The sequence below is a fragment of the Microcella pacifica genome (assembly GCF_009371975.2).
In the GTDB taxonomy this organism is placed as follows: Bacteria; Actinomycetota; Actinomycetes; order Actinomycetales; family Microbacteriaceae; genus Microcella; species Microcella pacifica.
Genome location: NZ_VIKT02000002.1, coordinates 114492 through 171912, shown reverse-complemented (window position 1 = coordinate 171912; position 57421 = coordinate 114492). Strand labels below are relative to the sequence as shown.

The 57421-nt window shown below is 70.1% G+C and carries 60 protein-coding genes (2 of these 60 only partly in view); 57 read left to right on the top strand and 3 right to left on the bottom strand.

Going from position 1 to position 57421, the window contains the following annotated elements; genetic code table 11:
- From pdxT to FK219_RS01865, 10 genes are all read left to right on the top strand, one after another.
- Nucleotides 1-557, top strand: partial view of a pyridoxal 5'-phosphate synthase glutaminase subunit PdxT gene (pdxT, locus tag FK219_RS01910; protein ID WP_328821566.1) — the 3' portion only. 43 nt of this gene lie to the left of the window's left edge; 557 of the gene's 600 nt are visible here — the last part of the coding sequence; its start codon lies off the left edge, out of view; the stop codon is at nt 555-557.
- A gap of 47 nt (nt 558-604) precedes the next feature.
- Entirely contained in the window at nt 605-1213 is a 609-nt protein-coding gene (locus FK219_RS01905) for a hypothetical protein (RefSeq protein ID WP_152582909.1), read from the top strand.
- A gap of 37 nt (nt 1214-1250) precedes the next feature.
- Nucleotides 1251-2015 (top strand): YebC/PmpR family DNA-binding transcriptional regulator, encoded by a 765-nt coding sequence (locus FK219_RS01900; protein ID WP_152582908.1) that lies wholly within the window; start codon nt 1251-1253, stop codon nt 2013-2015.
- A 3-nt stretch (nt 2016-2018) separates the two neighbouring features.
- Nucleotides 2019-2612, top strand: coding sequence for a crossover junction endodeoxyribonuclease RuvC (gene ruvC, locus FK219_RS01895; protein WP_152582907.1), 594 nt, complete (start codon nt 2019-2021; stop codon nt 2610-2612).
- Nucleotides 2609-3250: a Holliday junction branch migration protein RuvA gene (ruvA, locus tag FK219_RS01890; RefSeq protein ID WP_152582906.1), complete on the top strand. Its 642-nt coding sequence runs from the start codon at nt 2609-2611 to the stop codon at nt 3248-3250. Before ruvC ends, ruvA begins: the two co-directional genes overlap by 4 nt.
- A complete protein-coding gene (gene ruvB / locus FK219_RS01885; RefSeq protein ID WP_152582905.1) occupies nt 3247-4263 on the top strand; it encodes a Holliday junction branch migration DNA helicase RuvB in 1017 nt (338 codons plus the stop codon). The genes ruvA and ruvB overlap by 4 nt, the downstream gene beginning before the upstream one ends.
- An 88-nt stretch (nt 4264-4351) precedes the next feature.
- Nucleotides 4352-4711 carry a preprotein translocase subunit YajC gene (gene yajC, locus FK219_RS01880; RefSeq protein WP_152582904.1) on the top strand — a complete coding sequence of 120 codons (360 nt, stop codon included), beginning with the start codon at nt 4352-4354 and terminating at the stop codon, nt 4709-4711.
- 79 nt (nt 4712-4790) lie between these two features.
- On the top strand, nt 4791-6539 hold the full coding sequence (secD, locus tag FK219_RS01875) for a protein translocase subunit SecD (RefSeq protein WP_152582903.1): 1749 nt from the start codon (nt 4791-4793) through the stop codon (nt 6537-6539).
- The gene (gene secF / locus FK219_RS01870; protein WP_152582902.1) at nt 6536-7546 is read left to right on the top strand and encodes a protein translocase subunit SecF; all 1011 of its coding nucleotides are present in this window, start codon (nt 6536-6538) and stop codon (nt 7544-7546) included. Before secD ends, secF begins: the two co-directional genes overlap by 4 nt.
- A gap of 58 nt (nt 7547-7604) precedes the next feature.
- Nucleotides 7605-9860, top strand: a complete 2256-nt coding sequence (locus tag FK219_RS01865; protein ID WP_152582901.1) for a RelA/SpoT family protein — start codon at nt 7605-7607, stop codon at nt 9858-9860.
- Here FK219_RS01865 and FK219_RS01860 read toward each other — a convergent pair.
- From FK219_RS01860 to FK219_RS01850, 3 genes are all read right to left on the bottom strand, one after another.
- Nucleotides 9839-10408 (bottom strand): type IV toxin-antitoxin system AbiEi family antitoxin, encoded by a 570-nt coding sequence (locus FK219_RS01860; RefSeq protein ID WP_152582900.1) that lies wholly within the window; start codon nt 10406-10408, stop codon nt 9839-9841. The two genes, FK219_RS01865 and FK219_RS01860, sit on opposite strands and share 22 nt — an antisense overlap.
- A 90-nt stretch (nt 10409-10498) precedes the next feature.
- A complete protein-coding gene (locus FK219_RS01855) occupies nt 10499-11731 on the bottom strand; it encodes a DUF349 domain-containing protein (protein ID WP_152582899.1) in 1233 nt (410 codons plus the stop codon).
- Between the two features lie 112 nt (nt 11732-11843).
- Nucleotides 11844-12626, bottom strand: a complete 783-nt coding sequence (locus tag FK219_RS01850) for a peptidylprolyl isomerase (RefSeq protein WP_152582898.1) — start codon at nt 12624-12626, stop codon at nt 11844-11846.
- Nucleotides 12627-12752: 126 nt separating this feature from the next.
- Here FK219_RS01850 and FK219_RS01845 point away from each other — a divergent pair, with 126 nt between their 5' ends.
- From FK219_RS01845 to trpB, 47 genes are all read left to right on the top strand, one after another.
- The gene (locus FK219_RS01845; RefSeq protein ID WP_152582897.1) at nt 12753-14117 is read left to right on the top strand and encodes a replication-associated recombination protein A; all 1365 of its coding nucleotides are present in this window, start codon (nt 12753-12755) and stop codon (nt 14115-14117) included.
- 164 nt (nt 14118-14281) lie between these two features.
- Nucleotides 14282-14911, top strand: coding sequence for a 30S ribosomal protein S4 (rpsD, locus tag FK219_RS01840; protein WP_152582896.1), 630 nt, complete (start codon nt 14282-14284; stop codon nt 14909-14911).
- 147 nt (nt 14912-15058) lie between these two features.
- Nucleotides 15059-15286, top strand: a complete 228-nt coding sequence (locus FK219_RS01835; RefSeq protein WP_152582895.1) for a hypothetical protein — start codon at nt 15059-15061, stop codon at nt 15284-15286.
- Between the two features lie 60 nt (nt 15287-15346).
- Entirely contained in the window at nt 15347-18004 is a 2658-nt protein-coding gene (gene alaS / locus FK219_RS01830; RefSeq protein WP_152582894.1) for an alanine--tRNA ligase, read from the top strand.
- Between the two features lie 2 nt (nt 18005-18006).
- A complete protein-coding gene (ruvX, locus tag FK219_RS01825) occupies nt 18007-18477 on the top strand; it encodes a Holliday junction resolvase RuvX (RefSeq protein ID WP_152582893.1) in 471 nt (156 codons plus the stop codon).
- Nucleotides 18474-19745 carry an endolytic transglycosylase MltG gene (gene mltG, locus FK219_RS01820; RefSeq protein ID WP_328821565.1) on the top strand — a complete coding sequence of 424 codons (1272 nt, stop codon included), beginning with the start codon at nt 18474-18476 and terminating at the stop codon, nt 19743-19745. Before ruvX ends, mltG begins: the two co-directional genes overlap by 4 nt.
- Complete coding sequence (locus FK219_RS01815) at nt 19738-20577, top strand: shikimate dehydrogenase (protein ID WP_152582892.1); 840 nt, start codon at nt 19738-19740, stop codon at nt 20575-20577. The genes mltG and FK219_RS01815 overlap by 8 nt, the downstream gene beginning before the upstream one ends.
- A 4-nt stretch (nt 20578-20581) precedes the next feature.
- Nucleotides 20582-21787 (top strand): chorismate synthase, encoded by a 1206-nt coding sequence (aroC, locus tag FK219_RS01810; protein WP_152582891.1) that lies wholly within the window; start codon nt 20582-20584, stop codon nt 21785-21787.
- Nucleotides 21780-22346 (top strand): shikimate kinase, encoded by a 567-nt coding sequence (locus FK219_RS01805; protein ID WP_328821564.1) that lies wholly within the window; start codon nt 21780-21782, stop codon nt 22344-22346. The genes aroC and FK219_RS01805 overlap by 8 nt, the downstream gene beginning before the upstream one ends.
- Entirely contained in the window at nt 22343-23422 is a 1080-nt protein-coding gene (gene aroB / locus FK219_RS01800; RefSeq protein ID WP_152582890.1) for a 3-dehydroquinate synthase, read from the top strand. The genes FK219_RS01805 and aroB overlap by 4 nt, the downstream gene beginning before the upstream one ends.
- 28 nt (nt 23423-23450) lie before the next feature.
- A complete protein-coding gene (locus tag FK219_RS01795; protein WP_152582889.1) occupies nt 23451-24989 on the top strand; it encodes a peptidase M16 family protein in 1539 nt (512 codons plus the stop codon).
- A gap of 9 nt (nt 24990-24998) precedes the next feature.
- Entirely contained in the window at nt 24999-25439 is a 441-nt protein-coding gene (gene aroQ, locus FK219_RS01790) for a type II 3-dehydroquinate dehydratase (RefSeq protein ID WP_152582888.1), read from the top strand.
- 80 nt (nt 25440-25519) lie between these two features.
- On the top strand, nt 25520-26083 hold the full coding sequence (gene efp / locus FK219_RS01785; RefSeq protein ID WP_152582954.1) for an elongation factor P: 564 nt from the start codon (nt 25520-25522) through the stop codon (nt 26081-26083).
- A gap of 4 nt (nt 26084-26087) precedes the next feature.
- Nucleotides 26088-26504 carry a transcription antitermination factor NusB gene (gene nusB, locus FK219_RS01780; protein ID WP_152582887.1) on the top strand — a complete coding sequence of 139 codons (417 nt, stop codon included), beginning with the start codon at nt 26088-26090 and terminating at the stop codon, nt 26502-26504.
- Nucleotides 26501-27187, top strand: coding sequence for an HAD family hydrolase (locus FK219_RS01775; RefSeq protein WP_152582886.1), 687 nt, complete (start codon nt 26501-26503; stop codon nt 27185-27187). The genes nusB and FK219_RS01775 overlap by 4 nt, the downstream gene beginning before the upstream one ends.
- Nucleotides 27188-27329: 142 nt before the next feature.
- Nucleotides 27330-28307 carry a phosphate/phosphite/phosphonate ABC transporter substrate-binding protein gene (gene phnD / locus FK219_RS01770; RefSeq protein ID WP_152582953.1) on the top strand — a complete coding sequence of 326 codons (978 nt, stop codon included), beginning with the start codon at nt 27330-27332 and terminating at the stop codon, nt 28305-28307.
- 81 nt (nt 28308-28388) lie between these two features.
- Nucleotides 28389-29237 carry a phosphonate ABC transporter ATP-binding protein gene (gene phnC / locus FK219_RS01765; protein WP_152582885.1) on the top strand — a complete coding sequence of 283 codons (849 nt, stop codon included), beginning with the start codon at nt 28389-28391 and terminating at the stop codon, nt 29235-29237.
- Nucleotides 29234-30040, top strand: coding sequence for a phosphonate ABC transporter, permease protein PhnE (gene phnE / locus FK219_RS01760; protein WP_152582884.1), 807 nt, complete (start codon nt 29234-29236; stop codon nt 30038-30040). The genes phnC and phnE (FK219_RS01760) overlap by 4 nt, the downstream gene beginning before the upstream one ends.
- Entirely contained in the window at nt 30037-30918 is an 882-nt protein-coding gene (gene phnE, locus FK219_RS01755; RefSeq protein WP_152582883.1) for a phosphonate ABC transporter, permease protein PhnE, read from the top strand. The genes phnE (FK219_RS01760) and phnE (FK219_RS01755) overlap by 4 nt, the downstream gene beginning before the upstream one ends.
- A 106-nt stretch (nt 30919-31024) precedes the next feature.
- A complete protein-coding gene (locus FK219_RS01750; RefSeq protein WP_152582882.1) occupies nt 31025-31843 on the top strand; it encodes an ABC transporter ATP-binding protein in 819 nt (272 codons plus the stop codon).
- A gap of 66 nt (nt 31844-31909) precedes the next feature.
- A complete protein-coding gene (locus FK219_RS01745; RefSeq protein ID WP_152582881.1) occupies nt 31910-32953 on the top strand; it encodes an aliphatic sulfonate ABC transporter substrate-binding protein in 1044 nt (347 codons plus the stop codon).
- Between the two features lie 5 nt (nt 32954-32958).
- Nucleotides 32959-33813, top strand: a complete 855-nt coding sequence (locus tag FK219_RS01740; RefSeq protein ID WP_152582880.1) for an ABC transporter permease — start codon at nt 32959-32961, stop codon at nt 33811-33813.
- A 67-nt stretch (nt 33814-33880) separates the two neighbouring features.
- Nucleotides 33881-34411, top strand: a complete 531-nt coding sequence (gene pyrR / locus FK219_RS01735; protein ID WP_152582879.1) for a bifunctional pyr operon transcriptional regulator/uracil phosphoribosyltransferase PyrR — start codon at nt 33881-33883, stop codon at nt 34409-34411.
- A complete protein-coding gene (locus FK219_RS01730) occupies nt 34408-35361 on the top strand; it encodes an aspartate carbamoyltransferase catalytic subunit (protein WP_152582878.1) in 954 nt (317 codons plus the stop codon). The genes pyrR and FK219_RS01730 overlap by 4 nt, the downstream gene beginning before the upstream one ends.
- Nucleotides 35355-36677: a dihydroorotase gene (locus tag FK219_RS01725; RefSeq protein WP_152582952.1), complete on the top strand. Its 1323-nt coding sequence runs from the start codon at nt 35355-35357 to the stop codon at nt 36675-36677. Before FK219_RS01730 ends, FK219_RS01725 begins: the two co-directional genes overlap by 7 nt.
- Nucleotide 36678: 1 nt before the next feature.
- Complete coding sequence (locus tag FK219_RS13560; RefSeq protein WP_235923670.1) at nt 36679-37188, top strand: PH-like domain-containing protein; 510 nt, start codon at nt 36679-36681, stop codon at nt 37186-37188.
- Nucleotides 37185-38330: a glutamine-hydrolyzing carbamoyl-phosphate synthase small subunit gene (gene carA, locus FK219_RS01715; RefSeq protein ID WP_152582877.1), complete on the top strand. Its 1146-nt coding sequence runs from the start codon at nt 37185-37187 to the stop codon at nt 38328-38330. The genes FK219_RS13560 and carA overlap by 4 nt, the downstream gene beginning before the upstream one ends.
- Nucleotides 38330-41626: a carbamoyl-phosphate synthase large subunit gene (gene carB / locus FK219_RS01710; RefSeq protein ID WP_152582876.1), complete on the top strand. Its 3297-nt coding sequence runs from the start codon at nt 38330-38332 to the stop codon at nt 41624-41626. The genes carA and carB overlap by 1 nt, the downstream gene beginning before the upstream one ends.
- The gene (pyrF, locus tag FK219_RS01705; RefSeq protein ID WP_152582875.1) at nt 41623-42447 is read left to right on the top strand and encodes an orotidine-5'-phosphate decarboxylase; all 825 of its coding nucleotides are present in this window, start codon (nt 41623-41625) and stop codon (nt 42445-42447) included. The genes carB and pyrF overlap by 4 nt, the downstream gene beginning before the upstream one ends.
- Before the next feature lie 5 nt (nt 42448-42452).
- Complete coding sequence (gene gmk, locus FK219_RS01700) at nt 42453-43343, top strand: guanylate kinase (protein ID WP_152582951.1); 891 nt, start codon at nt 42453-42455, stop codon at nt 43341-43343.
- A 31-nt stretch (nt 43344-43374) separates the two neighbouring features.
- Nucleotides 43375-43632, top strand: coding sequence for a DNA-directed RNA polymerase subunit omega (gene rpoZ, locus FK219_RS01695; protein ID WP_152582874.1), 258 nt, complete (start codon nt 43375-43377; stop codon nt 43630-43632).
- A gap of 46 nt (nt 43633-43678) precedes the next feature.
- Nucleotides 43679-44854: a bifunctional phosphopantothenoylcysteine decarboxylase/phosphopantothenate--cysteine ligase CoaBC gene (gene coaBC / locus FK219_RS01690; RefSeq protein ID WP_152582950.1), complete on the top strand. Its 1176-nt coding sequence runs from the start codon at nt 43679-43681 to the stop codon at nt 44852-44854.
- Between the two features lie 68 nt (nt 44855-44922).
- Nucleotides 44923-46116: a methionine adenosyltransferase gene (metK, locus tag FK219_RS01685; protein ID WP_152582873.1), complete on the top strand. Its 1194-nt coding sequence runs from the start codon at nt 44923-44925 to the stop codon at nt 46114-46116.
- Nucleotides 46117-46187: 71 nt separating this feature from the next.
- On the top strand, nt 46188-48203 hold the full coding sequence (locus tag FK219_RS01680) for a primosomal protein N' family DNA-binding protein (protein WP_328821563.1): 2016 nt from the start codon (nt 46188-46190) through the stop codon (nt 48201-48203).
- 5 nt (nt 48204-48208) lie between these two features.
- Complete coding sequence (fmt, locus tag FK219_RS01675; RefSeq protein WP_152582949.1) at nt 48209-49126, top strand: methionyl-tRNA formyltransferase; 918 nt, start codon at nt 48209-48211, stop codon at nt 49124-49126.
- Nucleotides 49123-50493: an RsmB/NOP family class I SAM-dependent RNA methyltransferase gene (locus FK219_RS01670; protein ID WP_152582871.1), complete on the top strand. Its 1371-nt coding sequence runs from the start codon at nt 49123-49125 to the stop codon at nt 50491-50493. Before fmt ends, FK219_RS01670 begins: the two co-directional genes overlap by 4 nt.
- A gap of 64 nt (nt 50494-50557) precedes the next feature.
- Nucleotides 50558-51226: a ribulose-phosphate 3-epimerase gene (rpe, locus tag FK219_RS01665; RefSeq protein WP_152582870.1), complete on the top strand. Its 669-nt coding sequence runs from the start codon at nt 50558-50560 to the stop codon at nt 51224-51226.
- A gap of 41 nt (nt 51227-51267) precedes the next feature.
- Entirely contained in the window at nt 51268-51636 is a 369-nt protein-coding gene (locus tag FK219_RS01660) for an FKBP-type peptidyl-prolyl cis-trans isomerase (RefSeq protein ID WP_152582869.1), read from the top strand.
- A 36-nt stretch (nt 51637-51672) separates the two neighbouring features.
- Nucleotides 51673-51936 carry a phosphoribosyl-ATP diphosphatase gene (locus FK219_RS01655; RefSeq protein ID WP_152582868.1) on the top strand — a complete coding sequence of 88 codons (264 nt, stop codon included), beginning with the start codon at nt 51673-51675 and terminating at the stop codon, nt 51934-51936.
- 49 nt (nt 51937-51985) lie between these two features.
- A complete protein-coding gene (gene hisG / locus FK219_RS01650) occupies nt 51986-52825 on the top strand; it encodes an ATP phosphoribosyltransferase (RefSeq protein WP_152582948.1) in 840 nt (279 codons plus the stop codon).
- A complete protein-coding gene (gene hisF, locus FK219_RS01645; protein WP_152582867.1) occupies nt 52825-53586 on the top strand; it encodes an imidazole glycerol phosphate synthase subunit HisF in 762 nt (253 codons plus the stop codon). Before hisG ends, hisF begins: the two co-directional genes overlap by 1 nt.
- Nucleotides 53583-53966 (top strand): phosphoribosyl-AMP cyclohydrolase, encoded by a 384-nt coding sequence (hisI, locus tag FK219_RS01640; protein WP_152582866.1) that lies wholly within the window; start codon nt 53583-53585, stop codon nt 53964-53966. The genes hisF and hisI overlap by 4 nt, the downstream gene beginning before the upstream one ends.
- On the top strand, nt 53963-55504 hold the full coding sequence (locus FK219_RS01635) for a chorismate-binding protein (RefSeq protein WP_328821562.1): 1542 nt from the start codon (nt 53963-53965) through the stop codon (nt 55502-55504). The genes hisI and FK219_RS01635 overlap by 4 nt, the downstream gene beginning before the upstream one ends.
- Nucleotides 55501-56169 carry a Trp biosynthesis-associated membrane protein gene (locus FK219_RS01630; protein WP_152582864.1) on the top strand — a complete coding sequence of 223 codons (669 nt, stop codon included), beginning with the start codon at nt 55501-55503 and terminating at the stop codon, nt 56167-56169. The genes FK219_RS01635 and FK219_RS01630 overlap by 4 nt, the downstream gene beginning before the upstream one ends.
- A 37-nt stretch (nt 56170-56206) precedes the next feature.
- A complete protein-coding gene (locus FK219_RS01625) occupies nt 56207-56437 on the top strand; it encodes a DUF6704 family protein (protein WP_152582863.1) in 231 nt (76 codons plus the stop codon).
- Nucleotides 56438-57214: an indole-3-glycerol phosphate synthase TrpC gene (trpC, locus tag FK219_RS01620; protein ID WP_152582862.1), complete on the top strand. Its 777-nt coding sequence runs from the start codon at nt 56438-56440 to the stop codon at nt 57212-57214. It begins immediately after the preceding gene.
- Nucleotides 57211-57421, top strand: partial view of a tryptophan synthase subunit beta gene (gene trpB, locus FK219_RS13395; RefSeq protein WP_152582861.1) — the start only. It continues 1007 nt past the right edge of the window; only the first 211 of its 1218 coding nucleotides appear in the window; the start codon lies at nt 57211-57213; the stop codon falls past the right edge of the window. Before trpC ends, trpB begins: the two co-directional genes overlap by 4 nt.

Here is a 57421-nt window from a genome sequence, read left to right as displayed (position 1 = left end):
GGGATGTGCGCGAGCACCTCGCCGTGCTCACCGCGCTCGGGGCGGATGCCCGACCCGTGCGCCGGCCGGAGGAGCTCGAGCAGGTCGCGGGTCTCGTGATCCCCGGGGGCGAGTCGAGCGTGATGGACAAGCTCAGCCGCCTGTTCGGGCTGCGCGACCCTCTGCAGCAGCGCATCGCGGCGGGCATGCCGGTCTACGGCACGTGCGCGGGGCTCATCATGCTCGCGGAAAGGTTGCAGGACGGCATCGCGGGTCAGCAGACCCTGGGCGGGCTCGACATCGTCGCGCGCCGCAACGCCTTCGGCACGCAGTCCGACTCGTTCGAGACCGACCTGCACATCCCGGCGCTCGGCGACCCTCCCGTGCATGCCGTCTTCATCCGCGCCCCGGTGGTCGAGGCGGTCGGCGACCAGGTCGCGGTGCTCGCACGGCTCGAGGGCGGCGACATCGTCGCGGTCGAGCAGGGCGCCCTGCTCGCGACGGCCTTCCACCCCGAGATCGCCCACGAGGACCGCTTCCACCGACGCTTCCTCGAGCACGTGGCCGCTCGCGCCTGACCGCCTCGCGGTCGACGCTGCGGCCCGGCACGGGCCAGGATGGGCTCATGCTCTATTCCCAGTACCCCGCCGCTCGCACGCGGCAGATCATCGCGGATGCACTCGGCGTCCTCACCACGATCGTCGTCATCACGATCGGCCTCGCTGTCACGGCGGCGATTCGCACGCTCGGGCAGTTCGGGCGCGATCTCGAGTCGGCGGGGGAGGGATTCCAGGAGGGTCTTGGAGAGGCAGCCGAGAATCTCGGTGACGTGCCCCTCATCGGTGACGGCATCCGTGTGCCCCTGGATGCGGCGGCCTCCGCGGGCGGAGCGGTCGCCGAGGCCGGCCGCGGCCAGCAGCAGTTCGTCGAACTCGTCGCCGTCGGAGCGGGCTGGGCCGTCGTGCTGTTCCCGCTTCTCGTGCTCGCCCTCGTCTGGGTGTGGCCACGCACTCGCTTCGTGCGCCGATCTGCGACCATGCGCCGACTGCTCGAGTCGGGCATGACGGGCGACACCCTCGCGGTGCGCGCGATGGCGCGTGCGCCGCTCGCCGAGCTCGCGCGCGTGCATCCCGACCCGGGAGCGGCCTGGCGGGCACAGGATGCCGAGGCGATCAGCGCCCTCGCGGCGCTCGAGCTGCGACGGTCGGGAATCCGTCCGCAGAGGCTCGCGTAGACTGGCTCAGTTGTCCCCGTCCTAACCGAGGAGTGAGATGTCAGGGCATTCCAAGTGGGCGACCACGAAGCACAAGAAGGCGATCATCGACCAGCGCCGTGCCAAGTCGTTCGCCAAGCTCATCAAGAACATCGAGGTGGCCGCCAAGATCGGCGGCGCCGACCTGAGCGGCAATCCGACGCTCGTCGACGCCGTGCAGAAGGCCAAGAAGACCTCCGTGCCCAATGACAACATCGACCGCGCCATCAAGCGCGGAGCGGGTCTCACCGGTGAGACGATCGACTACCAGACGATCATGTACGAGGGCTACGGGCCGGGCGGGCTCGCGCTGCTCATCGAGTGCCTCACCGACAACCGCAACCGCGCCGCGGCGGAGGTGCGCACGGCGATGACGCGCAACGGGGGCACGATGGCCGACCCGGGCAGCGTCTCCTACAACTTCGCGCGCAAGGGCGTGATCTCGATCACCAAGTCCGACGAGGTGACCGAGGACGACATCCTTCTCGCCGTGCTCGATGCGGGCGCCGAGGAGGTCGTCGACCAGGGCGGCGGCTTCGAGGTCATCACCGATCCCTCCCAGCTCGTCGAGGCGCGCACCGCACTGCAGGAGGCGGGGCTCGAGTACGACTCCGCGGAGGCGGAGTTCGTGGCGAGCGTGCAGATCGAGGCCGATGCGGAGACCGCGCGCAAGCTCTTCCGCCTCGTCGACGCGATGGACGACCTCGACGACGTGCAGAACGTGTACACGAACGTCGCGCTCACACCCGAGGTGCGCGCCGAGCTCGACGACGACGACGAGTAGCGCGTGCCGCTGCGGGTGCTCGGTGTCGACCCCGGACTGACGCGGTGCGGCGTCGGAGTCGTCGACATCGATGCACGACGGCGCGCGAGCCTCGTGGCGGTCACCGTCATCAGGACGGAGCCGAGCCTGCCGCTCGAGCAGAGGCTGCTCGCGATCGGCACCGAGCTCGCCGAGCTGCTCGACGAGCATCGCCCGCACGTCGTGGCGCTCGAGCGCGTCTTCGCGCAGCACAACGTGCGCACGGTCATGGGAACAGCGCAGGCGAGCGGTGTCGTGCTGCACGCCGCGGCGGCGCGGGGCCTCACGGTCACGCTGCACACGCCGACCGAGGTCAAGGCCGCGGTCACGGGGCACGGGGGCGCCGACAAAAAGCAGGTCACGGCGATGGTGCAGCGCATCCTGAGACTGGATGCTCCGCCGAATCCCGCGGACGCCGCCGACGCTCTCGCGCTCGCCATCTGCCACGGCTGGCGGGGTGCTCCTGTCGCGCACAGCGGTGCGGAGGAGGCGCTCGGTGGAGTACAGCGCTCGACACCCGCGCAGGACGCGTGGCGCGCCGCCGAGAAGTCGGCGCGCGCCCGTAAGCTCGACAGGTGATCGCCAGCCTTCGAGGAACCATCGTCGCGCTCGCGACCGGTCGACTCGTGCTCGAGGTCGCCGGCGTGGGCTACGCCGTCGCGATCACCGAGCGTCATGCGCGCGAGCTGCGGGTGGGCGACACCGTGCGACTGCACACGGCGCTCGTCGTGCGGGAGGACGACCTGAGCCTCTTCGGTTTCGTCGACGAGGTCGAGCTGGGCCTCTTCGAGCTGCTGCGCACGGTGTCTGGCGTCGGGCCGAAGTCTGCCCTCGGCGTTCTCGGCTCGATGGACGCCGACGCGATCGCGCACGCGATCGCGAACGATGATGATGCCCCCTTCCGCGCGGTGAGCGGCATCGGCCCGAAGACGGCGAAGCTCATCGTCGTCACACTCGCGGGCAAGCTCGAGGCCCCGCGCACCCCTGCGCGCGGCACCGCAGCGGGTGAGGATGCGCGCGCGGAGACCGCGCCGCGCACAGCCCTCGTCGCGGCTCTCACAGGGCTCGGCTGGCCCGAGCGCACGGCCCTCGAGGCCGCCACTGCGGTCATCGATCAGGCGGAGGAAGCGCCCCTGCCCGAGCTGTCCGTTCTGCTGCGCCGCGCGCTCGCGCAGCTCGGGCCCGCTCGGGATGCTCGTGGAGGCTCGGCACGATGAGCGACGCCGTCGTGCGGCCGGACCCCGAGTCGGAGGCGGAACTCGCCTTCGAGGGCGCGCTGCGCCCGAGCAGCCTCGAGGAGTTCGTCGGTCAGCAGAAGGTACGCCGTCAGCTGCAGCTGCTGCTCGAGGCGGCCTCGCTGCAGAACCGCAGCCCGGATCACATCCTTCTCGCGGGACCTCCCGGTCTCGGCAAGACGACGCTCGCGATGATCGTCGCCCACGAGGGCGCCCGCCCCCTCCGCATGACGAGTGGACCGGCGATCCAGCACGCGGGCGATCTCGCCGCCGTTCTGTCGTCCCTCGTCCCGGGCGAGGTGCTCTTCGTCGACGAGATCCACCGCATGGCGCGCTCCGCCGAGGAGATGCTCTACCTCGCGATGGAGGACTTCCGCGTCGACATCATGGTGGGCAAGGGTGCGGGCGCCACGAGCATTCCGCTCGAGCTCGCCCCGTTCACGCTCGTCGGCGCGACCACGAGATCAGGGCTCTTGCCGAACCCGCTGCGCGACCGGTTCGGCTTCACCGCGCACCTGGAGTTCTACGAGCCGGAGGAGCTGCTGCGCGTGATCACGCGCGCGGCGGCACTACTGCGCTTCGAGATCGGTCAGGATGCTCTCACCGAGATCTCCGGTCGTTCGCGTGGCACGCCCCGCATCGCGAACCGTCTGCTGCGGCGCGTGCGCGATTTCGCGCTCGTGAACGGGGGCCCGGCCGACCGCGACGCCGTTCAGGCGGCGCTCGAGCTGTATGACGTCGATGACTGGGGCCTCGACCGTCTCGACCGCGCCGTGCTCACCGCCATCGTCGACCGCTTCGCCGGCGGCCCCGTCGGTCTCTCGACCCTGGCCGTGTCGGTCGGGGAGGAGGCCGAGACGATCGAGGCGGTCGTCGAGCCCTTCCTCGTGCGGACGGGCCTGCTGTCGCGGACTCCGCGCGGGCGCGTCGCGACGCCTCGCGCGTGGCAGCACCTCGGGCGCAGGCCCGAGCCGACCGCGCTCGATGACCTATAGTGGTCGGCAGGCTCCGGCGCAGCATCCGCATGCCCTGACGACGACCACGTCGTCGAGCCGCTGAACTCCTCGAAAGGCGTCCCACCCCATGGATCCGTTGACTATCGTCATGCTGGCCGTCCTGGCCCTGCTCATCTTCTTCATGATCCGCAATTCGCGGAAGCGCCGTGCCGACCTGGCCGAGCTGCAGGACAAGATGGTGCCCGGCGCCGAGGTCATGACCAACTTCGGCCTCTTCGGCACGCTCGTCGAGATCGACGAGGAGTCCAACATCGCCGTACTCGAGACCGGCCCGGGCAGCACCGTGCGCGTGCACCGTCAGACGCTCGCTCGCGTCGTCGAGGATGACGTCGTCGAGGAGGATGCGGACGAGGTCGACGCCGACGACTCGACCGACGCTCCCCGCCTCAACGAATCGAGCGCCGACGCCAAGAAGTCGGACGACTGACCCCTCTCCGTCCCGGCCGCGTGGTGCGCGCCTTCTGACGCATGCCCGCAGATTCGACCGAAGAAATGAGTACCTAGAGGTGGCCCGAAGCACTCCCGAGCGCAACGCGATTCGCTCACTCGTCTGGCTGCTCGTCATCATCGTCGGCCTCATCGCCGCCAATGGCGCGAGCGTGCTGTTCAACAACGGGCAGTGGACGCCCAAGCTCGCCCTCGACCTCGAGGGTGGCACGCAGATCATCCTCGCGCCGCAGCTCGCCTCCGGGGACCAGGTCGACCAGGAGCAGCTTGAGCAGGCCGTCGCGATCATTCGACAACGCGTCGATGCGGGCGGTGTGAGCGAAGCGGAGATCAACACGCAGGGCGGCGAGAACATCGTCGTCGCGATTCCCGGCGTGCCCGACCCCGCGACGATCGAGCGCATTCAGAGCTCGGCGAAGCTCGAGTTCCGGCCCGTGCTGCTCGCCGACCTCGCCTCGAACCAGATTCTCGACGACCCCGAGGCGACCGACGAGGACTCTGCCGACGGCGACGCGACGGACGAGGCCGCGACCGACGACGAGGCTGCGGAGGGCGAGACGGCCGAGCCGACCCCGAGCGCCTCTCCCACCGATGCGAGCGACCCAGCGTGGATCACCGAGGAGCTTCAGCGGGAGTTCGACACCTTCGAGTGCTCGAGCCTCGACGTCGTGGGTGCGAACGTCGCGCCCGTCGACGAGCCTCTTGTGACGTGCGAGGCGGAGGGCTCGATCAAGTACATCCTCGGCCCCGTCGAGGTCGAGGGCGAGGCCATCGCGAATGCGCGGTCTGGGCTCATCGCATCGTCGAGGGGCGTGACCACCAACGAGTTCGGTGTCTTCATCGACTTCAACGACGAGGGCACGGCGCAGTTCCGCGAGGTCACCGAGCGCCTCGTGGGCCTCACGGGTATCCGCAACCAGTTCGCCATCGTGCTGGACGGGCGCGTCATCAGCGCCCCGCGCACGATCAGCGCGATCACGGACGGCTCGCCGCAGATCAGCGGAAACTTCACGCAGGAGAGCGCTCAGGTGCTCGCCGATCAGCTCAAGTTCGGCGCGCTGCCGCTTGGTTTCGAGGTGCAGAGCAGCGAGAACATCACGGCGACGCTCGGTCTCTCCCAGCTGCAGAGCGGCATCATCGCCGGTCTCATCGGTATCGCCCTCGTGATCGGCTACGCGCTCATCCAGTACCGGGCCCTCGGTGGGGTGATCATCGCGTCCCTCGTCATTGCGGGAATCGTGACGTACCTCATCATCACGTTCCTCTCGAACCAGCAGGGCTACCGACTCTCGCTCGCCGGTGTCGCGGGCCTCATCATCTCGATCGGCGTCATCGCCGACTCCTTCATCGTGTACTTCGAGCGCATCCGAGACGAGCTGCGCGACGGGCGCCGACTCGATGGCGCGGTCGAGGCGGGCTGGAAGCGAGCCTTCCGCACGATCCTCATCTCCGACGTCATCAACTTCATCGCCGCCGCCGTGCTCTTCGTGCTCGCGGTCGGCAACGTTCGCGGTTTCGCCTTCACGCTCGGCATCACCACCATCGTCGACCTCGTCATCGTCGCGCTCTTCACGCACCCGATGATGCAGCTGCTGGGGCGCACGCGCTTCTTCGGGGATGGCCACCCGCTGAGTGGCCTCGACCCCAAGGCTCTGGGAGCCGTCTATCGCGGCCGAGCCCAGTTCCGGCAGCCGCAATCGGTGCCCGCGGTCAAGCGGGCCAGCAGCAGCCGTGAGGCGCAGCGCCGTCAGACGATCGCCGAGCGCAAGGCCGCGGAAGCCCGTGGCGAAGGAGAGGACGCGCGATGAGCATGCTCACCCGGGTCGGCAACGACCTCTACACCGGCGCACGGTCCTTCGACTTCGTCGGCAAGCGCGTCGTGTGGTACTCCATCGGCGCGGCCGTCCTCATCCTCGCGATCGCGTTCACTGCACTGCGCGGCGGGTTCGTGTTCGGCATCGAGTTCCGCGGCGGCTCGGAGTTCCGGGTCACGGGCAGCTCTGCCGCGATCGAGGGCACCGCCGCCGCGACGTCGATCGCCGTCGACGCGGTCGACGAGGTCGTCACCGGTGCCAACCCGCGCGTCTCCATCGTCGGCAGCGACTCCGTGCGAGTGCAGACCGAGCAGCTCACGCCGGGGGAGACGGACGAGCTCAGAGCCGCCCTCGCCGACGCCTACGGCGTCACGCAGGCAGACGTGGCATCGTCCTTCATCGGTGCGACCTGGGGCGCGGATATCACCCGGCAGGCGCTTCTGGCTCTCGTCGTCTTCCTGCTCTTCGCGAGTGTCGTCATGGCGCTCTACTTCCGCACCTGGAAGATGGCTCTCGCGGCGATCGTCGCGCTGTTCCACGACCTCATCATCACGACCGGCGTGTACGGCGTGCTCGGGCTCGAGATCACTCCAGCAGCCGTCATCGGCTTCCTCACGATCCTCGGCTACTCGCTGTACGACACGGTCGTGGTGTTCGACAAGGTTCGCGAGAACACGAGCGAGGACGGCGTCGAGTCGCGGCGCACCTTCGCGCAGTCGGTGAACCTCGCGGTGAACCAGACCCTCGTCCGCTCGATCAATACCTCCGTCGTCGCGGTGCTGCCCACCGCAGCGATCCTGTTCATCGGCTCGCTCCTGCTCGGCGCCGGAACCCTGCGCGACATCGCGCTTGCGCTCTTCATCGGCACGCTCGTGGGAACGTACTCGTCGATATTCCTCGCGGCGCCCCTGTACGTGCACCTGCGCGAGAACGAGCCCGAGGTCAAGAAGCAGGGATCGCGGCATAAGGCGGCACGACCGGAATCCGGCGCCGTCCGCTGATCGCACCTGAGCGGGAGTCTCACGCACGCGCCGTAGAATCGCAGCAGGAGGCGCAGGGATGACCGAGACGACGCAGCAGCAGGGTCCTGCGCTGCGCGCGCTCCTGCCCCGCATCTTCTCGCGCTCGCAGCCCGCGGGTGGTCTCGAGAGTCTCACCAAGACGGTGCGGCAGCAGCATCCCAAGGCCGATATCGCCCTCATCGAGCGCGCCTACAAGGTGGCGGAGAGGGCGCACGCGGGCCAGACCCGCAAGAGCGGCGAGCCGTACATCACGCACCCGCTCGCGGTCGCACAGATCCTCGCCGACCTCGGCATCGGGGCGAAGACGATCGCTGCGGCGCTCCTGCACGACACGGTGGAGGACACTTCGTACTCGATCGATCAGCTGCGCGCGGACTTCGGCGACGAGATCGGGATGCTCGTGGACGGCGTCACGAAGCTCGACAAGCTCAAGTACGGCGACAGTGCGCAGGCGGAGACGGTGCGCAAGATGATCGTCGCGATGTCGAAAGACATCCGGGTGCTCATCGTCAAGCTCGCCGACCGCCTGCACAATGCGCGCACGTGGGGCTTCGTGCCGGCCGAGTCGGCGCAGCGCAAAGCGCAGGAGACGCTCGAGATCTATGCGCCTCTCGCGCATCGCTTGGGAATCCAGACGATCAAGTGGGAGCTCGAAGACCTCTCGTTCGCCGTGCTCTACCCGAAGATCTACGTCGAGATCGAGAGTCTCGTCAAGGGGCGCACCCCCGAGCGCGAGGCCTTCGTGCAGCTGGTCATCGACGAGGTCAAGACTGATCTGCGGCAGGCGAAGATCAAGGGTGCGGTCGTGGGGCGGCCCAAGCAGTACTACTCGATCTACCAGAAGATGGTGCATCGCGGCCGCGACTTCGACGACATCTACGACCTCACGGGAGTGCGCATCCTCGTCGGGTCGATCCGCGACTGCTACGCCGTTCTCGGGGCTGTGCACGCGCGCTGGAACCCCATGCCCGGTCGGTTCAAGGACTACATCGCCACGCCGAAGTTCAATCTCTACCAGTCCCTGCACACGACGGTGTTCGGCCCGGGTGGCCGCCCCGTCGAGCTGCAAATACGCACGCACGAGATGCACCAGCGCGCCGAGTTCGGAGTCGCAGCGCACTGGAAGTACAAGGAGCGCATGGCCGGTGCGGGGCGCGGCGAGGCGGGCACCGAACGGTCGGACACCGACATGGCCTGGCTCGCGCACATCTCGGACTGGCAGGCGGAGACGAGCGACCCGACCGAGTTCCTCGACAATCTGCGCTACGAGATCGGGGCGAAGGAGGTCTATGTCTTCACGCCCAAGGGAAAGGTCATTGGTCTTCCCGCCGGTGCGACGCCCGTGGACTTCGCCTACGCCGTGCACACCGAGATCGGTCATCGCACGATGGGTGCCAAGGTGAACGGTCGTCTCGTGCCGCTCGAGACCGTGCTCGCGAGCGGAGACTCGGTCGAGGTGTTCACCTCGAAGAACCCCGATGCGGGCCCCAGTCAGGACTGGCTGAACTTCGTCACGAGCACACGAGCGCGCTCCAAGATCCGCCAGTGGTTCACGAAGGAGCGTCGCGACGAGGCCGTCGAGCAGGGCAAGGACGCCATCGCACGGGCGATGCGCAAGCAGAACCTGCCGCTCCAGCGCCTCATGACGCAGGATTCGGTAGCGCACGTGGCCCACCAGTTGCGCTACGAGACCGTCGAGGCCCTGTACGCGGCTGTCGGCGAGGGCCACGTGTCGACCCAGTCGGTCATCGAGAAGATCCTCGCGACTCTGCACGTGGAGTCAGAGTCGGACGACGAGCCCTTCAGCGTTCCGTCGCGCGTGCGCAGTCCTCTGAAGACGAGCGATTCCGGTGTCCTGGTGCGCGGCGCCCCCGACATTCTCGTCAAGCTCGCCAAGTGCTGCACCCCCGTGCCCGGCGACGCGATCGTCGGCTTCGTCACGCGCGGACAGGGAGTGAGCGTGCACCGCGGCGACTGCACCAACGTCCAGTCGCTGCTCTCGGAGCCGGATCGCATGATCGACGTCGAGTGGGCGCCGACCTCCAAGAGCGTGTTTCTCGTGCAAGTGCAGGTCGAGGCGCTCGACCGGGGGGGCCTGCTCTCCGATGTCACGCGCGTGCTGACGGAGCATCACGTCAACATCCTCTCCGCGAGCGTCAACACCAATCGCGACCGGCTCGCGATCAGTCGCTTCGTCTTCGAGATGGGCGATACGACGCATCTCGACCGCGTGCTCAACGCCGTGCGCCGCATCGACGCGGTGTACGACGTCTACCGCGTCAGCAACGGTTGAGCAGCCTCTGCGCTCGCCTGCCGCAGTCGCACCCGCGCTCGGCGGGTGTGCGCGGCCGTGGGTCGACGCCGCAGCGCCTCGTCGATGCACTCGGCACTCAGCCCTCTCGTCACCGCGGTCTCCTGCAGTGCTGAGGCGAGCAGCCGGGGAAGGTCGTCCCCCTCGTCGTGCCGGGCGAGGTCGACGAGCGTTCGCAGCGGGGTCGTGATCGCGACGCCGTCGAGTCTCGCGATCTCGTCGAGCTCGATCACGACCTCCCGCGCTGCGAGAGTGCGCCGCGCCGTGGAGGGGATCCGGTGACGGCTCGAGACGCAGCAGCACAGCGTCGGGCAGGCCGACTCCGTCCAGCCCCAGACCCACGCGGCGCAGCGCGCGGCGATGATGATGCGGTCGTCACCGAGAGCGGGGGCGAGGGCCATGAGGCGCGTACGCGGGTCGAGAGGCACGTCGAGGGGCAGGTAGCTCGCACCGAGCGGGAGCAGCTCGCCGTCGAGGGCGGCGGCGCGCATTTCGGTGTCGGTCAGGCGGAGCGGAGTGGAGGACGTCATGCCGAGAGTGTCGCGGTTGCGAGCCCTCGAGACGGAGCATCCTCTCGAACGGGGGAGAGTGACGCGCCGAGCCGGCCCTGGGGATAGTGGTCAGGCGTCCACGGCGGCGAGCCAGGCGCGTCGCGCCTCAAGAGCCTCGGTGAGCTCGGCGACCTTCGCCTCGTCCTTCGCTGCGCGAGCGGCGGCGAGATCCGCCTCGAGGCCGGCGATCGCCGACTCGAGCTGCGCCGCGAGGCCCTCCGAGCGCGCCTTCTTCTCCGGGTTCGAGGTGTTCCAGTGGTCGTCCTCGAGCTTGCGCACGGCCGTCTCGATCGCGCGCAGTCTGTCCTCGACCGACTTCATCTGATCGCGGGGTACCTTGCCGATCGCGTCCCACCGCTTCTGGATGTTCGTGAGCGTGTTGCGCGCTGCCACGCGGTCCGTCGCGGTCAGGAGGGGCTTCGCCTCCTCGAGGATCGCGAGCTTCGCCTCGAGGTTGCCGGCGAACTCCTCGTTCTCCCGCGCGTCGACCTCAGCCTTGGCGGCGTAGAGAACGTCCCCGGCGGCCTTGAACGAGTCCCAGAGCGCGTCGTCGACCTTCTTGCCTGCCCGGCCCGCCTGCTTCCACTCGTCGAGGAGCCTCCGATAGGCGGGGATGCCCGCCGTGCCCTGGCTGGCGAGAGCCTCTGCCCGCGCGACGAGGTCCTGCTTGCGCTGTCGCGCATCCTTGTGCTCGGCGTCGAGGGCCGCGAAGAAGGCCCGACGGTGCGTCTCGACCGTCGTGCGTGCCGCGCGGAAGCGCTTCCAGAGTTCGTCGGCCTGCTTCTTCGGCACTCGCGGGCCGGTCTGCTGGTGCTCCTTCCAGCGGGAGAACAGGGCATCCAGCTCGGCCGTCGCCTGCTTCCACTGCACCGACTGCGGGTCCTTCGCTGCAAGAGCCTCCGCCGCGACGACGATCTGGGTGCGCTCCACGAGCGCTGCTTCGAGAGCGGCGGCCGCTTCGGCCTTCTGCTCCTCCGTGAGCTTCTCGACCGCGACGGTGAGGGCGGAGACGCGCGTGCGCAGCGCCTCGAGGTCGCCGACGGCCGCCGCCGACTCGAGGGCCTCGGTGAGGCTCGTCACGGTCTTGGCGACATCCGCTGCCGGAGCTCCGCCTCGTGCGCGCTGCTCGAGCAGCCGCACTTGGCCCTCGAGTTCCGCGTACTTGCGCGTGAAGTAGGCGAGAGCCTCCTCGGGAGAGCCGTCGGGATACTGCCCCACCGCGCGCTCGGTACCCCGGTCGGTGACGAAGACCGTGCCGGTCTCGTCGACGCGGCCCCACTGGGTCACACCGTTGTCAGTCACGTGGATCTCATCCTCTGGTCACTCGGTCGGCGGCGAAGGTCGTCGCACGGCTTTTCAGCATATTCCACGCATGATGCCGCCCGACCGGTGCCGGAGGCGGCGCGGTGCATCGCTACTGGATCGTGATGCTCGTGATGGTCGTCGGCACCGCGGGCGCACCGTCGGCAGCGCCACCCTCAGCGCCCGCGTCGACGATGCCGGTCATGAGCGAGTCGAGCCCGCTCGTGATGCGGCCGAGCACCGTGTACCCGCCGGCGGCGTCGGAGGGGATGGTCGAGCCCTCGTAGACGATGAAGAACTGGCTGCCCATGCTCGAGCCGTCGCCGCCCTGACGGGCCATGGCGAGTGTGCCTTCGGGGTAGACATCGTCCTCCGGCGCGTTCTCGATCGGCCCGAACCGGTAGTCGGGCCCTCCCGAGCCGTCACCCGCGGGGTCGCCGCACTGCAGCACGAAGATGCCCTCCGTCGTGAGGCGGTGGCACGTGAGACCGGCGAAGAACTCCGTCTGCGCGAGGGAGACGAAGGAGGCGACCGCCTGCGGGGCCGCCATGCCGTCGAGCTCGAGGCCGAGCTCGATGTCGTCGTTCAGGGTGAGCGATCCCGTCCAGGTGCGGAACTCGCTGAGCTCGGGGGCGGGCGCCGCGGCGTCGGGCGTTGCGGACGGCGTGGCGGAAGGCTCCGCCGTCGGGGTGATCACCGGTTCGGGCGCGCCCGGTCCGGTGAGGTACACGAGCTGCGCCGTCGTCGCGAGCGCAGCAACCACGACGAGCCCGATGACGGCGATGAGGTTGTCGCGCTTGCGGCGCGCCGTCTTCGTCTCGTGCACGGTCTGGCGCGCCTGGTACTGGCGCAGCCTCTCGCGGGCCTGACGGTCTCTGCTCGAGCTGGCTGCCACTGTGCTCCCTCACCTCGTGGACGCTGTCGGCGCCGGGGGAGGGCGCCGAGGTGAACTCTAGTCGAGGGCGGGCACCGCCTCGGTCGTCGACGGCTCGCTCACGAGGCGGGCCGATAGCATCGCCCCATGGATGAACAGCCCGGGCTCGGCTCGAGCGCCGTTCCCCTGGCCGTGCGCATGAGGCCGACCTCGCTCGACGAGGTCGCGGGCCAGCAGCACCTCCTCACCCCCGGCTCGCCGCTCGTGAGTCTCGCGAGCGACGATCCCGCGCGTTCTCCGAGCGCCGTCTCGGTGATTCTCTGGGGACCGCCGGGCACGGGCAAGACGACCCTCGCGCAGGCGATCGCGCGCAGCTCGGGCCGACGCTTCGTCGAGCTCTCCGCCGTGACCGCGGGCGTGCGCGACGTTCGCGAGGTCATGGAGCGTGCGCTCTCCGATCGCGACCTGTACGGCTCCTCGACGGTTCTGTTCCTCGACGAGATCCACCGCTTCACGAAGGCCCAGCAGGACGCCCTCCTGCCCGGGGTGGAGAACGGCTGGGTCATCCTCATCGCCGCGACGACGGAGAACCCCTCGTTCTCGGTCATCGCGCCCCTGCTGAGCCGCAGCCTGCTGCTCACGCTTGCCGCGCTCAGCGACGACGACCTGGGCGAGCTCGTGGATCGAGCGGTCGCCGATCCCCGCGGCCTCGGCGGCCGGGTCGTGCTCGAGCCCGCCGCGCGGGAGACGCTCGTGCGCCTGGCCTCGGGGGATGCTCGGCGGGCCCTGACTGCGCTGGAGGCGGCCGCGCAGTCGGCGGGAGCGCATGACGGTGCGTCGGAGCAGAGCGAGCGGGACGGGCATCCCGTGATCACGGCGGACATCGTCGCGCAGGCGGTCGATCGAGCGCTGCTGCGCTACGACAAGCAGGGCGACGAGCACTACGACGTCATCAGCGCGTTCATCAAGTCGATCCGCGGCAGTGATCCGGACGCGGCGCTGCACTACCTCGCGCGCATGATCGAAGCGGGGGAAGACCCTCGGTTCATCGCTCGGCGGGTCATCATCTCGGCGGCGGAGGACATCGGCATCGCCGACCCGCAGGCGCTGCCCCTTGCTGTCGCGGCCGCGCAGGCCGTGCAGCTCATCGGCATGCCGGAGGGGCGCATCCCGCTCGCCGAAGCCGTCGTCTACCTCGCGACCGCACCCAAGTCGAACGCCTCCTATCGCGCGCTCGACGAGGCGATCGCCGATGTGCGCGCGGGTGGCATCGGTCGTGTTCCGTCACCCTTGCGCGACGCGCACTATCCGGGTGCGAAGCGGCTCGGCCACGGCAAGGGCTACGTGTACCCCCACGACGAGCCGGTGGGCGTAGCCGAGCAGCAGCACCTGCCGGATCCTCTCGTGGGGCGCGAGTACTACCGGCCGACGGAGCGGGGGCATGAGCGCGAGGTCTCTGCACGGCTTGCCAAGCTGCGCGCGATCGTGCGGGGCAACCAGCGCCCCGAGTGAGCGCCCATCGTGGGCCGCTCTGCTAAGCTTGCTCGGCCCGTCAGATATGGGCACACCCTCCCTCGTAGCCTCCACCGGATCGCCTCGGCGTGCGTTCGGACCGGACGGAGCGGTGTACGCCCGTGAGCCGCTGAAATTCTCGGCCACGCCCATGGAAGGAAACCGTGTCTACCAAGTCACGCACTCGTAGCAAGACCCGCCTCTCGCGCGCACTCGGCATCGCCCTCACTCCGAAGGCCGCCAAGTACCTCGAGAAGCGTCCATACGCTCCCGGTGAGCACGGCCGCACCAAGCGCAAGGCTGACAGCGACTACGCCGTGCGTCTGCGCGAGAAGCAGCGCCTGCGCGCCCAGTACGGCATTCGCGAGGCACAGCTCAAGATCGCGTTCAACGAGGCCCGCCGGTCGGCGGGCCTGACGGGTGAGAACCTCGTCGAGCTGCTGGAGATGCGTCTCGACGCGCTCGTGCTGCGCTCGGGCTTCGCCCGCACCACGGCGCAGGCGCGCCAGATGGTCGTGCACCGCCACATCCTCGTAGACGGCCAGCTCGTCGACCGTCCGTCCTTCCGCGTGAAGCCGGGCCAGCTCATCCACGTCAAGGCTCGCAGCGAGGGCATGGAGCCCTTCCAGGTCGCCGCGGCCGGCGGCCACGTCGACGTGCTCCCCAAGGTTCCCGGCTACCTCGAGGTCGAGCTCGACAGGCTGCAGGCGCGCCTCGTGCGCCGCCCCAAGCGCGCCGAGGTTCCCGTAACGTGCGAAGTGCAGCTCGTCGTCGAGTACTACGCCGCCCGCTAGGGCACCACAGCACTTCCTGAACGGGGGCTCGGCGCATGCCGGGCCCCCGTTCCTCGTCTCCCGGCCCCGCTAGGCTGGACTCTGCCCGCACGCGGGCGAACCCGCGACCGCACTAATGACCCGTACCACTGATCGAGGGAGAACCCCATGAAGAACATCGTCTGGCTCATCGTCGGCGCTGCCGTCGGTTTCGTCGCCGCCCACCAGGTCTCCAAGACCCCGCAGGGCAAGCAGTTCTTCGACGACGTCGATGAGAAGGCCCGCGAGTTCGGCTCGGCCGTCGTCGAGGGCTACAAGCAGCGCGAAGCTGAACTGCGCGCCGCCGTGGCCGAGGCTGAGGACACCATCGCCGACCTCACCAACCGCCTCAAGTAGCACGCCCCACGTCGTCGGGTGGGGCCCGACGGCCCCGCCACCCGAGATTCAGGAACCCCCATGCAGACCGCCGACATCCAGCGCCGGTGGCTCGACTTCTTCGGAAGCCGCGGTCACACCGTCGTGCCCTCCGCCTCGCTCATCGCGGACGACCCGACGGTCATGTTCACGATCGCGGGCATGGTGCCCTTCATTCCGTACCTGACCGGGGTCGTGCCCGCACCGTACGCCCGCGCCACGAGCGTGCAGAAGTGCATCAGGACGAACGACATCGAGGAGGTCGGCAAGACCACCCGTCACGGCACGTTCTTCCAGATGAACGGCAACTTCTCCTTCGGCGACTACTTCAAGGCCGGAGCGATCGAGTACGCCTGGGAGCTGTTGACCCTGCCGGAATCGGAGGGTGGTCTCGGCTTCGCGGAGAAGGACCTCTGGGTCACGGTGTACGAGGAGGATGACGAGGCGCGGCGACTCTGGAAGAGCATCGCGGGTCTGCCTGACGAGCGCATCCAGAACATGGGCAAGGAGGACAACTACTGGTCCACCGGCCAGCCCGGCCCGGCCGGCCCGTGCTCAGAGATCTACTTCGACCGGGGCCCGGCCTACGGCCCCGAGGGCGGCCCCGCCGTGGACGACACCCGGTACATCGAGATCTGGAACCTCGTGTTCATGCAGTACGCGATCGATCAGGTGACCTCGAAGACCGACTTCCGCATTCTCGGCGAGCTGCCGAACAAGAACATCGACACCGGCATGGGCATGGAGCGCGTCGCGTTCCTCAAGCAGGGTGTCGAGAACATGTACGAGATCGACCAGGTGCGGCCCGTGCTCGACGCGGCCGCGGGCCTCTCGGGGCGCCGCTACGGGGCCGATGCGGAGGATGACGTGCGCATGCGCGTCATCGCCGACCACGTGCGCTCCTCGCTCATGCTCATGACCGACGGCGTCGCCCCGGGCAACGAGGGTCGCGGGTACATCCTGCGCCGACTCATGCGCCGCAGCATTCGCGCCATGCGGCTGCTGGGCGTCGACGCGCCGAGCTTCGAGGTGCTCTTCGGCGCCTCGCGCGACGCGATGAGCACGGCGTACCCGGACGTCGCAGAGAATTACGACCGCGTCTCGCGCCTCGCTCTCGGGGAGGAGGAGGCCTTCCTGCGCACGCTCGCCGCGGGTACAAGCATCCTCGACCTCGCCGTCGACCGCACGGCGAAGGCCGGAGGGGGAACGCTCGCTGGCGACACCGCGTTCCAGCTGCACGACACGTTCGGGTTCCCCATCGACCTCACGCTCGAGATGGCGGAGGAGGCCGGGCTCTCGGTCGACCGCGCCGCCTTCGACCGGCTCATGAGCGAGCAGCGCTCACGCGCCAAGGCCGACGCTAAGTCGAAGAAGGCAGTGCTGGCCGACGTCTCCGTCTACGGCGAGTTCCGCGCGCACGGCGAGACGCAGTTCCTCGGCTACGAGCAGCTCGACACCGAGACGACCGTGCTCGGCGTCATCGTCGAGGGGCGCAGCGTGCCCGCCGCCCATGCGGGAGACCTCGCCGAGGTCATCCTCGCCGAGACGACCCTCTACGCGGAATCCGGCGGCCAGGAGTCGGACGCGGGCTCGATCGTGGGGCCTGGCTACGAGCTTGAGGTGCTCGACGTGCAGCGCCCCATCGCGGGACTCGTGAGCCATCGCGTGCACGTGCGCAGCGGCGAGGTGCAGGTGGGGCACGCCGCGACCACGCACGTCGACCCGCAGTGGAGGCGTGCCGCCACGCAAGCGCACTCGGCGACGCACGTGATCCACGCCGCCCTGCGGCAGACCCTCGGCGACGACGCCCACCAGTCCGGCTCGTACAACAAGGCCGGCTACATGCGGCTCGACTTCAGCTGGAACCAGGCGCTGAGCCCCGCGACGCGCAGCGAGCTCGAGGAGATCAGCAACATCGCCGTGCGCGACAACCTTCCCGTCAAGACCCGCGTCATGGGGCTCGACGAGGCCAAGTCGCTCGGAGCGATGGCGCTGTTCGGCGAGAAGTACGGCGACCGCGTTCGCGTTGTCGACATCGGCGGCCCCTGGTCGCGCGAGCTGTGCGCGGGCACGCACGTCGCGAGCTCCGCTGAGATCGGCATGATCAGTCTCGTGAGCGAGTCCTCGGTCGGGTCGAGCAACCGGCGCGTCGAGGCGCTCGTCGGTCTCGACGCCTTCCGCGAGTTCGCGACCGAGCGCGCGATCGTCGCCCAGCTCACGAGCAGTCTCAAGACGCCGAAGGACCAGTTGCCCGAGCGCATCGGCGAGCTCGCGGCTCAGCTCAAGGCGGCCGAGAAGCGCATCGCCCAGATCGAGGCCAGCCGGTTGAGCGAGCGGGTCCCCGCTCTCGTCGCCTCGGCGGCGCCCGTGGGCTCCGTCACCGCGGTCGTCGAGAACCTCGGCTCGGTCGGCTCTGCCGACGACGTGCGCACGCTCGCGACGAGTGTGCGGGCACGACTCGCCGAATCCGCGGCAGTCATCGCCCTCGCGGCCGAGCTCGGCGGCAAGGCGACCGTGATCGTGGCCACGACGCACTCGGCGCGAGAAGCGGGCGTGAAAGCAGGCCAGCTGGCGCGGGTCGCCTCGGGCGTGCTCGGCGGCGGTGGGGGTGGCAAAGACGACCTCGCCCAGGGGGGCGGCTCCGACCCCTCGGCCATCGGTGCGGCGCTTGAGGCCGTCGTGCGCGAGCTGCGCGCCTGAGCATGCGCAGCGGCGTGCGCCTCGGCGTGGACGTGGGGCGGGCGCGCATCGGCGTCGCGCGCAGCGACCTGCACGGCATGCTCGCGACCCCGGTCGAGACACTCGCACGACGGGGCGACTACGGCGCGGGCATCCGGCGCATTGTCGACGAGACGGGCGCGACCGAGGTGATCGTGGGTCTCCCACTGTCATTGAGCGGCGCTGAGACAGCCTCCACCGCGGATTCCCGGGAGGTCGCGCTCGAGCTCGCGCGCACGCTCGACGTCGCCGTGCGCCTCGTGGACGAGCGCCTCACGACCGTCACGGCCGCGCGGTCCCTCCGCGAGGCGGGCCGCACCTCTCGCACCTCGCGCGCCGTCGTCGACCAGGTGGCCGCTGTTATCCTGCTCCAGCACGCCCTCGACCACGAGCGCGCCAGCGGCAACCCGCCCGGCGAACTCGTCGACCCGGACGAAGGACACCCCTCATCGTGAGTGAGAACGACGACAACTGGGACGCGATCTTCCGCCCGGCACAGGAGAGCACAGCGCCCGAGCAGCGCCGCGGCGAGGCTGCCAGCCCTGCCGCGACGGTGGGTGCTCCGCCTCCACTCTCGCGCCGAGCCGCGCGGGATGCTCGCGAGCGTCCCCGCGCTCGACGCGCGCCCAAGGAGCGGGCCTCGGGTGCTCGCCGGCGCCGTTGGCCGTGGGTGCTCGGCATCGTGCTCGTGCTGCTTCTCGGCGGCGCGGCGGGCGGTGCGTGGTACGTCTGGACGAACTACGAGACCCAGGTGCGCGAGGTGCTCGGCTGGGAGCTGCCCAACGACTACGAGGGCACCGGCAACGGCACCGAGGTGCTCGTGACCATCTACAGCGGCGAGATCGGCGCCGATGTCGCCGAGTCCCTCACCGAGCAGGGCGTCACGATGACCTTCGACGCGTTCTACGATCTCCTTCTCGCCGACCCCTCCATCTCCTTCATTCCGGGAACCTACCGACTGCAGGAGGAGATGTCGGCGCAGTCGGCGCTGGATGCCCTGCTCGACCCCGAGAACAAAGTGGAGTTGAGCGCGACCGTGCGCGAGGGCCTGCGTGCCGGCGAGGTCATCGAGGCGCTCTCGGCCGGCACGGGCATCGCGCTCGAGGAGTACGAGGCGGCGATCGCCGACCCCTCGATCTACGGCATCCCGGAGGTCGCGCCCAATATCGAGGGCTACCTGTTCCCCGCCACCTACCGCTTCGAGCCGGGCACGACGGCCGAGGATCACATCCGCACCCTGGTCGACGAGATGTTCGCGCGACTCGACGCGGCGGGTGTCGCGGAGGAGGACCGTCACACCGTGCTCACGAAGGCCTCGCTCATCCAGCGCGAGGCGCGGCTCTCCGACGACTTCTATCGCGTGGCGCGCGTGATCGAGAACCGCTTGGCTGAGGATGCGCTGCTGCAGTTCGACTCGGCGACCCAGTACGGTGCGGGCGAGACCGGGTCGGTGTGGTCGAGTGGCGACGCCCTCGGTGCGGAGAACCCCTACAACACCTACGCCAACCCGGGTCTCCCGATCGGACCCATCGCTGCACCGGGGGATGTCGCCATCGACGCGGCCCTCAACCCGGCGGAGGGCGACTGGTTCTACTTCGTCACGATCAACCTCGCCACGGGGGAGACCAAGTTCTCGGAGACCCTCGCGGAGCACGAGGCGGGCGTCGCAGAGTTGCGCGCCTGGTGCCGGGCGAGCGAGGAGAACGCCGTCTACTGTGAGTGAGCGCTCGCTGGCGGTGCTCGGCCATCCCGTCGCGCACTCCCTGTCGCCGGTCATGCACGCCGCCGCGTACCAGGCGCTCGGCCTTGACTGGGCGTACGGCCGGGCGGACGTCCGTGAGCACGAGCTGGCCGGCTTCCTCGACGGTCTCGATCGCTCCTGGCGCGGCATCTCGGCCACGATGCCGCTCAAGGAGGAGCTCGCGCGCCTCGGGGACGACGGCGACCGCGATGTCGAGCTGACGGGCGCCGCCAACACCCTGCTGCTCGCCGACGACGGTCGACGCATCGTGCGCAACACGGATGTCGTCGGAGTCGAGCGCTCGTTGCGCAGGGCCGGACTGAGCTCAGCCGAGCACGCTGTGCTCGTCGGCGCCGGGGCCACGGCTCGCTCGGTCGTCGTCGCGCTCGACGCGCTCGGCGTGCGCGGCATCACGGTCGCGGTGCGCGACGCCGCTCGTGCTGGCGGCATTCGCACTCTCGCCGAGGAGCTCGGGCTCGAGTTCGATGCGGTCGCGCTCGGCGACCTGGCTGCCGTGGTGGAGGAGACCGACGTCGTCGCGTGGACGTTGCCCAACGGCGTGCCTCTCGATGAGCAGCTGCCTGTCAGCGCGCGAGAGCACGCTGTCGCCCTCGACGTCACCTACCACCCGTGGCCGGGGCCGCTCGCCGCGCAGTGGCTCGCTGTGGGCGGTCGTGTGGCTTCCGGTCGCGACATGCTGCTGCACCAGGCGGTCCGGCAGGTGCGACTCTTCGTCTCCGGCCAGACCGAGGTCCCGCTGGAAGCGGAGGCGACCGTGGAGGCCGCGATGGCCTCCGCGCTCGTGAAAGACTAGGGGCATGCTGCGCTGGTTGACCGCCGGGGAATCCCACGGCCCCGAACTGATCGCCGTCCTCGAAGGGCTGCCCGCGGGCGTGCCCGTTCTGCGGGAGGCGATCCAGGCCGATCTGCAGCGTCGCAAGCTCGGCTACGGTCGTGGCGCGCGCATGAAGTTCGAGCAGGACGAGCTCACGATCTCCGGTGGCGTGCGGCACGGCCTCAGCATGGGCAGCCCCGTGGCGCTGCGTATCGGCAACACCGAGTGGCCCAAGTGGACGACCGTCATGAGCGCCGACCCGGTGGACCCCGCAGAGCTGCAGAGCGGTCGCGGGGCGCCGCTCACGCGCCCTCGCCCCGGCCACGCCGACCTCGTCGGCATGCAGAAGTACGGCTTCGACGAGTCGCGACCGGTGCTCGAGCGGGCGAGCGCCCGCGAGACGGCAGCTCGCGTCGCGCTCGGGGCGATCGCGCGGTCCTTCCTGGCCGAGCTGGGAATCCGGCTCGTCGCGCACACGCTCAGCATCGGCCCCGTGCGGGTTCCCGAGGATGCTCCGCTCCCGCACCCCGACGATGTCGAGCGCCTCGACGCCGACCCGTTGCGCTGCCTGCACGCCGAGACGAGCGCGCGCATGGTCGAGGAGGTCGACGCCGCGCACAAGAGCGGGGACACTCTCGGCGGCGTCGTCGAGGTCGTCGCATACGGGCTGCCGCCCGGTCTGGGTTCCTACGTGCACTGGGATCGGCGGCTCGACGCGCGGCTCGCCGGTGCTCTCATGGGCATCCAGGCCATCAAGGGCGTCGAGGTCGGGGACGGCTTCGAGTCCACTCGTCGACCCGGTTCTGCCGCGCACGACGAGCTCGTGCTCGAGAACGGGGTCATCCACCGTGAGAGCGATCGCGCGGGAGGCACGGAGGGCGGCATGAGCACGGGCGGAGTGCTGCGCGTTCGCGCGGGCATGAAGCCCATCGCGACCGTGCCGCACGCCCTGCGCACGATCGACACGGCCACCGGCGAAGCGGCCCCCGCGCACCATCAGCGCTCGGATGTGTGCGCCGTGCCCGCTGCGGGCGTCGTCGCCGAGGCCATGGTGGCGCTCGTGCTCGCGGAGGCCATGACCGAGAAGTTCGGCGGAGACTCGATCGCCGAGACGCGCCGCAATCTCGAGGGCTACCTCGCGGCGATCCCGGCGACGCTCACGACCGCCGTCGCGGAGGGTCGTGCCTGAGCGGGGCGAGTCAGGGGCGGTCACGACGCAGGGCCTCTCGCCGCTCGCGGTGCTCATCGGGCCGCCGGCCGCCGGCAAGACGCGGCTCGGCAAGCGGGTCGCGCGCATCCTCTCCGTCCCGTTCCTCGACACCGACACGCTCATCGAGGCCGAGCACGGCGCTATTCCCGAGATTTTCGCGGAGCACGGAGAGCCGGTGTTCCGCCGTTGGGAGGCGGAGGCGGTCGACTCAGCACTCGCTCAGCGCGCCGTCGTCGCGCTCGGCGGGGGAGCGGTCATGACGCCCAAGACCGCGGAGGCGTTGCGAGCGCTGCCCGTCGTGCTGCTCACGATCTCCCCTGAGGCGGTGGCGGCGCGCATCGAGAACGCCAAGCGCCCGCTGCTCACGGGAGGGATCGATCGCTGGACGGAGCTCGTCGCGACGCGGATGCCCGTCTACGAGTCGCTCGCGACCGTGCGGTGGGACACCTCGCGCCGGCCGCTCAGTCAGATCGCTGAGGAGATCGCCACCTGGGTGCGCACGCTGCCCGTCCACGAGTCCCCGGGAGGGCCATCATGACCACCGCATCGACCGCGATCCCGGTGACGGGAGAGTCGGCCTACGACGTGATCGTCGGCCGTGGCCTGCTCGCGACGCTGCACGACCGCATTCCGCTTACCGCCGCGAAGGCTCTCATCGTGCACGCCCCCACCCTGGGCGCGGTCGCGGAAAGTTTGCGGGAGGCGCTCGCGGGTCGCGTCGAGGTGCTGCTCGCCGAAGTGCCCGATGCCGAGGCGGCGAAGCGCGTGGAAGTGGCGGCGTTCTGCTGGCAGGTCATGGGCCAGACCGACTTCACGCGCACCGACGTCGTCATCGGGCTCGGCGGCGGCGCGACCACCGACCTCGCGGGCTTCGTCGCGGCAACCTGGCTTCGCGGCGTTCCGCTCATTCAGGTACCCACGACCGTACTGGGCATGGTGGATGCCGCGGTCGGCGGCAAGACCGGCATCAATACGGCGGAGGGCAAGAACCTCGTGGGCGCCTTCTACGCGCCGCGCGTGGTGCTCGCCGACCTCGACCTGCTCGGCACCCTGCCGCAGAACGAGATCCTCGCGGGTTTCGCGGAGGTGGCGAAGTGCGGCTTCATCGCCGACCCGGTCATCCTCGACCTTCTCGAGGCCGACGTGACCGTCGCGACCGACCCGAGCAGCGAAGTCTTCCGGGAGCTCGTGGAGCGGGCGATCGCCGTGAAGGCCCGGGTCGTGAGTGAGGACTTCACCGAGCAGGGCCAGCGCGAGATCCTCAACTACGGCCATACGCTCGGCCACGCGATCGAGCATGCCGAACGCTATCGCTGGCGCCATGGCGCTGCGATCGCGATCGGCATGGTGTACGTCGCGGAGCTCGCGCACCTGGCCGGCTCCCTGAGCGCAGAGGCCGTCGATCGGCATCGCCGCATCCTTGCGTCGCTCACACTGCCGACGGGGTATCCGCTCGGGCGCTGGAAGACGCTTCTGGCGACGATGCAGCGCGACAAGAAGGCGCGAGCGGGCATGCTGCGCTTCATCGTGCTCGACGACATCGCGCGGCCGCGCGTGCTCAACGGCACCGACGAGTCGATGCTCTTCGCCGCGTACCAGGAGGTCGGCGAGTAGCGGCGCGAGCATCCGTCAGAATGTGGACGTGACCAGACTCATCTTCCCCACGACGACATCCGGTATCCCCATGGTTCGGCGCATCCGACCGGGGGAAGCCCAGGTCGCGCTGATCTTCGGCAGCGGTACCTCGCAGTCGGCGGTGCGCAGCGCCGGTGTGCCTCACCTCGTCGAGCACGCGGTGATGCGCGGCGTCGCCGTGCCGGCCCACGAGCACAACGCCGTCACGGAGCGCGATGCGATGACGTTCTACGCTTCCGGCGCGCCGGGTCAGGTGGCGGAGTTCGTGCGGGCCGTGGCCGATTCCGTCTCGCGCATCGCGTCGGATGAGCTCTCCGACCTGCATCGCGACGTCGCGGCGATCGACGCTGAAGTCGGTGCGGCTGTCTTCCCCGTCGCCGGCCCGCTGGCGCGACGCTTCGGGTACCGGGGGCTCGGTATCGCGGAGTTCGGTGCGCCCACGCTCGACAGGGTGACGCCCGAGGAGGTCGTGTCGTGGGTGCGGGAGCACCTGCACATCGGAAATGCATCGCTCGTGGTGATCGGGCCCGACGTGCCGGAGCTCGAGTTCGACGTCCTCGTGCCGAAGGCCCCCGACGGCTGGGCGCGGGCGAAGCCCGCGACCGCCTCTCTGCTGACGACCCGAACGTGGACGTGGTCGGAGTCCGCACCCCTCGCCGTGACGTTCGACATCGTCGGAGACTGGCCCGTGGCGAGCCTCGTCGGCCACTATTGCGAGGAGGCGGTGCTCGCGGACCTGCGCCACGAACGCTCGTTGGTCTACTCGGTGCTGGGCGACTACATCACTCACGGCCGCTATCACCGCTCTCTGGTGCTGTTCACGGATCCTCCGCCGTCCAAGTCCACGCCGGCTGTCTCGGCTCTGGTCGAGTTGATCGATCGGCTGAGCGGCGGGCGAGTGGATCCGTCGCTCCTGGCGCGCACCCGCGAGAGAATGCTCGCCGAGCTGTTCTCCGAGAGCGGGTGGGATGCGCACGCGGGGGCTGCGGGCGTTGCCCTGGCGTGGCGCGAGGAGCGCACGGGCCCGGTCGAGGCGGAGCGTATCGTGGCCGCGATCACAGAGGAGGAGATCGTCGCCGCCCTCCAGCCCGCTGCGGAGGGTCTCCTGGTGACGCTCAACGCGGCGAGCGGCGGCCTTGACGACTCCACGGCCGCGAGCGTGGGGCTGAGTCATCCCGAGATCCCGAACGCACCGTGGCCCCAGCGCTCAGCATGGGACTGGGGCAGGCGCCTGACGTCCGGGCGAACCCTCACGGCGAAGGGTCGCCGGGGGTCGCCCTCGGCGGGCGCGACGCTCACGCTCGACGATGGCCAGCTCCTCCTCTCCGACTCCGACTCGGCGTGGGCGATCGATCTGAGCTCAGTGGCGCTTCTCCTGCACTCGAGCACTGGCTTCGAGATCACACTCGAGGACAGTTGGAGCCTCGACGTGACCTACACGGCGTGGAAGGGCGCCGAGCCTCTCGGCCGTGCTATCCGGGAGCGGGTCCCCGCCGACCGCGTCGTGCACGTCGAAAGTCGACTCGGGCTGCCCGTGTCGCCGTAGGCTCGGGGCATGACGTTCGACCGCGTGCTCGTCCTGAACGGACCCAACCTCAACCGGCTCGGCACACGAGAGCCCGAGATCTATGGCACGGCGTCCCTGGAGGACGTGCGGGCGCAGCTCGCATCGCGCGCCGGCGCTGTCGAGATCGACCTCCGCCAGACCAACGACGAGGCGACTCTCATCGGCTGGCTGCACGAGGCGGTGGATGCTCGAACTCCCGTCATCCTCAACCCCGCGGCCTTCACGCACTACTCCTATGCCCTGCGCGACGCGGTCGCCCTCGTGACCGAGCGGGGCGTTCCCGTCATTGAGGTTCACCTGTCCAATCCGCACGCCCGGGAGGAGTTCCGTCACACGAGCGTCGTGAGCGCTGTCGCGACGGGCGTGATCGCGGGTTTTGGCACGCAGTCGTACCAGCTCGCTCTCGACACGATTCTGCGCTCCTCGTAGCCGCGCACTAGACTCGCTCGGCGGCGCACGCACCCTCGGATGCGCCGCTCGTGACCCACGGAACGGATTGTGACGGCCTCATGGCGACCACCAACGACATCAAGAACGGCAGTGTGCTGAACCTCGACGGTCAGCTCTGGGCCGTCATCGAGTTTCAGCACGTGAAGCCCGGCAAGGGTGGCGCGTTCGTGCGCACCAAGCTCAAGAACGTGACGAGCGGCAAGGTCGTCGACAAGACCTTCAACGCCGGCACGAAGATCGACTTCGCCAACGTCGATCGGCGCGACTACCAGTACCTGTACCAGGACGGCGCAGACTTCGTCTTCATGGACACGACGGACTACGACCAGGTGACGGTGCCCGGCCCCGTCGTGGGAGACGCCGCGCACTTCATGCTCGAGAACCAGCAGGTGACGATCGCCATGCACGACGGCCTGCCGCTCTACCTCGATCTGCCCGCGTCGGTCGTGCTCGAGGTCACCTACACCGAGCCGGGCCTGCAGGGCGACCGCTCGACGGGCGGAACGAAGCCCGCCACGCTCGAGACCGGCTACGAGATTCAGGTGCCGCTCTTCCTCGAGACCGGCACGAAGGTGAAGGTCGACACCCGCTCGGGCGACTACCTCGGCCGCGTGAACGAGTAGAGGCATGGGAGCACGCACCAAGGCGCGCAAGCGCGCCCTGGACATGCTGTACGTCGCCGATGTGCGCCAGGTTCCGCTGCAGGAGGTTCTGGACGAGGAGGCGCGGCGCGCCGTCGCGCAGCCGCAGCGAGCCTCGAGCTGGCCATACGCCGAGCAGATCGTCCGCGGCGTAGTCGAGCACCAGCGCGAGCTCGACGCCGAGCTCGAGGGGCGGGCCGTCGGCTGGACCCTCGCCCGCATGCCCGTTGTCGACCGTGCGATCCTGCGCCTGGCCGCATGGGAGCTGCAGCACAATCCCGAGGTGCCCACGGCCGTCGTCATCGCGGAGGCGCTGGAATTCGCCACCGTGCTCTCGACGGAGGAGTCGGCATCGTTCGTGAACGGAGTACTCGGGGCGGTGGCAGAGGCCGTCCGGGCGTGAGCGAGGGACTGCTCATCCTCGACTTCGACGGCACTCTGTGCCTGGGGGATGCGCCCGTGATCGCCTACGCAACGGAGGTCGCTCGTTCCCTCGGGCACCCTGAGCGGAGCATCCAGGAACCTCTCGAGGCGTTCCTCGGCGGGGTGTCGGACGGCCCCTTCGCGGGGAGCGCGGACGGCTACGGCGCGGTGGCGCAGTGGGCGCGTGAGCACGGCCTCGGGGAGCAGGAGTTGAGCGAGGCCTATCTGCGGTCGCGTGCGACCCTCGATTTCGGGGAGCTTGAGGTGAGCATCCCGCCCGGCATCACCGACTTCCTGGGCGGTTTTCGCGACTGGGATCGCGTGCTCGTGACGAACGCGCCCCGCGAAGGCACAGAACGGCTCGTGCGCGCGCTCGGCCTCGCACCGCACCTCGACCGCGTCATCGGGGACGCCGGCAAGCCCGCGGGACTGCGTGCCCTCACCGCGGAAGGCGCCGAGCTCGATACAGCGCGCTGGCAGCGCCTTCTCTCGGTCGGTGATATCTGGCGCAACGACCTCGAGCCTGTCGCAGACCGCGCCGCGACGGCGCTCATCGAGCGCCACCCCCAGCCTCGAGCTCGACCGACCTTCCGCGCCGCGGTCATCGAGACGCTGTACGGCGATCTTGCTCATTGGCGCACCGCATCGCCGACCACCGCGTGAACAGCACGTAAATTCCCGCGCCGCGATGCGGCAGCACTAGGTCGGGGCGCCGTCGGCGGAATACGGTCTAGGTGTGGTCGCTCCCACGCGGGGGTGGCCGCGCACTGCATACACATACCTAGAGGAGTCCATTGTGAAGACCATGACCCGTCGCTGGGGTGCGATCGCCGCCGCCTCGGCCCTCGCGCTCGGCCTCGCTGCCTGCGCCCCCACCGCAGAGGAGCCGACCGATGACGGCGCCGCGACCGAGTGGCCCGAGGAGATCGTGCTCGGACTCGTCCCCTCGCAGGAGGTCGACCAGCTCGTGCTCGATGCCGAGGTGCTCGGCGACCTGCTGAGCGAGGAGCTCGGCATCACCGTGCGCGCCGAGGTCACCGACAGCTACAACGCGCTCGTCGTCGCCATGCAGTCGGGCCAGGCCGCGATCGGCATGTTCGGCCCCATCGCGCTCGTCCAGGCTGCCGACCAGGCTGGCGCTGAGCCGATTCTGCAGTCGGTGCGCTTCGGCTCGAGCACCTACGTCACGCAGTGGTTCACCAACGACCCCGACCGCTTCTGCGAGACCGAGGTCGTGCTCGACGAGGACGGCTTCGCGTTCTGCAACGGCGTGCTCGACGCCGAGAGCGGCCCCGTGGGCGAGAGCGCCCTCGCGCTCATCGAGCAGGACGAGGCCATCTCGTTCGTCGACGAGGGCTCGGCCTCGGGCTACTACTACCCGGCCACGCAGCTCGAAGAGGCCGGTCTCGACCCCTTCGCCCTGAGCGGCTCGTTCTTCGCCGGTGGGCACCCGAACTCGGTGCTCTCCGTCGCCCGAGGTGACGCGACCGTCGGCGTGAGCTTCAACGACGCCCGCGGCAACGTGGTCGAGGAACTGCCCACGGTCGGTGAGGACGTCGTCGTGTTCGCCTGGTCGACCGCGATCCCGAACGACGGCGTCGCCGTCGCGGGTGACCTCCCGCAGGACCTGAAGGACGCCATCACGGAGGCGTTCCTCGCGATCGCGGACAGCGAGGAGGGCCTCGCCGCACTCGACGCGGTCTACAGCATCGAGGGTCTCGTGCCCGCCGACCTCGACGCCCTCGACGCCGCGCGTCAGGTCGAGGCCAACTTCGGCGAGTAGTACCGTCGAGGGGGTCGGGGCTGCGCCTCGGCCCCCTCGTGCCTCCGCTTGCGCCTCACCAGCTTCGACGAAAGCAGTTCCGTGATCTCGTTCCGTGACGTCACCGTCACCTATCCGACCGGCACCGTCGGTCTCGACAGTGTGACGCTCGACATCGAGCCAGGAGAGTTCGTCGTCGTCGTTGGCCTCTCCGGCGCCGGCAAGTCGACCCTCGTGCGCTCCATCAACGGGCTCGTGCCCGTGACCAGCGGCGAGCTGCTCGTCGACGACGTGCACGTCGACGGGGCGAAGCCCGCGCAGCTGCGACGGCTCCGCTCGCGCATCGGCATGATCTTCCAGTCGTTCAACCTGGTCGGGCGCATCTCCGTGCTGCAGAACGTGCTCGTGGGTCGCCTGCACGCCACGCCCCTCCTGCTCTCGCTCTTCGGGTTCTTCCGGCCCGCCGACAAGGAGAAGGCCTTCGAAGCGCTCGAGCGCGTCGGCATCGTCGAGAAGGCGTACGTGCGGGCATCCCAGCTCTCCGGGGGCCAGCAGCAGCGCGTCGCCATCGCCCGCGTTCTCGCGCAGGACCCGACGGTGATCCTCGCCGACGAGCCCGTCGCCTCCCTCGATCCGCCGACGGCGCACATGGTCATGCGCGACCTCGAGCGCATCAACGACGAGCTCGGCATCACGACGATCGTCAACCTGCACTTCCTCGACCTCGCCCGGCGCTACGCCGACCGCATCATCGGCATGCGCGAGGGTACGGTGGTCTTCGACGGCCCGCCCGCCGAGGCTGACGATGCGGTGTTCGAGCAGATCTACGGCAGGTCGCTCACCGCCGACGATGTCCTCTCGGAGGAGGAGCAGGCAGAAGAGGACGCCCTGCAGGCTCAGGCCGCGGCAGAACTCGATGCCGAGGAGTCACGCAAGGCGACTCCCGCGTGACGACCGCCACGCCTTCTCGTACGTCGACCGCGCGCCCGCCCCGGCCACGACCGCGTCTCGGCACGTACATCGGTCTCGCGGCGGTCGTGGCCATCACGATCTGGGCGGGCATCGGGATCGAGTTCGATCTGCGGCCATTGTGGACCGACCTGGGCCGCGGCTGGTTCATCATCCAGGAGTTCCTCGCCCCCAATTGGTCGTATATCGGCCGCACGATCGGCCCGTTCATCGAGACCCTCTCGATCGCGGTGATCGCGACGCTCGTCGGGTGCGCCGTCGGCCTCGGAATGTCTCTGCTCGCCTCGCGCGTGACGACGGCGAACCCCGTGCTCTACCGCGCCGCGAAGCTCTTCCTATCCGTCGTGCGCTCGCTGCCCGATGTCGGCTACGGGCTGCTGTTCTTCGCGCTCGTGGGCGCAGGCTCGCTTGCCGGCATCCTCGCGCTCATCATGTTCAACATCGGCATCATCGCGAAGCTCACCTCTGAGACGATCGATGCCGTCGACCGCGGGCCCCTCGAAGCCGCCGACGCGACCGGTGCCTCTGCGCTGCAGCGGGCCCGGTTCGCCGTCGTGCCGATGATTCTGCCCAACTACCTGTCGTACTGCTTGTACGTCTTCGAGCTCAACATCCGCGCCTCTGTTGTCATCGGCATCGTGGGCGGCGGGGGAATCGGCTCGTCGATCAGCGTGGAGTTCGCACGGTTCAACTACTCCAACGTCTCCGCGATCGTCGTGTTGCTCATCGTCGTCGTGTTCGCCATCGACCTCCTCTCGCAATCGCTCCGACGGAGGCTCACATGAGCGCCCCGATCAGTCCCGCCGCCCGCGCCCGGCGCGGCGCGCCGCCCCGCCCCAGCGCCCCGAGCCGCCTGCGCTACACCCTCACCCAGCTCGGAGTGCTCGCGCTCGTCATCGTGTGCCTCGTCCTCGTGGACGCAAACTGGGCCCGGCTGCTCGAGGCTCCCGCTCTCTCGCTCAACTACGGCGGGCTCGTGGTGCAGGGTGTCGTGCAGAACCCGTTCAGTGAGCCATACAGCCAGTACTGGACCGACGCGATCCTGCTCATGTTCGAGTCGTTGCAGATCGCGTGGATCGGCACGGTCATCGGGGCGATCTTCTCGTTCCCGATCGGGTTCCTCGCCGCCTCGAACGTCTCGCCCCGCGGGGTCGTCATCGTCACCCGCCAGATCCTCAACATCATCCGTGCGGTGCCGGAGCTCGTCTTCGCGATCGCCATCATGCTGCCGATCTTCGGTCTCGGCCCCCTCGCGGGAGCCCTGGCAATCGGTGTCGGCTCGATCGGTACGCTCGGCAAGCTCACGAGCGAGGCGATCGAGGCCGTGCCGACGGGGCCGGGGGAGGCGACGAGGTCGACGGGCGCCGGTACATTGCAGACACTGCGCTGGGCCGTCACACCGCAGATCCTGCCCGAGGTCATCGCCTTCTGGCTCTACCGCTTCGAGATCAACATCCGCGCGAGCGCGATCCTCGGCATCCTCGGCGCGGGGGGAGTGGGCTCCTTGCTCGCTCAGGTCTTCGAGCGGCGCGATTGGGAGCGCATCGGCATCACGCTCACCGTCATCATCGTCGTGACCGTGATCGTCGACCAGATCTCCGGAGCAGTGCGGCACCGTGTGATCTCGGGAGTGCCCGTCGCGGGCGCGAAGGCGCTCGTCTAGGGGTACCGAGACTCGCGCCGACGCTGTGTGACGTTCTGTTGCACTCCGTGTCGGACTGTGTCGTCGCCGTTTGGGGTGGGGCGCGAGCACCTCGTACGGTTGCGGCATGTCACTCAGTCAGCGCACGACCACGCTCGAGAGCCCGGCTCTGCCGGTCTCGTTGCGCGGTGTCGGACGCAGCTTTGGCTCGGGGCGCAAGGAGCTCCCGACGACGGTACTGCGAGATGTCGATCTCGACGTCACCGCGGGTGAGATCGTGGCGCTCATTGGCCCCTCGGGGTGCGGCAAGTCGACTCTGCTTCGCCAGATCAGCGGGCTCGACACACCGACTGCTGGCTCGATCACCATCGACGATCGCTCGATTGCCCCTGCCGATCAGCGCTGCGCCATGGCGTTCCAGGAGCCCCGGCTCCTGCCGTGGCGCACGGCAGCGCGAAACGTGCAGCTCGGTCTGGCACGCGGCCTCGACCGCGCGCGCGGCGCGGAGCGGGTCGCTGAACTGCTCGAGCTCGTTCACCTCTCACACGCGCGAGACCAGCGCCCCCGAGAGATCTCGGGTGGCATGGCTCAGCGCGTGTCGCTCGCTCGAGCCCTTGCACGTGGCCCGGGCGTGCTGTTGCTCGACGAGCCCTTCGGCGCCCTCGACGCGCTCACGCGCCTCTCCATGCAGGATCTCCTTGTCGACATCCACGCCGCCGAGCCGACAACCATCGTTTTCGTGACCCATGACGTCGATGAGGCGCTCATCCTTGCGGACCGCGTGGTCCTCCTCGGCTCGGAGCCGGATCTGCCTGGAGCCACCATCCGTCGCGTTATCAGCGTCCCCGGCAGCAGGCCGCGTGACCGCGCGGACGCGGAACTCGGTGAGCTGCGGGCCGAGCTGCTCGACGGGCTCGGCGTTCCCAGCCACCATTCGCACCACTAGAACTACCCCGTTCTCGCCAGCCGCTCCACCCCTCACAACCGCTTCACCCACCTTCGAAAGGCCATCATGAAATCCCGCCGCTCACTGACCGTGCTCACCGCGACCCTTGCCGCGACAGCGATGGCCATGGCCGGCTGCGTCGCCGGCGAAGGCTCCAACCTCACGGGCGATGACGAGGCCACCGCCTCGGGCGCGTGGTCCGCCGACACGCTCTCCCTCGACTTCGCGACCTACAACCCGCTGAGCCTCATCATCCGCGAGCAGGGCTGGATCGAGGACGCGGTCGGGGACGACGTTGAGGTCACCTGGACCCAGTCGCTCGGCTCCAACAAGGCGAACGAGGGCCTGCTTGCGGGAGCTCTGGACGTCGGGTCGACAGCCGGCTCCGCCGCGTTGCTCGCCCGTGCGAACGGCTCGCCGATCAAGACGATCGACATCTACACGCAGCCCGAGTGGAGCGCGCTCGTCGTGCAGGCCGACTCCGATATCGATTCCGTCGAGGATCTGCGGGGCGCGACCGTCGCCGTGACCATCGGCACGGACCCGTACTTCTTCCTCCTCCAGGCGCTCGACGAGGCAGGAATCGACCCGAATGAGGTGGAGATCCAGAACCTCCAGCATGCGGACGGGGGCGCTGCGCTCGTCAATGGCAGCGTGGACGCATGGTCGGGGCTGGACCCGATGATGGCGACGACGGAGGCCGACAACGACACGCGCCTCGTCTACCGCAACGTGGACTTCAACACCTACGGCTTCCTCAACGCGACCGAGGAATTCCTCGAGCAGAGCCCGGACCTCGCCCAGCTCGTCGTTGACGCCTATGAGCGTGCTCGCCAGTGGGCGCTCGACAACCCTGATGAGACGGCAGCGCTCCTCGCCGAGGTCTCGGGCATCGAGCTCGCCATCGCGGAGGTCGTGCTGCTCGAGCGCACGACGATCGATCTCGACCCGGCACCCGGCGACGCGCAGCGTACGGTCCTCGAGGCGGTCGGCCCCATCCAGGTCGCCAACGGCGATATCGCCAGCCAGGACCTCGTGGACGAGGCGCTCGCGTCACTCTTCGAGCCCCGCTTTGCCGACAACGCCGACCCGAGCCGCGTCGGCCAGTAGCGGCGATGTCCACCTCGATCGTCCCGAGCGAGCGCGCCGCTGACCGCGGCGCGCTCGCCGCGCCTCTCGACGATGGACCCCGCCAGCGCGAGGCGAGGGCGGGCCGACGCCGCTCCGCCACGCGCATCGCCCTGGGTGGGGCCCTGCCGATTCTGCTCATCGCCCTCTGGTACGCCGCTACGGCCTTCGACTGGGTGCCGGCGCACAAGCTCCCCAGCCCCGACGCCGTCATCGTGGCGGGGATCGACCTGTGGGAGCGCGGGCTGCTCGGAATGCACATTACGATCTCCGTCCAGCGAGTCCTCCTCGGCTTCGCGATCGGCGCCGCCGCGGGGCTCGTTATCGGCGCGATCGTCGGCCTCTCCCGATTTGCCGATGGCGTGCTCGCGCCGACGGTGGGAGCGGTCAGAGCCGTTCCCTCGCTTGCGTGGGTACCGCTCCTCATCTTGTACTTGGGGTTCGGGGAGGACTCGAAGGTGACCCTCGTGGCCATCGGCGCACTGTTCCCGGTGTACACGACGGTCGCGGGCGCCCTCCGGCACGTGGACCCGCATCTCGTCGAGATGGGGCGCGCGTACGGCTATACGCGATCGCGCTTGCTCTTGACCGTGCAGCTTCCCGCCGTGATCCCCGCGATCATCTCGGGACTGCGGCTCGCGCTTGCGCAGGCATGGCTCTTCCTCGTCGCCGCCGAGCTCGTCGGCTCGACGATGGGCCTGGGCTTCCTGCTGATCGAGTCGCAGGGGAACTTGCGCTACGACCGGCTCTTCCTCGCGATCCTCGCACTCGGTGTGATCGGCAAGACGACCGACGCGCTCATCGGTATCGGCGAGCGCGCCCTGCTCAAGCGGTGGGGGTAGCCGCGCTAGACTGACACCGTTCGACGTCCTTTAAGAACCGTCCCGTGAGGCGGGGAAGGAGGTCACGGTGGTCGCACGTCCCGTGCTGCACGGCCCTGACATCACGCGCGCTCTGCGCCGCATCGCCCACGAAGTGCTGGAGTCCCGGCGCGGCGAGGGGCGACTCGTCTTCCTCGGCATCCCGACTCGGGGTGTCGCGCTCGCGGCCCGCCTGCAGAGCATCGTCGACGAGATCGAGCCCGGCACCTCGAGTCACGGCGCCCTCGACATCACTCTCTATCGCGACGACCTCGCGCGCACACCCACGCGAACCCCTGCACCCACGCGCATTCCCACCGAGGGCATCGACGACGCGATCGTCGTGCTCGTCGACGACGTGCTCTATTCGGGCCGCACCATTCGTGCCGCACTCGACGCGCTCGCCGATCACGGACGGCCGCGCGCTGTGCGCTTGGCCGTGCTCGTCGACCGGGGACACCGCGAGTTGCCCATTCGCGCCGACTTCGTCGGCAAGAACCTGCCGTCGTCGACGAGCGAGCGCGTCTCTGTGCATCTCGACGAGTTCGACGGCGTGGACGAGGTTGTGATCGAGCCGTGAAGCACCTGCTCAGCACGCGTGACCTCGACCGCGATACGGCGGTGCGCATCCTCGATATTGCGGAGGAGATGTCTCGCACCGCGGATCGCGCCGTGCGCAAGCTGCCGACCCTGCGCGGCAAGACCGTCGTCAATCTCTTCTTCGAGGATTCGACCCGCACGCGCCTCTCCTTCGAATCCGCCGCCAAGCGCCTGAGCGCCGATGTCATCACCTTCAGCGCGAAAGGCTCGAGTGTGTCGAAGGGCGAGAGCCTCAAGGACACCGCTCAAACGCTCGAGGCAATGGGAGCCGATGCGATTGTGGTGCGCCACGGTGTCTCCGGCGCCGCTGAGCTTCTCGCCCACGCCGGCTGGATCGACGCGACGATCGTCAACGCGGGCGACGGCACGCACGAGCATCCCACCCAGGCGCTCCTCGACGCCTACACGATCCGATCCCGGCGCTTCGGCGATGACGCGCGCGGGCGCGACCTCGCCGGGCTGCGCATCGTCATCGTGGGCGACATCCTCCACTCGCGCGTCGCTCGCTCCAATGTCTGGCTGCTCACGGCGCTCGGCGCGCACGTGCACCTCGTCGCGCCGCGCACCCTGCTGCCGAGCGGCATCTCGACGTGGCCCGTGACCGTGCACGAGAGCCTCGACGACGCGCTCGACACCGGCCCGGACGCCGTCATGATGCTGCGCATCCAGAGCGAGCGCATGCACGACGCCTACTTCCCCTCAGAGCGGGAGTACGCGCGCGAGTGGGGCCTCACCGCCGAGCGGGCGACCAGGCTCGGCCCCGATACGATGGTCATGCATCCCGGGCCGATGAACCGGGGGCTCGAGATCTCGTCAGTCGCCGCCGACTCGCCCGCGTCGACCGTGCTCGACCAGGTGTCGAACGGGGTCTTCGTCCGCATGGCCGTGCTGTACCTGCTCGTGGCCGGAGAATCGCAGGAGGAATCGTGACCAGCATTCTCGTGCGCGCCGCCGCCATGCTGGGCGGCGGCCGGGAGGATCTCCGCATCCGCGATGGTGAGATCGCCTCCCGGGGCTCTCTCACACCGGAGCGCGGGGAGACCGTGATCGACGCCGACGGCCTCGTGGCGCTTCCAGGCCTCGTCGACCTGCACACGCACTTGCGCGAGCCCGGGTTCGAGGCGAGCGAGACCGTCCTGACCGGAACGCGTGCGGCGGCGGCCGGCGGCTTCACAGCCGTCCACGCGATGGCGAACACCTCGCCCGTGGCCGACACCGCGGGAGTCGTCGAGCAGGTCGCGCGGCTCGGCGACGAGCACGGCTACGCGACCGTTCGCCCCATCGGGGCCGTGACGGTCGGACTCGCGGGGGAGCGGCTCGCCGAGATCGGAGCCATGGCCCGGTCGCGCGCGGCCGTGCGGGTGTTCAGCGACGACGGCCTGTGCGTCGCCGACCCCCTGCTCATGCGCAGGGCGCTCGAGTACGTCGCGACCTTCGGAGGCGTCATCGCCCAGCATGCGCAGGAGCCGCGTCTGACGGAGGGTGCGCAGATGAATGAGGGGGCTCTCTCCGGGGAGCTCGGCCTCGCCGGCTGGCCGGCAGTCGCCGAAGAGGCCATCATCGCGAGGGATGTCCTGCTCGCCGAGCACGTCGGTGCCCGCCTGCACATCTGCCATGTCTCGACCGCCGGGTCCGTCGACATCGTCCGCTGGGCGAAGGCGCGAGGCATCAGCGTGACCGCCGAGGTCACCCCGCATCATCTGCTGCTCACCGAAGAGCTCGCGCGCGGCTACGACGCGCGCTTCAAGGTCAACCCGCCGCTGCGTCGCGACGAGGACGTGCACGCCCTGCGGGCCGCCCTCGCCGACGGCACGATCGATATCGTTGCGACCGATCACGCTCCGCACCCGAGCGAGGCGAAGGAGTGCGCGTGGGCCGAGGCGGCGTTCGGCATGGTCGGGCTCGAATCGGCACTGAGCGTCGTGCAGCACACGATGATCGAGTCGGGGATGCTCGACTGGGCTGATATCGCCCGCGTGCTCTCCGAGGCTCCCGCGAGCATCGGACGGCTCGACGGCTACGACGCCCCCCTCGCGATCGGGGCTCCCGCGCACGTCACTCTCGTCGACCCGACCGCGGCCCGCACCTGGTCGACCAGCGACCTGCGGGGGCGCAGCAGCAACACGCCCTTCGCGGGGCGCGTGCTGCCGGGCCGGGTCATGGCGACCATCCACGCTGGTGCGCTCACGGTGTCCGACGGCGAGGTCGTCGATGCTGCCGAGCTCGGCACGAAGGAAGGTGACTGACATGGAGAGGCTTCTCCCCGCCATGATCGTCGCCGCGGTGCTCGTGCTGCTGCTCGCGCTCATGCTCCTGGGCTGGCGTCGCCGCGTGCGCTCGCAGGCAGGGATGCCCCGGCCGGATGCCCCTCCGGCCGCCCTGCGCGAGGCGCTCTGGCGCGGTGACGGGCTCTACGTCGCGACGACGCGCGGCGGCGACCGTCTCGACCGCATCACCGTGCACGGCCTCGGTTTCCGCGCGCGCTGCGCCATCGCCGTGCATCCCGAGGGCATCGTCCTCTCCCTGCGCGGGAGCGACCCGGTGTTCATTCCGCGAGAGTCGGTGCGGGGTGCGGGCCGCGCGACGTGGGCGATCGACCGCGTGGTCGAGCCCGGCGGCCTCATCGTGCTGGACTGGGTGCTCGACGCCGTGCCCCTGGACAGCTATCTGCGCCTGAGTCCCGAGAACACCGACGCCATGCTCGCCGCGACGACGACCGTACTGACCCCTGCGACCCCCGAAGGAAGCCCCACGTGACTACCACGACCGCCGTCCTCGTCCTGGAGGACGGAACCCGCTACGAGGGCCGCGCCTACGGTGCCCGAGGCCGCACGTTCGGCGAGGCGGTCTTCGCCACCGGCATGAGCGGCTACCAGGAGACCCTGACCGATCCGAGCTACGCCGGGCAGCTCGTCGTCATGACCGCGCCGCACATCGGCAACACGGGCATGAACGATGAGGACGTCGAGTCCCGCCGCATCTGGGTCGACGGCTTCATCGTGCGCGATCCCTCGCGCGTCGTCTCCAACTATCGTGCGACCCGCAGTCTCGACGACGACCTCGTTGCGCACGGCGTCGTCGGCATCAGCGGCATCGACACCCGCGCGGTCACCCGCCGTCTGAGGGACGCCGGCGTCATGCGCGCTGGCATCTTCTCGGGCGACGACGCCGACCTCGACCCTGCGGCGCAGCTCGCCCTCGTGCAGGAGTCGGCCGGCATGCTCGGTCGCAACCTGTCGAGCGAGGTCTCGGTCGCGACCGCGACCGTCGTGGCTGCCGAGGGGGAGACGGTCGGCCGACTCGCCGTGCTCGACCTCGGGGTGAAGGAGTCGACGTTGCGACAGCTCGCGGCGCGCGGCTTCGAGGTGCACGTCCTGCCGCAGTCGACGACGCTCGACGAACTGCTCGCGCTCGACCCCGTGGCCGTCTTCTACTCGAACGGGCCAGGCGACCCGGCGGCGAGCGAGGCCCACGTGGAGCTGCTGCAGGGCGTTCTGCGTGCGGGCCTGCCGTTCTTCGGCATCTGCTTCGGCAACCAGCTCCTCGGTCGCGCTCTCGGCTTCGGCACCTACAAGCTCCCGTTCGGCCACCGCGGCATCAACCAGCCCGTGCTGGACCGCGAGTCCGGCCGCATCGAGATCACGGCGCACAACCACGGCTTCGCTGTCGACGCGCCGCGCGAGGGAGCGGTGGAGAGCCCCGCGGGCTTCGGGCGCGTCGAGGTCAGCCACATCGGCCTGAACGACGACGTCGTCGAGGGATTGCGGGCCCTGGACATCCCCGCCTTCTCGGTGCAGTACCACCCGGAGGCCGCTGCCGGCCCGCACGACTCCACCTACCTGTTCGACCGCTTCCGCGCGATGGTCATCGCCGCGCAGACCCCTAAGGACTCCCAGTAATGCCCAAGCGCGACGACATCAGCAGCGTTCTCGTCATCGGCTCCGGCCCCATCGTCATCGGGCAGGCGTGCGAGTTCGACTACTCCGGCACACAGGCGTGCCGCGTGCTGCGCGAGGAGGGGATCCGCGTGATCCTCGTCAACTCGAACCCGGCGACGATCATGACCGACCCCGACTTCGCCGACGCGACCTACGTCGAGCCGATCAACGCGGAGGTCATCGAGGCGATCATCGCCAAGGAGCGCCCGGATGCCGTGCTCCCGACGCTCGGCGGCCAGACGGCGCTCAACGCGGCCATCGCGCTGCACGAGCAGGGCATCCTCGAGAAGTACGACGTCGAGCTCATCGGGGCCTCCTTCGAGGCGATTCACAAGGCGGAGGACCGCCAGCTCTTCAAGGACCTCGTGCTCGCGGCGGGAGCCGATGTCGCGCGCAGCCACATCGCCCGCACGGTCGCGGAGGCCGTGGACTTCGCGGAGGATCTCGGATACCCGCTCGTCATCCGGCCCTCGTTCACGATGGGCGGTCTCGGGTCGGGCTTCGCCTACACGCGGGCGGAGCTCGAGCGCATGGTCGCCGACGGGCTGCACCAGTCGCCCACGACCGAGGTGCTGCTCGAGGAGTCGATCCTGGGCTGGAAGGAGTACGAGCTCGAGCTCATGCGCGACCACGCCGACAACACGGTCGTCGTATGCTCCATCGAGAATGTCGATCCCGTCGGCGTGCACACGGGAGACTCGATCACGGTCGCGCCCGCGCTCACTCTCACGGACCGCGAGTACCAGAACATGCGCGATGTCGGCCTGCAGATCATTCGCGACGTCGGCGTCGACACGGGCGGCTGCAATGTGCAGTTCGCCGTCGACCCCGCCACGGGGCGCCTCATCGTCATCGAGATGAACCCGCGCGTCTCGCGATCGAGCGCCCTCGCCTCCAAGGCCACGGGGTTCCCGATCGCCAAGATCGCTGCGAAGCTCGCGATCGGCTATCGCCTCGACGAGATTCCCAACGACATCACCAAGGTGACGCCGGCGAGCTTCGAGCCGACTCTCGACTACGTCGTGGTGAAGGTTCCGCGCTTCGCCTTCGAGAAGTTCCCGGGCGCCGACACCACTCTCACCACGACCATGAAGTCGGTCGGCGAGGCCATGGCGATCGGCCGCAACTACACGACCGCCCTGCAGAAGGCGCTGCGCAGCCTCGAGAAGCGGGGGAGCTCCTTCCACTGGGACGGGGAGCCGGGCGATGCCGGAGAGCTGCTCGCGATCGCCGCGCGACCCACGGACGGGCGCATCGTGACGGTGCAGCAGGCGCTGCGCGCGGGCGCGAGCGTCGAGCAGGCCTTCGACTCGACGGGCATCGACCCGTGGTTCCTCGACCAGATGGTGCTCATCAACGAGATCGCCGACGAGATCACGCAGGCGGCCGATCTCACCGACGAGCTGCTGCGCCACGCGAAGGACCACGGCTTCAGCGATGCCCAGATCGCCTCGCTGCGCGGCACGACGGAGTCGGCCGTGCGCGCTCAGCGCCACGCGACCGGGGTGCGCCCCGTCTTCAAGACGGTCGACACGTGCGGCGGCGAGTTCCCTGCCCTGACGCCGTACCACTACTCGAGCTACGACCGTGAGACCGAGGTCGTGCCGAGCGAGGCGCGCAAGGTCATCATCCTCGGCTCGGGCCCGAACCGCATCGGCCAGGGCATCGAGTTCGACTACAGCTGCGTGCACGCGAGCTTCGCCCTGCGCGACGCCGGCTTCGAGACGATCATGATCAACTGCAACCCCGAGACGGTCTCGACCGACTACGACACCTCCGATCGCCTGTACTTCGAGCCGCTCACACTCGAGGACGTGCTGGAGATCGTCCACGCCGAGTCGCAGTCCGGCGAGCTCGTGGGCGTCATCGTGCAGCTCGGCGGGCAGACCGCACTGGGGCTCGCCCACGGACTCGCCGACGCTGGTGTGCCCATCCTCGGCACGTCTCCTGACGCGATCGATCTTGCGGAGGAGCGCGGCGCGTTCTCGCGCATCCTCGACGCGGCGGAGCTGCATGCGCCTCGCAACGGCACGGCGATCGACGCGGCCTCGGCCGTCGTCGTCGCCGAGGAGATCGGCTACCCGGTGCTCGTGCGCCCGAGCTTCGTGCTCGGCGGACGTGGCATGGAGATCGTCTACGACAGCCCCTCGCTGCTCGACTACTTCGAGCGCGTGCAGGATCAGGCGATCATCGGGCCCGCGCAGCCGCTCCTCGTCGACCGCTTCCTCGACGATGCGGTCGAGATCGATGTGGACGCCCTGTACGACGGCGCCGAGCTCTACGTCGGCGGCATCATGGAGCACATCGAGGAGGCGGGCATCCACTCGGGCGATTCGGCGTGCACCCTGCCGCCCGTCACGCTCGGGCGCGACGTCATCGATCGGGTCGTCGAGGCCACGCGCAGGATCGCCGACGGCATCGGCGTGCAGGGCCTCATCAACGTGCAGTTCGCGATCGGTCAGGGCGTGCTCTACGTTCTCGAGGCGAACCCTCGTGCCTCGCGCACGGTGCCCTTCGTGTCGAAGGCCCTCGACATTCCGCTCGCGAAGGCCGCATCGCTGCTTATGGCGGGATCGAGCATCCGGCAGCTCGTCGAGAGCGGGCTGCTGCCCGCTCAGGACGGCTCCCGCGTGCCCATGGACTCGCCCGTGGCCGTCAAGGAGGCCGTGCTGCCGTTCAAGCGGTTCCGCACGAGCGAGGGTCGCATCGTCGACTCCGTCCTCGGGCCCGAGATGCGCTCGACGGGCGAGGTGATGGGCATCGACCGCGACTTCCCCCGCGCCTTCGCCAAGAGTCAGGATGCCGCCTACGGAGGGCTGCCCGACACGGGCGTCGTGTTCGTCTCGGTCGCCGATCGCGACAAGCGCAGCGTCATCCTGCCCGTGCTGCGGCTCATGCAGCTCGGGTTCACGATCTGGGCGACCGAGGGCACTGCGGAAGTGCTGGCTCGCTACGGCATCCCGGCCCGCGTCGTGCGCAAGTACTTCGAAGGTTCTGCGGTCGTGCCCGGCGCCGAGCGCTCGATCGTCGACCTCATCAACGACGGCGAGGTCGACATCGTCATCAACACGCCGAGCGGGCGCACGGCGCGGGCAGACGGCTTCGAGATTCGCACCGCGACGGTCGCTGCCGACAAGCCGCTCTTCACGACGATCGCCCAGGTCGGCGCTGCCGTCGCCTCGCTCGAGAGCGCGGGGGAGCCCGTATCGGTCACGAGCCTGCAGGACTACGCGCTCGCGAGGCGGGCGCAGCGGTGACATCGTTCGGCGAGCGCCTGAGGGTCGCGGTCGACACGCACGGGCGGCTGTGTCTGGGGCTCGACCCGCACGCATCGCTGCTCGCGCAGTGGGGGCTGCCGGATTCTGCCGAGGGTGCGCGTGAGCTCGCGCTGAGCGCCGTCGATGCCGCCCAGGGTCGTGTGGGAGTCGTCAAGCCGCAGGTCGCCTTCTACGAGCGCTTCGGAGCGGCCGGATACGCGGTGCTCGAGGAGGTCATCGGTCATGCGCGGGCCCAGGGCCTCCTGGTCATCGCCGACGCCAAGCGTGGCGACATCGGCTCGACGATGGCCGCGTACGGTGCCGCGTGGCTCGACCCCGATTCTCCGCTCTCGGCAGACGCGATGACCATCGTCGCCTATCAGGGTCTCGATTCTGCGGCCCCCGCGATCGACCTCGCGCGCGAGCACGGTCGCGGCCTTTTCGTCCTGACGGCGACCTCGAACCCCGAAGCGCGTGACGTGCAGCAATCGATCTCGGGCACGGGCCGCACCGTGGCCGGTCAGCTCGCGAGGGATGTCGCGGTCAAGAACGCGGGAACCATCGGCTGGGGGATGCTCGGGGTCGTGATCGGCGCGACGGAGCCGATCGCGCGCACCGGCATCGACCCGGTTCTGCTCGCCCACACTCCCGTGCTCGCTCCGGGCTTCGGCTTCCAGGGCGGTCGGCTGGGAGCCCTGCGAGACCTGTTCGGCCTCGCCGCCGACTCCGTGGTCGCCTCGGTCTCGCGCAGCGTGCTCGGTGCGGGCCGGGACGGCATGGCCGACGCTCTCGACGCGCACCGGCAGGAGCTCGCGGCGTGACCGACATGCCCGAGGTCGATCGCACCGCCGCCTCGCGGGCCGCGGTGCAGGCACGACGCGCGCGAGCGACCGTCAAGGAGGCCGTGCGCTCCGGCACGAGGAGCGCGCTGGAGGTCGCCGAGGCTGCCTGGCGCGATCCCGCCTCAGCGGAGGGCGGCCTGCGCGTGCGGGAGCTTCTGCAGTCGCTGCGCGGCCTCGGGCCGGCCCGGGCGGGCAGCGTGCTCGACCAGCTGGGCATTGCTGACGTCAAGCGACTCGGCGGTCTGGGTTCGCGGCAGCGGCTGCGGCTGCGCGAGTACCTTCGCGAACGAGGCGCGGGGGCGACTCGGGGCCGGCTCGTCGTGCTCGCGGGTCCGACCGCCGTGGGCAAGGGAACGGTCTCGAGCTACATTCGCGAGCACTACCCGGAGGTTCTGCTGAGCGTGTCCGCGACGACGCGCTCCCCGCGCCCGGGAGAGCTCGAGGGCGTGCACTACTTCTTCGTGGACGACGACGAGTTCGACGCCATGATCGAGCGGGGCGACTTCCTCGAGTGGGCGACCGTGCACAACCTGTCGCGCTACGGCACGCCCCGGCCGCCGGTGGAGGCCACGCTCGCGGCAGGCTCGAGCGTCCTGCTCGAGATCGATCTGCAGGGTGCGAGGCAGGTGCGCGAGGCCATGCCCGACGCGGTTCTCGTCTTTCTTCTGCCCCCGAGCTGGGAGGAGCTCGTGCGTCGGCTCGTCGGGCGAGGCACCGAGTCCGCGGCCGAGCAGGCGCAGAGACTGGCGACCGCGAAGGTGGAGCTCGAGGCGCAGGGAGAGTTCGATGTGCACATCGTCAACGACGATGTGCCGCGCGCGGCTCGCGAGGTCGTAGACTTGCTCGCAGTGCCCGGCGGCGCCTCGCGCCCCTGACACGCCGACTACGACAGACCAGGAGCACCCCATGGCCGACAAGAACTCCGGCATCATCGAGCCGCCCATCGACGACCTGCTCTCGAAGGTCGACTCGAAGTACCAGCTCGTCATCTTCGCGGCGAAGCGCGCGCGCCAGATCAACGACTACTACGCCGACCTGCACGAGGGCAGCCTCTTCGACAACGTGGGCCCCCTCGTCGACTCGACGGTGGACGACAAGCCGCTCTCGGTCGCCCTCCACGAGATCAACGAGGACAAGCTCGTCCTCACGCGACTCGCCGACTAGGTCGTCACCCGTGCCCGAGCCGCTCGCCGCCTCGGAGACTCGACGCATGATCGTCGTCGGCATCACCGGCGGCATCGCCGCCTACAAGGCGGTCGGCGTCGTGCGGGGGCTCGTGCTCGCGGGGCACGACGTGCACGTCATCGCGACGGAGAGCGCTCTGCGCTTCGTCGGCAGGCCCACACTCGAGGCGATCAGCCGCAACACCGTGCACACCGATCTCTTCGAGGGCGTGGCCGAGGTGCGGCACGTCGCGCTCGGGCAGCGTGCCGACCTCATCCTGATCGCCCCCGCGACGGCGCACACCCTCGCCTCCCTCGCGGGCGGGCTCGCAGGCGACCTTCTGGGCACGACAGTGCTCGCGAGCGCCGCCCCCGTGCTGCTCGCGCCCGCCATGCACACGGAGATGTGGGACCACTCCGCGACGCAGGCGAACGTCGCGACGCTTCGGGCGCGCGGTCTCGCCTTCGTCGGGCCCGCGACGGGTCAGCTCACGGGCACCGACTCCGGCGCCGGCCGCATGAGCGAGCCGGAGGAGATCGTGGCGCGAGCCCTCGATCTGCTCCGTCCGCAGGATCTCGAGGGTCGTCGGGTTCTCATCTCGGCGGGTGGCACGCGCGAGCCTCTCGACCCCGTGCGGTACCTCGGCAACCGCTCGAGCGGCCGGCAGGGCGTCGCCCTCGCCGAGGCGGCACGCTCCCGCGGAGCCGCGGTGACACTCGTGGCCGCGCATCTGGAGGTGCCGGCGCCCGCGGGCGTCGTGGTCGAGCGGGTGGGCACGGCCAGGGAGATCGAGGCATCCCTGCGCGCTCACGCGGCATCGCACGACACCATCATCATGGCTGCGGCGGTCGCCGACTTCCGGCCCCGTGCCGTCGCGGAGGAGAAGATCAAGAAGGACGCGTCCGAGGGCGGACTGAGCCTCGAGCTCGAACGGACGCCCGACATCATTGCGGGCCTCTCCGAGCATCGTGCACCCGGGCAGCGCATCGTCGGCTTCGCCGCCGAGACCGCCTCCGATGAGGATGCCCTGCTCGCGCTCGGCGCCGCGAAGGCGCGGCGCAAGGGCGTCGACCTGCTCGTCCTCAACCGGGTCGGGTGGGCCGAGGGCTTCGGCACGGAGGACAACGCGGTCATCGTCCTCGACGCGACGGGAGTCGAGCTCGCGCGCGTCGCGGGCGACAAGCTGTCGGTGGCACACCGTATCCTCGACGTGATCCCCTGACCGGAGCGGCGCACGGCCGCCACGACTCCGGTGCCCCCCACACCTCGACACGACGGGACCTCTCCGGCATGAGCGCACTGCGACTATTCACGTCCGAATCGGTGACGGAAGGGCATCCCGACAAGATCTGCGACCAGGTGTCGGATGCGATCCTGGATGCACTGCTCACGGTCGACCCGCACTCGCGCGTCGCGGTCGAGACCCTCGTCACCACCGGGCTCGTGCACGTCGCGGGCGAAGTGACCACTTCCGGCTACGTCGACATTCCCGGCATCGTGCGCAAGACCGTCACGGGCATCGGCTACACGTCCTCCGACGTCTGGTTCGACGGGCGCTCATGCGGGGTGTCGGTCTCGATCGGCGAGCAGTCGCCCGACATCGCGCAGGGGGTCGACTCGGCCTTCGAGACGCGCGAGGGCAGCAGCGTCGACGCGGAGGATCAGCAGGGTGCCGGCGACCAGGGCATCATGTTCGGCTATGCCACGACCGAGACCCCCTCGCTCATGCCGTTGCCGATCTGGCTCGCCCACCGGCTCTCCGAGCGCCTGGCCTCTGTGCGGCGCAGCGGCGAGCTCGACTTCCTCGCGCCGGACGGCAAGACGCAGGTGACCGTCGGGTACGACGGTGTCGTTCCGCGCACCGTCGAGACGGTTGTGCTGTCGACGCAGCACTCGCCCTCCGTCACGACCGCCCACTTGCGCGCCGAGGTGGAGAGGCACGTCATCCGCCCCGTGCTCGCGGAGAACGGATTCGGCGACGCCGCGCCGCGCATCCTCATCAACCCCACCGGCCGCTTCGAGATCGGCGGGCCGCAGGGTGATGCGGGCCTCACCGGGCGCAAGATCATCGTCGACACCTACGGCGGTGCCTCCCGCCACGGAGGCGGCGCGTTCAGCGGCAAGGACCCGTCGAAGGTCGATCGCTCCGCCGCCTACGCGATGCGCTGGGTTGCCAAGAACGCCGTCGCGGCGGGTCTCGCCGAGCGGCTCGAAGTGCAGGTCGCGTACGCCATCGGCACCGCCTCGCCGGTCGGTCTGTATGTCGAGACGTTCGGCACGGGCGTCGTCGACGACGAGCGCATCATCGGCGCTATCCGCGAGGTCTTCGACTTGCGACCCGGCGCGATCATCCGCGACCTCGACCTTCTCCGGCCGATCTACGGCCAGACGGCGGCCTACGGCCACTTCGGTCGCGAACTGCCCGACTTCACGTGGGAGCGCCGTGACCGAGCCGACGCGCTGCGGGCGGCCGCCGGTCTCTGATGGCGGTGCGCTAGTGGTCGGTCAGTAGGGGAGGGTCGCTAGTGGAGGGCGCGCCCAGTATTGCGCGTATCGTGCTCGACTCGCCGCTGCCGCAGCTCGACCGGTTGTTCGACTACCGCATTCCGGAGCCGTTGCGCGCGGTGGCTCAGCCGGGCGTGCGCGTCATCGTGCCGCTGCGGACCGCCGGCCGTCGGGCACGGGGCTACATCGTGGAGCTCGCGGACAGTGTGGACTTCGACGGACCGGTGCACGACCTCGAGGACGTCGTCTCCGAGGTGCCGGTGCTCGATCCGGCGGTGTGGCGCCTCGTGCGGCGGGCAGCGGACCGCGCGGCGGGCACCGCGAGCGACCTCCTGAGGCTCGCCGTGCCTCCGCGCATGGTGCGGGTCGAGAAGGCCTGGCTCGCCCGCGAGAGCAGCCCGCCGCCGTTGCCCTCTGCGCGAGGGCTCACGGGATACGACCAGGAGCGCAGCCGTGCGCTCCTCGATGCTGCATCGCCCGCGCACAACGAGCACCGCGTCGCCCTGCGTGCGCGCCCCCATCCCGTCGCCCTCGACGACGGCACGTGGGTGCCCGCCTTCGCCCAGACCCTCGCCGAGCTCGCGGCGGCGACGCTCGCCACGGGTCGCAGCGCGATCGTGAGCGTGCCCGACTACCGGGACGTCGCCCACGTGGAGCGGGCGGCCCGCGCGTTCCTCGACGAGGACCTCATCGCGCGCGTCGACGCAGGGCAATCGAATCCGGATCGCTATCGAGGCTTCCTCCGCACCCTCGAGCGTCGTCCCGTCCTCGTCCTCGGCACCCGCACGGCCGTCACGGCACCCGCGCACGAGCTCGGGCTCATCGCCGTCTGGGACGACGGCGATCCGCTACACGTCGAGCAGCACGCTCCGGGGGTGCACACACGCGATCTGGCACTCCTGCGCCAGGAGCACGAGCAGTGCGCGCTCGTCTTCGCCGGCCACGCTCCGAGCGCCGACGTGCAGCGCCTTGTCGAGCTCGGCTGGCTGACCGCGCTCGCTCCGAAGCCCGAGGCGCGGCGCCGACTCACGCCCACCGCGCATCAAGTCAACGCGGAGCCGTCGGCGGAGCGCGCGCGCATTCCCTCGAGCGCGTGGCAGACCGCCTCCCGGGCTCTCGAGCGAGGTCCTGTTCTCGTGCAGGTGGCTCGACCCGGCTACGCCCCGCGACTCGCCTGCACCGACTGCGGCGAGACCGCGCGGTGCGCGCGCTGCCAGGGCCCCCTCGCGCTGCACGCGCACGGCGCCACACCCTCCTGCCGATGGTGCGGCGCTCTTGCGGTCGACTGGCGCTGCGCGACGTGCGACGGCGCGCACTGGCGCACCGTGGGGCGAGGAACGGCCAGGACGGCCGACGAGCTGGGCCGAGCCTTCCCGGGTGCGCGGGTGGTCGTGGCCGACGGGAGCAACCCCGTGCAGAGCATCCCGCGGGGCCGTACCCTCGTGGTCTCCACCCGCGGAGCGGAACCGCTCGTCGCGGGAGGGTATGCCGCCGTGCTGCTGCTCGACGGCGAGCAGATGCTCGCGCGCGAGAGCCTGCGCGTCGTCGAGGACTGCGTGCGCTGGTGGCTCAATGCCGCCGCGCTCGCCGCTCCCGACGCACCCGTCATGCTCGCGGGTGTCGGGGGCGCGGTCGCGACCGCGCTCTCGCTCGGTGCGCCCGAGCAGATCGTCGCCGCTGAGCTGGCCGATCGCCGCTCGTTGCGCTTCCCGCCCTCGGTGCGCGTCGCGGCGGTCGTGGGTGAGCCTGAGGCCGTCTCGCACGCGGTCGGGGTCGTGAGCGACCTCCCGGGAGTCGACGTGCTCGGCCCGGTCGAGCTCGACGACGATCGAGTGCGCGCGATCGTGCGGTTCGACTACGGGCAGGGCGCGCTCGTCGCCGAGCGACTCAAGGCCGAGCTCATCCGCAGCGCGACGCAGCGCCCCAGGCCGCTTCCGGGGCGTCCTCCTCGGCGACGCACCCCCCTTCTGCGCGTGCGATTCGACGATGTCGAACCGTTCGACGATCCGGCGGGGAACCGCGCGCGTGCGGCGGGCGCGGGCGCATCGGGGAGAATCGAGGGATGACCCCACTGAGCATCGCGTTCGCCGGCAGCCCCTCGGCCGCCGTGCCGACGCTCCGCGCACTCTCAGCGGGTCAGCACACCCTCCGCACCGTCATCACGCGCCCCGCCACCCCGCAGGGTCGCAAGCGCGTGCTCACTCCCACTCCCGTCGCCGTCGAGGCACGACGGCTCGGCCTGCCCGTGCTCGAGGCGACTCGCCTGCACGATCTCGAGCGCGAGCTGCTGCGCGAGCCCGTCGACCTGGGCGTCATCGTGGCTTACGGGTCACTCGTGCGTGAGCCTCTGCTCTCATGGCCTCGGCTCGGGTGGATCAACCTGCACTTCTCGCTCCTGCCGCGCTGGCGCGGCGCTGCACCCGTGCAGCGCTCCCTCATCGCGGGCGACGAGGAGACCGGGGCGACGGTGTTCCAGCTGACGCCCGGTCTCGACGACGGCGACTGGTACGCGCAGCACCGCGAGCCGGTGGTGAGCGGTACGACGGCGGGGGCCCTTCTCGAGCGTCTGAGCGAGTCAGGGGCGCAGCTCACGAGTCAGGTCGTCGACGAGCTCGCCTCGGGCCGTGCCCGCGCGCACGCGCAGGAGGGCGAGGTCACCCTCGCCCCCAAGCTCACGAGGGATGACGGCCGGCTTGACTGGAGCGAGGATGCCCGCATCGTTCTCGCCCGGTGGAGCGGCGTGACGCCGGAGCCGGGGGCATGGACGACGGTGGAGGATGCCCACGTCGTCAAGATTCTCGACCTCGCGCCGGCCGACGACGCCCCGCACCTGGCAGTCGGCGCCGTGGCGCGCGACGCCGGTCGCATCATCGTCGGCGCGCGGGACGCCTCGCTCGAGCTGCGTCGCGTGCAGCCCGCCGGCAAGCAGGCCATGCCCGCGGCGGACTGGTCCCGGGGCTGGGGCGTCGAGCCGCCCCGCTTCCGATGAGAGCGAGTCCGCGCCGCGTCGCGTTCGACGTGCTCCACGCCGTCTCGGTGGAGGACGCCTATGCGAACCTGCTGCTGCCGACGCGCCTTCGCGGCGCAGCGCTCACGGGCTCCGACGCCGGATTCGCCACCGAGCTCTGCTACGGCACGCTCCGGCGACGCGGCCTCTACGACGCCGTGATCGAGCATGCCGCGGGCCGCGCGGTCGACACGATCGATGCACCCGTCCTCGACGTTCTGCGCCTCGGCGCCCACCAGCTGCTGGGCATGGGCACGCCACCGCACGCCGCGGTCGACGAATCCGTGCGACTCGCACTGGCCCTCAGACTCGGTCGCGCGAAGGGGTTCGTCAATGCCGTGCTGCGACGCGTGTCGGAGCGCACCGAGCCGCAGTGGACAGAGCTGCTGCTTGCCGGTGTTGACGACCCGTTCGAGAGGTTCGCGATCGAGCACGCGCATCCCCGCTGGGTCGTCGCGTCGCTCGCGAGCGCTCTCTCGGCGCAGAATCGCGGGGAGGAGCTGGAAGCCCTCCTCGCGGCCGACAACGTTCCCGCCCGCGTCTCTCTCGTCGCGCTGCCCGGCCTTGCCGATGCTGCCTTGAGCGCCGCGGATGCTGAGCTCAGCGACTATTCGCCGCTCGGCCTGCGGGCGCCGAGCGGTGACCCTGGAGCAGACCCCCGGGTGCGCTCGGGGGTCGTGCGCGTGCAGGACGAGGGCTCGCAGCTCGCCGCGCTCGCCCTCAGCCGCGCTCGCCCGATCGCCTCGGGAGAGCGCTGGCTCGACGTGTGCGCGGGCCCGGGCGGCAAGGCCGCGCTCCTCGCGGCGGAGGCGGCCCGTGCGGGAGCCCATCTGCTCGCCTCGGAGGCCTCGCCCGCTCGTACCGACCTGGTACGTCGGGCTCTGGCGCCGCTGGCGGATTCGGTCTCCGTGCGCACCGCGGACGGGCGCACGCTCGGCGCGGATCCGCTCGAGCGCTACGACCGCATCATGCTCGACGCGCCGTGCACGGGTCTCGGCGCCCTCCGTCGACGCCCCGAGGCGCGCTGGCGCAAGAGCGAGGACGATGTGGTCGAGCTCGCCGCCCTGCAGGCGAGCCTGCTGACGGCGGCGCTGTCGGCGCTGTCGCCGGGGGGAGTGCTCGCCTACGTCACGTGCTCGCCGCACCCGAGCGAGACGACAGCGATCGTCGACACCGTTCTCGAGGGGCATCCCGCGATCGAGCGCCTCGACACCGCGGATCTCCTCGACCGCGTGACCAAGGCTCCGCTCGACGCCCGCGCGGGCCGGGGAGCCGTGCAGCTGTGGCCGCACCGACACGGCACCGACGCGATGTTCATCCAGTTGCTGTCGCGCCCCGACGGCGCGTGACTCGCGTGCGCGCCGCATCGGCGGGGGCCGGGGCGCCCGACGGCGCGCTCGCTACGCTGGCAGGGTGACCGTGCGCATCAATCCGAGCATCCTCTCCGCCGACTTCGTCAACCTCCAGCGGGAGGTCGAGCGTCTCGAGACCGCCGATCTCGTGCACGTCGACGTCATGGACAACCATTTCGTGCCGAACCTTACCTTCGGGCCGCGCATGGTCGAGCGCCTGCAGGCTGTCTCGCCGGTGCCCCTCGATGTGCACCTCATGATCAGCGATGCCGACCGGTGGGCGCCGGGCTATGCCGAGCTCGGAGCCTTCTCGGTGACCTTCCACGCCGAAGCCGCCACCGACGTGCGCGCCACGGCTCGCGCGCTGCGGGAACGGGGAGCGCGAGCGGGGCTCGCGGTCAAGCCGGGAACCCCGATCGAGCCGTACCTCGAGCTCGTGCCCGAGTTCGACCAGTTCCTCGTCATGACGGTCGAGCCAGGCTTCGGCGGTCAGTCGTTCATGCCCGAGACCATGCCCAAGCTGCGAGCGCTGCGAGAGGCAGTGCGCCGCCACGGTGGGGACGTCTGGCTGCAGGTGGACGGAGGCATCTCCGTCGACACGATCGGTGTCGCGGCGGAGGCGGGCGCAGACACCTTCGTCGCGGGCTCGAGCGTGTTCGGCGCGGACTCGGTCGAGCGGGCGATCGAGGAGCTCCGGGCCGCGGCACGTGCGCATCGGCACGGCGACTGAGGGCGGCGTCGGACGGCTCTCGACTCTGGTTGGATAGACGCATGACCGACAAGACCAAGCCCGAGATCGACTTCATCGAGGGCCCTGCGCCGCAGGAGCTCGTCATCACCGACCTCGTGGTGGGCGACGGCGCCGAGGCGGCACCGGGTTCCACGGTCGACGTCCACTACGTGGGCGTCGAGTTCGAGACCGGCGATGAGTTCGACGCGTCGTGGAACCGAGGCTCGTCCATCAACTTCCCGCTCGGCAGCCTCATCGCCGGCTGGCAGCAGGGCATCCCCGGCATGCGCGTCGGCGGTCGCCGACAGCTCGTCTGCCCGCCCCAGCTCGCCTACGGGCCGGCAGGCGGGGGCCATCGGCTCTCCGGCAAGACTCTCGTCTTCGTCATCGATCTGCTCGGCGTCTCCTAGCGCACAGCGCTCATGCACTCCCGGTAGCCTGGGGGTGTGAAGACTTTCGAGACGCTCTTCGTCGAGTTGAGCGAGAAGGCCGCCGCGCGACCGGCCGGCTCCGGCACCGTGGCGCAGCTCGACGCCGGCATCCACGCGATCGGCAAGAAAATCGTCGAGGAGGCCGCCGAGGTCTGGATGGCCGCGGAGTACGAGTCCGACTCCGCCACGGCCGAAGAGGTCTCCCAACTGCTCTACCACCTGCAGGTGCTCATGCTCGCCAAGGGGCTCACCCTCGACGACGTGTATCGGCACCTGTGACCCCCCGCCCGTCACTGCGGTGTCGGCCACCATGGAAGTGAACGATCAGATGCTCAAGATCGCCGTGCCCAACAAGGGCTCGCTCGCCGAGACGGCTGGTGAGATGCTGCACGAGGCCGGGTACACCGGCCGACGCGACCCGCGCGCGCTCACCGTCGCCGACCCGCGCAACGGCGTCGAGTTCTTCTACCTGCGCCCGCGCGACATCGCGACGTACGTCGGCTCGGGCGCTCTCGACGTCGGCATCACGGGGCGCGACCTGCTGCTCGACTCGCGGTCGGCGGCGACGGAGATCTCGAGTCTGGACTTCGGTCACTCCACGTTCCGCTTCGCGGCCGAGCCGGGAGTGGTGAGCGAGCTCGCCGACCTGCAGGGGCGGCGCATCGCCACGAGCTATCCGGGGCTCGTCGAAGACTTCCTGCAGCGCCACGGCGTCACGGCGCAGCTCGTGCGCCTCGACGGCGCTGTCGAATCCGCGGTGCGCCTGGGCGTGGCCGACGCTGTCGCAGATGTCGTCTCCACGGGGTCCACTTTGCGGGCGCAGGGTCTCGAGATCGTCGGCCCCGTCATCCTCGAGTCGACCGCTGTGCTCATCAGCGCCCAGCCGGATCGTCCGGGCATCGCGACGCTGCAGCGCCGCCTGCAGGGCGTGCTCGTCGCCCGTCAGTACGTGCTCATGGACTACGACCTGCCCCGCACCCTCCTCGAGCGGGCGCAGGCCGTGACTCCGGGGCTGGAGTCGCCGACCGTGAGCGCTCTCGCCGACCCCGACTGGGTCGCCGTGCGGGCGATGGTGCCGCGCAACGACACCAATCACGTCATGGACGAGCTCTACGAGCTCGGAGCCCGCGCCATCCTCGTGAGCCCCATCCACGCCGCCCGCATCTGATGAGTCTCGCCGTCCGCGTCATTCCGTGCCTCGACGTCGCCGCGGGGCGCGTCGTCAAGGGCGTGCGCTTCCAGGGCCTGCGCGATGCGGGTGACCCGATCGAGCTCTCACGGCGGTACTTCGAGCAGGGCGCCGACGAGATCACCTTCCTCGACGTCAAGGCGACCGTCGACAACCGCGACACGATGTACGACGTCGTGCGCGAGACCGCCGAGCAGGTCTTCATCCCCCTCACCGTCGGGGGAGGGGTCAGGACGGTCGACGACGTCTCCCGGCTGCTCGCCCACGGCGCCGACAAGATCGGCGTCAACAGCGCGGCGATCGCGCGCCCGCAGCTCATCGACGAGATCGCGCGGCGGTTCGGCGCGCAGGTCTGCGTCGTCTCGCTCGACGTCACGCGTGACGCGGGGCAGCCGAGCGGCTTCGTCGTCACGACGCACGGAGGGCGAGAGCGAGCGGGCATCGACGCCCTCGCGTGGGCACGCGAGGCGATCGAGCGAGGAGCGGGAGAGCTCCTCGTCAACTCGATCGACGCTGACGGCACCAAGCAGGGCTTCGACCTCGAGCTCACGGGCGCGATCGCGGCCATCTCCACGGTGCCCGTCATCGCCTCCGGCGGCGCCGGCGCGCTCGAGCACTTCGCGCCGCCGCTGAGCGCCGGTGCCGATGCCGTCCTCGCCGCGAGCGTCTTCCACAACGGCGAGCTCACCGTGGGCGAGGTCAAGGGCGCGCTGCGCGATGAGGGGATGATGGTGCGATGAGCGAGAGCAAGCAGGGTGCCGAGGCCGCGCTCGCGCGCATCCGCTTCGATGCGGCCGGGCTCATCCCCGCCATCATCCAGGAGGACGAGAGCGGAGACGTGCTCATGCTCGGCTGGATGGATGCCGAGGCCGTGCGACGCACCCTGACCGAGGGTCGCGTGACCTTCTGGAGCCGTTCCCGACAGGAGTACTGGCGCAAGGGCGACACGAGCGGGCACGCTCAGTACGTGCGTTCAGCCGCCCTGGACTGCGACGGGGACACCCTTCTCGTGCGCGTGCACCAGGTAGGAGCCGCGTGCCACACGGGTGCCCACGCGTGCTTCGACGTCGACCCGCTCGAGCCCGTCGTGCTCGAGGAGAGCCCGGAGCGGTCCTCGTGAGCGCCCACGGCGACACGACCCGGGAGGCGTTCGCGCGCCAGTGCGCGCAGGCGCGCGTGGTGCCGGTCATCCGCACTCTCTTCGCGGATGCCCTCACCCCGGTCGGGCTCTACCGCTCTCTCGGCGAGGGCCGGTCGGGCAGCTTCCTGCTCGAGTCAGCGGAGCAGGGCGGCATCTGGTCGCGCTACTCGTTCGTCGGCGTGCGGTCCTTCGGCGTCCTCACCGAGCACGACGGCGCGACCGCGTGGCTCGCCGACGGGCTCGACGAGGAGCGCGCCTTCGGAGGCTCCGCTCCCGCGCGCTCACTCGACGCCCTCGACGCGCTATACTCGCGGTGGCGGTCGCCGCACGACCCCGCGCATCCGCCGCTCACGGGAGGGCTCGTGGGCTTCATCGGCTGGGACACCGTGCGTCAGGTCGAGAATCTGCCGGATGCCCCTCCGAGCGACTTCCCGTGCCCGGAGCTCGCGCTCGCCTTCGTCTCGGAGCTGCTCGTGATGGACCACCGTCGCGGCACCGTCTCGCTCGTGGTGAGCGCCCTCAACGATGGCGAGGCCACCGAGAACGAGCTGTGGATGGACGCGCAGGTGCGCCTCGATCGCCTCGAGCGCGCGATGACGGTGACCGCGTCGCCGGACGTTGCCCGCATCGATCTCGAGGTCGCACCCGCGCCGCATCATCGCTCGACACCGGCCGAGTACCTCGCCGCTGTCGACCGCTCGAAGGAGTTCATCCGCGACGGGGATGTGTTCCAGGTGGTCATCGGCCAGCGCTTCGACCACGAGCTCACGGCGAGCGCGCTCGACGTGTACCGCGTGCTGCGCGCGCTCAACCCCTCGCCGTACATGTACACGCTGACCCTCGAGACGGTCGAGGGCAACCCGTACGCGATCGTCGGATCCTCGCCTGAGGCACTCGTCAAGGTCACCGGCGACCGTGCGTACATGCACCCGATCGCCGGGTCGCGGCCGCGGGGCGACACGCCCGAGCGCGATGGAGAGCTCGCGGACGAGCTGCTCGCCGACCGCAAGGAGCAGGCCGAGCACCTCATGCTCGTCGACCTCGCCCGCAACGATCTCTCGAAGGTCTGCCGAGCAGGCACGGTGGAGGTGACCGAGTTCATGCAGGTCGAGCGCTTCAGCCACATCTTGCACCTCGTCTCGAGTGTCGAGGGCTCCCTGCGCGCGGAGTCCTCGCCCATCGACGTCTTCCGCGCGACCTTCCCCGCGGGCACCCTCAGCGGCGCCCCGAAGCCCCGCGCTCTCGAGATCATCGACGAGCTGGAGCCGGCACGGCGCGGGGTGTACGGCGGCGTGGTCGGCTACATCGCCTTCTCGGGTGACACCGACCTGGCGATCGCCATCCGGACGGCCTTCCTGGCGGACGGCGTCGCCCGCGTCCAGGCCGGTGCAGGGCTCGTCGCCGACTCGCAGCCTCACGCCGAGCTGCAGGAGACCGTGGCGAAGGCGGCTGCGCCCCTGCGGGCGGTCGCGATCGCGAACGCGCTGCGCGCCGTCGACGTGGGGTCTTCCTCATGACGACGGATGCCCGGCGCGGCTCGCGCCTGCGCCTCGCCGCTCTGCTCGTGCCGCCGGTGCTCGCGGTCGGCCTGTTCATCGCGTGGGCGCAGCCGTGGGTCGTGCTCACCCTCGACGACGGCGTGCGCATCGCCGCGGGGGGCGACCGCGCGGCCGCGGTGCTGCCGGCGATCGCCGTCGCATCTCTCGCCCTGACCTCCGCGCTCGCGCTCGCGACTGCGCGTATCCGCCCCGTGCTCGGCGCCTTGCTCGCACTCCTGGGTGCTCTCGTCGTCGCCGTGAGCCTGCGTGCCGCGGGCGACCCGGTCGCTACGGCAGCCTCGAGCGTCACCGCGCTCACGGGCGTGGAGGGCGAGAACTCGGTGCGTGCGCTCGTCGACACGGCCGCGCTGACCGCATGGCCCGTGATCGCCGCCGTGCTCGGGGGAGTGCTCGGCGGCGCCGGTCTCGTCATCGCGATCACGTCGCGCCGATGGCCGCGTCGAGTCGAGCGGTTCGACCGGCCGCAGTATGCATCCCCCGAGGGCTCAGCTGCAGACGGAGACGCCCTCGACCGCTCGACGTCGGCGCCCTCCGGGACGAGCGTCGCGAGCGACCGGCAGAGGGATCAGAGCATCGGCGACTGGGACGCGCTGAGCGACGGCCGCGACCCGACGGCACGGTAGACTGACGGGGTACCTGCACCCGACGCGATGGAGAGACATGAACGCCCAGTCTGAGCCCGGCCACGGCCACTCGCCCGCCGCCTGGACGGCCGTCACGATCATGCTCGTCGGCTTCACGATCGGCACGATCGCGTTCTTCTTCTCGGTCGCCTGGGTGGTCTGGGCGAGCGCCGGCGTTGTGCTGCTCGGTTGGATCATCGGCGGCGTCATGGCGAAGGCGGGCTACGGCGTGCAGGGCCCGCGCTACATGCCGAAGGCGCACTCCTAAGTGCTCGATGGTCTCGTCGCCGGCGCGCGTGACGACGCGGCTCGGCGGAGACAGTCGCGTTCGCTGAGCGACGTCGAGGCAGCGGCGGTCGCCGCGCCTCCCGCCCTCGACGCGTGCGCGGCGCTCCAGCGCGGCGAGCGCATCAAGGTCATCGCGGAAGTGAAGCGCGCGAGCCCCTCGCGGGGCGCCCTCGCGGAGATTCCCGACCCGGCCGATCTCGCTCGCTCCTACGCGGCCGGCGGCGCCGCCGCGGTGAGCGTGCTCACGGAGGAGCGCCGGTTCGGGGGCAGCCTCGACGATCTCTCCGCGGTGCGCGCCGCGGTCGACATTCCGGTGCTGCGCAAAGACTTCATCGCCGAGCCGTACCAAGTACTCGAGGCCCGCGCCGCCGGTGCCGATCTCGTGCTGCTCATCGTGGCCGCGCTCGACGACGCGACGCTCGCCCGGCTGCACGCACTCGTGCTCGAGCTCGGCATGACGCCGCTCGTGGAGACCCACGATGCCGAGGAGGTGCGGCGCGCGGTCGCGCTCGGAGCCTCCGTCATCGGCGTCAACGCGCGCGACCTCAGCACCTTCGAGCTCGATCGCGATCTGTTCGGGCGGCTCGCGCCGAGCATCCCCGACGGAACGGTGCGCATCGCCGAGTCGGCGGTCAGCGGTGTCGCAGACGTCGAGCACTACCGTCGTGCGGGGGCCGATGTGGTCCTCGTGGGCGAAGCCCTGGTCACCGGCGGCGACCCTGTCGCCACCCTCCACGAATTCTTGGCGGTCACATGAGTCTGCGCGAACAGGTCGGCCCGTACTTCGGCTCCTTCGGAGGGCGCTTCGTGCCCGAATCGCTCATCGCGGCGCTCGACGAGCTCGATGAGGCCTATCAGGCCGCGCGCGTGGACCCCTCCTTCGCCGCCGAGCTCGCCGAGCTGCACCGCAGCTACACGGGCCGACCCTCGATCGTCACCGAGGCGCGACGGTTCGCCGAGCACG

Excerpts from the sequence above, each read along its gene's own strand:
- aroQ (WP_152582888.1), top strand. The coding sequence starts at position 24,999 with ATGACGTTCGACCGCGTGCTCGTCCTGAACGGACCCAACCTCAACCGG.
- rpoZ (WP_152582874.1), top strand. The coding sequence starts at position 43,375 with ATGGCCGACAAGAACTCCGGCATCATCGAGCCGCCCATCGACGACCTG.
- FK219_RS01660 (WP_152582869.1), top strand. The coding sequence starts at position 51,268 with ATGACCGACAAGACCAAGCCCGAGATCGACTTCATCGAGGGCCCTGCG.
- carB (WP_152582876.1), top strand. The coding sequence starts at position 38,330 with ATGCCCAAGCGCGACGACATCAGCAGCGTTCTCGTCATCGGCTCCGGC.
- phnD (WP_152582953.1), top strand. The coding sequence starts at position 27,330 with ATGACCCGTCGCTGGGGTGCGATCGCCGCCGCCTCGGCCCTCGCGCTC.
- yajC (WP_152582904.1), top strand. The coding sequence starts at position 4,352 with ATGGATCCGTTGACTATCGTCATGCTGGCCGTCCTGGCCCTGCTCATC.
- phnE (WP_152582883.1), top strand. The coding sequence starts at position 30,037 with ATGAGCGCCCCGATCAGTCCCGCCGCCCGCGCCCGGCGCGGCGCGCCG.
- gmk (WP_152582951.1), top strand. The coding sequence starts at position 42,453 with ATGCCCGAGGTCGATCGCACCGCCGCCTCGCGGGCCGCGGTGCAGGCA.
- hisF (WP_152582867.1), top strand. The coding sequence starts at position 52,825 with ATGAGTCTCGCCGTCCGCGTCATTCCGTGCCTCGACGTCGCCGCGGGG.
- FK219_RS01630 (WP_152582864.1), top strand. The coding sequence starts at position 55,501 with ATGACGACGGATGCCCGGCGCGGCTCGCGCCTGCGCCTCGCCGCTCTG.
- FK219_RS01860 (WP_152582900.1), bottom strand. The coding sequence starts at position 10,408 with ATGACGTCCTCCACTCCGCTCCGCCTGACCGACACCGAAATGCGCGCC.
- secF (WP_152582902.1), top strand. The coding sequence starts at position 6,536 with ATGAGCATGCTCACCCGGGTCGGCAACGACCTCTACACCGGCGCACGG.
- aroB (WP_152582890.1), top strand. The coding sequence starts at position 22,343 with ATGACCACCGCATCGACCGCGATCCCGGTGACGGGAGAGTCGGCCTAC.
- metK (WP_152582873.1), top strand. The coding sequence starts at position 44,923 with ATGAGCGCACTGCGACTATTCACGTCCGAATCGGTGACGGAAGGGCAT.
- efp (WP_152582954.1), top strand. The coding sequence starts at position 25,520 with ATGGCGACCACCAACGACATCAAGAACGGCAGTGTGCTGAACCTCGAC.
- aroC (WP_152582891.1), top strand. The coding sequence starts at position 20,582 with ATGCTGCGCTGGTTGACCGCCGGGGAATCCCACGGCCCCGAACTGATC.
- FK219_RS01845 (WP_152582897.1), top strand. The coding sequence starts at position 12,753 with ATGGATGAACAGCCCGGGCTCGGCTCGAGCGCCGTTCCCCTGGCCGTG.
- coaBC (WP_152582950.1), top strand. The coding sequence starts at position 43,679 with ATGATCGTCGTCGGCATCACCGGCGGCATCGCCGCCTACAAGGCGGTC.
- FK219_RS01740 (WP_152582880.1), top strand. The coding sequence starts at position 32,959 with ATGTCCACCTCGATCGTCCCGAGCGAGCGCGCCGCTGACCGCGGCGCG.
- hisI (WP_152582866.1), top strand. The coding sequence starts at position 53,583 with ATGAGCGAGAGCAAGCAGGGTGCCGAGGCCGCGCTCGCGCGCATCCGC.
- FK219_RS01745 (WP_152582881.1), top strand. The coding sequence starts at position 31,910 with ATGAAATCCCGCCGCTCACTGACCGTGCTCACCGCGACCCTTGCCGCG.
- FK219_RS01750 (WP_152582882.1), top strand. The coding sequence starts at position 31,025 with ATGTCACTCAGTCAGCGCACGACCACGCTCGAGAGCCCGGCTCTGCCG.
- FK219_RS01625 (WP_152582863.1), top strand. The coding sequence starts at position 56,207 with ATGAACGCCCAGTCTGAGCCCGGCCACGGCCACTCGCCCGCCGCCTGG.
- FK219_RS01905 (WP_152582909.1), top strand. The coding sequence starts at position 605 with ATGCTCTATTCCCAGTACCCCGCCGCTCGCACGCGGCAGATCATCGCG.
- FK219_RS13560 (WP_235923670.1), top strand. The coding sequence starts at position 36,679 with ATGGAGAGGCTTCTCCCCGCCATGATCGTCGCCGCGGTGCTCGTGCTG.
- ruvB (WP_152582905.1), top strand. The coding sequence starts at position 3,247 with ATGAGCGACGCCGTCGTGCGGCCGGACCCCGAGTCGGAGGCGGAACTC.
- FK219_RS01865 (WP_152582901.1), top strand. The coding sequence starts at position 7,605 with ATGACCGAGACGACGCAGCAGCAGGGTCCTGCGCTGCGCGCGCTCCTG.
- FK219_RS01670 (WP_152582871.1), top strand. The coding sequence starts at position 49,123 with ATGAGAGCGAGTCCGCGCCGCGTCGCGTTCGACGTGCTCCACGCCGTC.
- FK219_RS01835 (WP_152582895.1), top strand. The coding sequence starts at position 15,059 with ATGAAGAACATCGTCTGGCTCATCGTCGGCGCTGCCGTCGGTTTCGTC.
- nusB (WP_152582887.1), top strand. The coding sequence starts at position 26,088 with ATGGGAGCACGCACCAAGGCGCGCAAGCGCGCCCTGGACATGCTGTAC.
- alaS (WP_152582894.1), top strand. The coding sequence starts at position 15,347 with ATGCAGACCGCCGACATCCAGCGCCGGTGGCTCGACTTCTTCGGAAGC.
- ruvX (WP_152582893.1), top strand. The coding sequence starts at position 18,007 with ATGCGCAGCGGCGTGCGCCTCGGCGTGGACGTGGGGCGGGCGCGCATC.
- FK219_RS01900 (WP_152582908.1), top strand. The coding sequence starts at position 1,251 with ATGTCAGGGCATTCCAAGTGGGCGACCACGAAGCACAAGAAGGCGATC.
- hisG (WP_152582948.1), top strand. The coding sequence starts at position 51,986 with ATGCTCAAGATCGCCGTGCCCAACAAGGGCTCGCTCGCCGAGACGGCT.